Source organism: Stenotrophomonas sp. pho, from assembly GCF_006228405.1.
Lineage (GTDB): Bacteria > Pseudomonadota > Gammaproteobacteria > Xanthomonadales > Xanthomonadaceae > Stenotrophomonas > Stenotrophomonas sepilia.
This window is the reverse complement of sequence record NZ_CP029759.1, coordinates 56,570-114,240: the sequence shown is the minus strand read 5'-3', so window position 1 is coordinate 114,240 and position 57,671 is coordinate 56,570. Positions and strand designations below refer to the sequence as shown.

Sequence of the window (57,671 nt, the reverse complement as noted above, 5' to 3'; positions counted from 1 at the left end):
GCCATCAGGATGTCGGCCGGCACCTGCAACGTGGACAGGCGATCACCGGCAATCGAGTAGCCATCGAAATAGGCCTGCAACGAACCGAAACTGGTGTGGCGCTCGACCAGCCAGGCGGTCAGCGCGCGGATGTCCAGTTTCAGTACGCGGTCGTCGCAGTCGCTCAGTTCGGGGAACAGGTCGCGCTTGCGCCGCAGCGAACCGGCCCACTTGCGGCGGAAGTACCAGTCGTACATCGCCGGGCCGTTCTCGATGCTCTCCATGGTCAGCGCCGGGTCCAACACCGGGCATACCGAGGCCACGCGCAGCAGCGGCACGCCGGCCGCTGGCGCGCGCAGGGCCAGGCGCAGCACGAAGTTGCCGCCCAGCGAGTAACCGGCGGCCACCAGCGGCAACTGCGGCCAGCGCTGGGCGATATCGCCCGCGGCATGCACCACTTCGTCGATCAGGTTGGAGTGGAAGATGCCAGGGTTGAGATGATGGGTATTGCCGTGGTCGCGGAAATTCAGCCGCACCACGTCGAAGCCCTGTTCGAGCATGCGCGCGGCCGCCATGCGCATGTAGCTGGATTCGGCGCTGCCTTCCCAGCCGTGCAGCAGCAGGGCCATGCCTTTGGGTTCGCGGCCTTCGATGTGGCTGTGCCAGCCTTGCAGGCGCACGCCATCACCGCCGTCGAGGATCAGTTCTTCGCTGATCGCACCGGTCGCGGCCAGCAGCAGCAGGCCGCGCTGCAGGCGCATGCGGCTGGAGCTGAGCATCGACTGCAGGTGCGGATTGCGCAGCCAGCGCGGGGGCTGGTAGTCAGCCGCGTGCAGCGTCGGCGTGCCGGCGTCCAGGACGGGTGGCGGGATCAGGGCCACCGCACCCTCACTCGGTGCTCATGGCCGCCACGATGCGCGCGCGCGACGTCTCCGCGATGCGCCGACGGCCTTCCAGGTCCTGCGCACCGATCGGTGTCAGGAAGTGCACTTCTGCACGCCGCGCCGGCTCACCGAGCAGGCGCAGGAAATTGGCGAAGAAACTCTCGCCGGGGCCGAACGCGACAATGGTCTGCGCATCGCCCTTGAGCCCGTACACCAGTGCCACCGGCTGCACCGGCACGCCGGTTTCAACCGCAGCCTGGAAGATGCGGGCATGGAACGGGCCTACTTCGTGGCCGCCGCGGGTGCGCCCTTCCGGGAACACGCCCACCGCCTTGCCTTCGCGCAGGCGGTCAGCCATCACCTGCATCACGCCACCGAGCGATTCGGTGTTGCCGCGCTGGTGGAAGATGGTCTGGCCACGCGCGGCCAGCCAGCCGACCAGCGGCCAGCTGGCGATCTCGCGCTTGGCGACGAAGCCCATCATGCGCTGGCTGTGCAGGATGCAGATGTCGACCCAGCTGACGTGGTTGGCGACGAACAGCACGGCGCCGGGCAGCGGCGTGCCGATCTGCACCAGGCGGAAGCCGAAGATCCACATCAGCCCGCCCTGCCACCAGTTGACCACTTTGGCCCCCAGGGTCGCCTCGCCCACGCGCAGTTCGCCCCACGGCCGAAGCATGCCGATCAGGATGAGCGGCAGGAACACGATGATGTGGACCAACAGCAGCGGTACGCGGTACAGGTAACGGCACACACGCGCCACGCCGCCGCGGGGGGCCGGAGTGGGGGAAGTCATCCGCGCACGATACCGGAGGGCCGTCATCGCTGCCAGCCGATTTAGGCCATAACACCCATCGACCGGGGCAATCGGCGGGGAACGCTGGGTTCCGCTGCCGTCACCGGCCGTCCGGGACTCAGCCGTGGCCGGCCGCCACCACCGCCAGGGTCAGCCGCGAGATGCACACCAGGCGGCCCTGCTCGTCCTCGATGCGGATCTCCCACAGCTGGGTGCTGCGGCCGACGTGCAGTGCACGAGCGGTGCCGGTCACGGTGCCCGAGCGCACGGCGCGTACATGGTTGGCGTTGATCTCCAGCCCTACGCAGATCTGTTTGGCCGTATCCACGCACAGGTTGCCGGCGCTGCTGCCCAGGGTCTCGGCCAGCACCACCGACGCGCCGCCATGCAGGATGCCGTAGGGCTGGCGGGTGCGCTCGTCCACCGGCATGGTGGCCTGCAGCCAATCGTCGCCGGCCGCGCTGAAGACGATGCCCAGCGACTCGATCGCGGTGTTGCGGCTGAGCGTGTTGAGCTGCTCGAGGGAAACGGCTTCGCGGAACACCAGGGTCATGCGGGCACCTTCAGAGGATGGGAACGAGGCCGGCGCCGAATGCGGTCAGCATTCGGACCAGCAGCCATTTCGGGCCGACATTGACCTCGGGGAAATCGCCCACGGCGACATAGCAGCGGTGGAAGTCCGGGTCCTGCCGGGGCAGCGGCTGCGGGCAGTCCGGGCCGGGCTTGAACTCGTAGTCGGTGGCATAGCGCCACGGCCAGAAGTCGAGGATCGGCAGTGCCTCGGAGGCCTTGCCGACGCTGTAGTTGAGCCCGGACAGCACCGGCGGCTTGGCCCGCGGCGCCACCGTCCACGAGTTCTGCGGGTGGGTATCGCGCAGGATGCTCTCGGCCAGCTGCTCGGCGAAGGCCGGGTCGTCGATGATCACCGCACCTTCGGTGTTGTAGTTCTCGCTGCGCGGATCGAAGTTGTGGGTGCCGACCACGCCGATGCGGCGGTCGACCACCAGCGACTTGGCATGCAGGCCCATGCGCGCGCCCTTGCGGGTGACCGGCAACGGCTTGTTGACCGCCTTGCTGCCCAGGAAGGAGGGCCGGGTCTCGGTGCGCAGCAGGCGGGTCTCGACCTCGCTGCCGGCCGCGCGGCGGCGCTCGCGCGCGTTCTGGTAGGCACTGCCGGTGCGCGGGTGGTTCACCGGCCCCTGCTTGCCGGTGGGTGCCGGATGCTCATCGCGATCGCGGCTGTCGCCGGCATTGCTGCCCGCGGCGCTGCCGCCAATCAGCGGATTGCGCCCGCCGTCGTCGTCACCTCCGGGCGCGGCCATCGGATCAGGCAACAGGTTGCGGTAGTCGACCGGTGCATCCAGCGGGAACGGCTTGTATTCGAAGATGTTGAAGCCCAGTTCGCGCATGTTGCGCCGCTTGTACTTGTACGACAGCGCATACACGATCGGGTTGTCGGTGGCCGCCAGGCTGTTGCTGGACACCACCACCCGCGGCGGCTGCGGGCGCTTGCGCAGCTCGCGGAACAGCTTCTGCGCCGGCTTGGACAACACCAGGTACGGCGTCTGCAGGATCACCTCCTCCTGCGCGCCGGCGATCAGCGCATCCAGCTGCGGCTCGGTCACGTGCTGGCCCGCCAGTGGCGCATCGGCCTTCTCGCGCCGGTGCTTGCGCGGCAGGTCGGCGACATAGCGCACCGAGGCCACCGGCAAGGCGGTATCGACGAAGGAACGGCTGACGAAGTCCATGTCATTGGCTTCGGCACTGACCCGCTGCACCCGCTCGGGGCGGCGGAAGCTGGCCGGCGGCAGGGTCGGCACGCCCTCGCGCAGCAGGGTGCGGCCGACATCGTTAAGGCGCTCGGCCGGCACGCTGCGCCTGGCATGCCAGAAGGCATCGAAGTTGGCGGCCATCGCCCGCGCCTCCGGGCCGGCGATCAGCACGTCGCGGTCGCGGAAGTTGTACTCGCGGTCCCAGTCGTAATAGTCGTCCTGGTAGTTGCGGCCACCGACCACGCCGATCGCATCGTCGATCACCAGCAGCTTGTTGTGCATGCGCTGGTTGAAGCGGCGGAAGCAGCACAGCACGCTGCCGGCATAGTCGAAGTAGTTCAGCCGGGCCTTGCCGAAGGTCGGGTTGTAGACCCGCAGCTGGAAGTTCTGGTGCGCGCCGGACAGCGCGCCGAGGATCTGCAGGTCGGAGATCGCCGAGAGCTGATCGATCAGCACGCGCACCTTCACCCGCGCCGCGATGCAGCCAGCAGCTCGTCGATGACCAGCCGGGCGCTGTCGTCCTTGTCGAAGATGTAGGTCTGCAGGTCGATGCTGCGGGTGGCGCTGCGCAGCAGGTTCAGGCGCGCCACCAGCGCACCTTCGCCCTCGTCGAGCAGGGTGGCGTAGTGGCGCGGCTGTTCCGGGGTGGATTCGGTGAACGCCCGGCCGGCCAGCGCACGCAGCGGTGAGTCCTGCGCGCAGCGGTCGGCGCGCTGGCAGCCGACCACGGTCGAGCGCGCCTGCACGGCGATCGCTTCGGCGCGGTCGCGCTCGGCATGCGAAAGCGATGCACAACCGCTGCCCAGCAACACCGTTGCCAGCGCCAGTAAACGCAGCAGGAGGTTCACGGTTTCGGCGCCTCGCTCAGGCGCGCACGCAATACGAAGGTCACTCGGTCACTCAGGGCTAGCTGCCAGCTGTCCATTCCATACCGGCCTCGCTGCACGGTACCGCGGCTGACGACATCGCAATCATAGCCGGGTCGGGCGCACTCCGCCTTCTCGACCCGCAGCGACTCGGGATGGCTGACGCCGCGCAGGGTCAGCCGGCCGTTGATGTCGCCACCCTGTTCCACCGTCTCCGGCCAGTATGGCAGCGAGTCGAACTCGACCACCGGATGGCGCCCTGCATCGAAGAACTCTTCGCCGCGCATCCAGCCGGTGTAGCGCGCCTTGCCAGGGATCTCCACCGAACGGGTGAACATCTTCAGGTGCACCTGGTGGCGCCCGTCGGACAGGATCTCGATGCGCCCCTCGAAGTGCGGGAATACGCCTTCGATGCGCTGGCCGAAACGGGTCCGCACCTCGAAACCGATCCGCGAGCGCTGGGTATCCAGGCGCAGTACCCGCGGCGCTTCGGCGGACACCGGCGGCAACGGGGTTGGTGGGGGCACAGCCGCCCAGGCCGGGCCAAGCGCCAGCAACGCGGGCAGCAGGAAGCGGCTGCGCCGCGCCTGGCTCATCGGATCACGGCCACCAGAACGCGTTCAGGCTGGCCACGCCCGGCTCGATCGAGACCTCGCGCGGGAAGCCGAGGACGGCCACGCCGCCCGGCGGCATGCCCCGGTAGTCGCTGCTGGTGCCGTCGGTCATCAGGGCCACCAGCTGCTCCAGGCCCGGGTTGTGGCCCACGATCAGCACCCGGTCCAGGTCGCGACGTTCGTCCACCAGCGCCGCCAGGGTGCCCGGGGTGGCTTCGTAGATCCGGTCTTCCAGGCGCTTCTCGACATAGCCGATGGCCGTCATCACCGCTTCCAGGGTCTCACGGGTACGTCGCGACGGCGAGCACAGCACGCAGTCCGGCAGCAGGTTGTTTTCCTTCAACCACTTGCCGGCGGCTTCAGCTTCGGCCAGCCCCACCGGCGACAGCGGCCGGTCGAGGTCGGCCTGGCCGGAAACGGCGGGTTCGGCATGGGCATGGCGCAGCAGGATCAGTTCACGCATCGCGGGTTTCCATGGAGAAGAGGATGCAGCAGGAGAAGTGAGGCAGGCATCAAAGCTTGAGCCAGGACAGCAGCGGTTCCCAGTCCGCCTGGTGTTCGCGCACCTGGGCGGAGCGATAGTCGAACAGGCTGCGGCCCAGGCCGGTCATGACCACGTAGCTCTGGCTGTCACGCAGCTGCGCGACCACCGGGTACGGCCATTCGGCCAGCATCTGCAATGCCTGCTGCGAGGTCTGGGTCCAGGGTTTGGTGCGGTTGAGGACCAGCCCTACCGGCAGCTTGCGGCTGTGCACGCGCGGGTTCTGGGCCAGGCTGTTGAGGAAGCCGACGATGGCTTCGATATCCAGCGCCGAGGGCAGCACCGGCACCACCACGGCGTCGGCCGCGTCCAGGAAATGGGGGATATCGTCGGCCAGCGCACCGGCGGGTGCATCAATGATGACGGTATCGGTACCGTCGGGCAGCTTCTGCGCCCACTGCTTCTTCCGATACACATCGATGGGGAGCACCGCGCTTTCCAGCCCGGCACGCCGTTGTGCCCAGCGGGTGCTGGAGCCCTGCGGGTCGGCATCGGCGATCACCGTGGCCTTGCCCTGCAATGCCGCGTACGCGGCCAGGTGGGTGGCGACGGTGGTCTTGCCCACCCCGCCCTTGGAACCGGCCACCAGGATCGTCTTCATGCCAGCCTCGCTTCCGGGTACGTGCCCCGAGCGTACACCGGCGGTGGTGACGGGAGGTAGCGCCGTGCTGAACCCGTGGCCATCGCCTTTGCTATCGTGGCGCCCCCGAAGGATCGAACCGGCATGAGCGAACTGCAGGACCTGAGCGCACTGATCCGCGCCAATACCCCCCTGATCGTGATCGAGACCCAGGATGAGGGGCGCATCGTTGAACTGTTCCGGCAGACGCTGATGCACGTGTGGCGGGCCCTGCACCGCTGGTCCATCACCGAGGGCCTGCGCCGCATCGACCTGGACCGCGAGGATCCGCCGGTCGGCCCGCCCGATGCCAGCGCCGCGCTGCAGATGATCCGCCAGGCTGATCAGCGCGGTGTCTACCTGCTGCTCGATTTCCACCCCTACCTGGGCTATGCCAGCCACCAGCGCGCACTGCGCGACCTGATCCAGCGCCGCCACAGCGAACCGCACGTGCTGGTGCTGATCGGCGCCAAGGTCGAGCTGCCGGCCGAGCTGGAAGCACTGGCGGTGCGCTTCAACCCGCGCCTGCCCGATGCCAACGCCCTGCTGAAGATGCTGCGCGAGGAGGCCGACGCCTATGCGCGCGAACACGGCGGCCGCCGCGTCGAGGTCGACAGCGAGGCGGTGAAGAAGATCCTGAAGAACCTGCAGGGCCTGAGCCTGGTCGATGCCCGGCGCATCGCCCGCCAGCTGATCTACGCCGATGGCGCGCTGCGCGACGACGACCTGCCGCAGCTGGCACGGCTGAAGTTCGAGCTGCTCAACCGCAGCGGCCACCTGTTCTTCGAGCACGACAGCGCACGCTTCGGCGACGTGGCCGGCGCCAACCGGCTCAAGCGCTGGATCAGCCAGCGCCGGGTGGCCTTCATCGCCGGCTCGGCACCGGCCGGCCTGGACCCGCCGCGCGGCATGCTGCTGCTGGGCGTGCAGGGCTGCGGCAAATCGATGCTGGCCAAGGCCACCGCCGCCGGCTTCGGTGTACCGCTGCTGCGCCTGGACGTGGGTGCGCTGTACAACAAGTACCACGGCGAGACCGAGGCCAACCTGCGCCAGGCGCTGGCCTCGGCCGAGCAGCTGGCGCCCTGCGTGTTGTGGATGGACGAGATCGAGAAGGGCCTGGCCAGTGGTGGCGAGGACGGTGGCGTATCGCGCCGCGTGCTCGGCTACCTGCTGACCTGGATGGCCGAACGCAAGGCGCCGGTCTTCATCGTCGCCACCGCCAACCAGGTGCACGAACTGCCGGCCGAGCTGCTGCGCAAGGGCCGTTTCGACGAGATCTTCTTCGTCGACCTGCCCACCCCCGAAGTGCGCGTGGAACTGCTGCGGCTGCATCTGGGGCGACGCCAGCTCAATGGGGACGACTTTGCACTGCCGGCGTTGGCGGCCGCGGCGAATGGTTTCTCCGGCGCGGAGATCGAGCAGGCGATCGTGGCCGGACTGTACGCAGCGCACGCCGAAGGCCGGCCGCTGGACACCGAGCTGCTGATGAACGAGATCCGCGCGACGAGGCCGCTGTCGGTGCTGATGGCCGAGCAGGTCGAGGCCTTGCGCGCGTGGGCGTCGGGGCGGACGGTTTCCGCGGACGATTGAGGTTTCCCGCGAACGGCGCAGCCCCTCGTGGTTGGTCGCTCAAAGCGACAGTCGTGGTTGGCCGGGTGGGTAGGCTGCGCAGGGGGCGCTGCAAGTACGTCCCTGTAAGCTCGGTCGCCGCATCCATGCGGCTCACGCCCCTGCGCAGCCTACCCACCCGCCCCCTGACAGTTTCCGGGGGCGTCCGCCACGGAGAAGAAAAAAGATGATCAAAAGCAAAAGCCGGTCGGCTGGCCGCTTTCTGTAGAGCCGAGCCCACGCTCGGCTGCATTTCGATCAGATATCGAATAGTTGATTCCGATGCGGATTCATCCACGCATGGCGTGGATCTACCCACCGCCGCCGATAACCTGTCGGGGTCGACGCGGTCTGGGGCTGCAGGACCGATGGCGCCATGGATGGCGCCATCGAGCCCCCATGGGTGAGGGCGCTTTGCTTGCGAAGCACTGCTTCGCAAGCGCCCGAACGCCCAGCCTCCAGCGGCTGGGCCGGGCCGCGGAGCGGGGTTTACGGCGTGTCCTGCCAACCCACACCACCCCGCCATCCCGCGGATTGCCCGCTGTTGCTGTTGCTTCGGCTGTTGCCTCTGCGGGTGCCGGGTGCAACCCGGCGCAACCCCCTCCCTCAGGGCCAGGCCGGCGGCGCGGCCGCCCAGGCCTGCTGCACTTCGGCCAGCGAGGCACGCTCGTCGTCGCGCCACAACGGCAGCAACTGCGCATAGCGGCTGCTGTCGCTCCATTGCGTCGGCTCGGTACGCACTGCGGCGGCATACCACTGCACCGCCTCCTGCTTCTGCCCGGCCCGCCACAGCGCCAGCGCATAGGTCGGTGGCAACCAGCCCGGCTTGCTCAGCGAACCACCGGCAGCGGCCTGCCATTGCTCCAGGGCGGCTTCGGGCTGGCCCTGACGCAGCAGGTCCCAGCCGTAGTTCCAGCGCACGCCACGGCCCAGGCTGCCCTGCACCGGCGCATCCTTCAGCGCTTCGCGATACAGCTGTTCACCCAGTTCGGTACGGCCCTGGGCAATGGCCACCGACGCCAGCTGCACGGTGGCCTCCACGGTCCGCCGGCCGCGCTCGCGCTGCTTGAGCAGCTGCGCCACCAGCTCATCCCCGTCGGACTGGACCACGATCATGGGCACGGCGGCCGCATCGCTGTCGAAATAGAACTCCTGTGGTGCCGGCACCGCCGGCGCGGCCCACACCGGGGCCGTTCCCGAGACCAGCAACATGCTGCCCAGGATCTTTCCTGCAACTGACATCCCTTCTCCCCAGGCCGCAACCGCAGCCCCCTCTCTCTCTCCCCGATCCTAACCCCAGCATGGCCGCCGGCGCGAGTGCCGGGGCGGCCGGGCCTCGCTGCTACAATTCGCGCCTTTCCCGTCGCGTGCCTGCACGCGGCCGGTGCCAGCCGATCCTGACCGGGCCAGCCATGACCAGTACCGCGCAACTCACGTCGCCCTCCTCCACCGACCTGATCGACCGTGACTACACGCTCGACCACAAGTACACCCGCAACGAGGGGCGGATCTATCTGAGTGGCGTGCAGGCGCTGGTGAAGCTGCCGCTGATGCAGCGGCTGCGCGACGCACACGAAGGCATCGACAGCGCCGGCTTCGTCAGCGGCTACCGCGGCAGCCCGCTGGGCGGCTTCGACCTGGAGCTGTGGCGCGCACGCAAACACCTCGACGCGGCCAAGGTGAAGTTCACCCCCGGCCTGAACGAGGACCTGGGCGCCACCATGGTGTGGGGCACCCAGCAGACCAACCTGTTCCCCGGCGCCAACGTGCAGGGCGTGTTCGGCATGTGGTACGGCAAGGGCCCGGGCGTGGACCGCTGCGGCGACGTGTTCAAGCACGCCAATGCCGCCGGCACCTCGCGCTACGGCGGGGTGCTGGCACTGGCCGCCGATGACCATGCCTGCCGCAGTTCAACCCTGCCGCATGGCAGCGAGGACGAGTTCGTCAGCGCGATGATGCCGGTACTGAATCCGGCCGGTGTGCAGGACATCCTCGACATGGGCCTGCTGGGCTGGGCGATGAGCCGCTATACCGGGCGCTGGGTCGGCTTCAAGACGATCGCCGAGACAGTCGAATCGTCGGCCTCGGTCGAGGTCGACCCGATGGCGCGCCGCATCGTGCTGCCGGAAGACTTCGAGATGCCGACCGGCGGGCTCAACATCCGCTGGCCGGACCCGCCGCTGGACCAGGAAATGCGCCTGCACCGCTATGCGGTGAAGGCCGCACAGGCGTTCGCCCGCGCCAACGGCATCGACAAGGTGGTGATGGACGCGCCGCGCGCGCGGCTGGGCATCGTCACCACCGGCAAGAGCTACCTGGACGTGCTGCAGGCGCTGGAATACCTGGGCCTGGACGAAGCCGCCTGCGCCGACATCGGCATCCGCGTGTACAAGGTCGGCATGACCTGGCCGCTGGAGCCGCAGGGCATCGCGCGCTTCGCGCAGGGCCTGGAAGACATCATCGTGGTGGAGGAAAAGCGTGCCTTCATCGAGCGTCAGATGAAGGAACAGTTCTTCAACTGGCCGGCCAGCTGGGGCCAGCGCCCGTCCATCGTCGGCAAGTATGACGAGACTGGCGAATGGATCCTGCCGTCCACCGGCGAGCTGACCCCGGCCACCATCGCCGGCGTGATCGGCCGCCGCATCCAGAAGTTCTTCAACAACGCATCGATCGAGCAGCGGCTGCAGTGGATGCAGGAGAAGGAAGCCGAGCTTGCGTTGCCGCGCGCCAGCTTCCCGCGCGTACCGCATTACTGCTCGGGCTGCCCGCACAACACCTCCACCAACGTGCCGGAAGGCTCGCGTGCGCTGGCCGGCATTGGTTGCCATTACATGGTGACCTGGATGGACCGCAGCACCGACACCTTCACCCACATGGGCGGCGAAGGCGTGACCTGGGCCGGGCAGGCGCCGTTCACCGATACCCCGCACGTGTTCCAGAACCTCGGCGACGGCACCTACTTCCACAGCGGCTCGCTGGCGATCCGCCAGGCGGTCGCCGCTGGCGTCAACATCACCTACAAGATCCTCTACAACGATGCGGTGGCGATGACCGGCGGCCAGCCGGTGGACGGTCCGCTGAGCGTGCCGGACATTGCAAAGCAGATGCGCGCCGAAGGCATCCACACCATCGTGGTGCTGTCGGACAACATCGGCAAGTGGACCGGCCAGCGCGAGCACTTCCCCAGCGACGTCGAGTTCCATGACCGCAGCGAACTGGACGAAGTGCAGAAGCGCCTGCGCGAAGTAAAGGGTGTGTCGATCCTGATCTACGAACAGACCTGCGCCACCGAGAAGCGTCGCCGCCGCAAGCGAGGCAAGCTGGAAGACCCGCAGAAGCGGGTGATGATCAACTCGCTGGTCTGCGAAGGCTGCGGTGACTGCGGGAAGAAGAGCTTCTGCGTGTCGGTGCTGCCGAAGGAAACCGAGTTCGGGCGCAAGCGCGAGATCGACCAGTCCAACTGCAACAAGGACTATTCCTGCGTGAACGGCTTCTGCCCCAGCTTCGTCACCGTGCACGGTGGCCAGCCGCGCAAAGGCAGCAAGCGCGATGCGTCCACGCTGCTGGACAACCTGCCGGCGCCGACCCTCCGCGGCAGCCTGGAACAGCCCTGGAACATCCTGATCACCGGCGTCGGCGGTACCGGCGTGGTGACCATCGGTGCGCTGCTGGGCATGGCCGGCCACCTGGAAGGCAAGGGTGCAACCGTGCTCGACCAGACCGGCCTGGCGCAGAAGGGCGGCGCGGTGACCACGCATATCCGCATTGCCCGTCGCCCTGAAGACATCCATGCCGTGCGTATCGCCGCTGGCGAGGCCGACCTGGTGCTGGGCTGCGACATGGTGGTGGTCAATGACTACTGGGCACTGTCGAAGGTGCGTGCCGGCCGTTCGCAGGTGGTGCTGAACACCTACGAAGCGATGCCGGGCACCTTCACCACCCGCCCGGACATGCAGTTCCCCGCCGCCGACATCATCGCCGGCGTGCGCGTGGCACTGGGCGGCCAGGAGCCGCTGCTGCTCGATGCCACCCAGCTGGCCACCGCGCTGCTGGGCGATGCCATTGCCGCCAACCTGTTCATCCTCGGCTACGCCTGGCAGCAGGGCCTGGTGCCGCTGTCGTTCGATTCACTGATGCGCGCCATCGAGCTCAATGGCGCCGCCGTGGCGATGAACCAGCAGGCCTTCGCCTGGGGCCGCCTGGCCGTGGTCGATCCGCAGGCCGTGCAGCAGGCGGCCGGCCTGGTGCGCAACCGCCATACCGATACCGAATCCACCCCGGGCCCGCTGCATCCGCTGCCGCCAGGCGAGTGGGAGGGCAATGAATGGGGTGCCACTGCGGCACCGCGCAACACCGGCGACGAACGCGAACTGCGTGGCCTGCCCTCGCACGGTGGCGACGTGGCGTTCCTGCCGCTGGACGACGCCCGCCTGTCGCGCTCGCTGGATGAAATGATCGAGCGCCGCGCCGCGTTCCTGGTCGAGTACCAGGATGCCGCCTACGCCAAGCGCTACCGTGACCTGGTAGCGCGCGTACGCGCCACCGAAGCCGACCGCATCGGCGGTTCCACTGCGCTGACCGAGACCGTGGCGCGCTACCTGTTCAAGCTGATGGCCTACAAGGACGAGTACGAAGTGGCGCGCCTGTACACCAGCGGTGACTTCCAGCGCCGCCTGCAGCAGCAGTTCGAGGGCGACTACCAGCTGCGCTTCCATCTGGCACCGCCGCTGTTCGCGAAGAAGGACGAGCAGGGACGGCTGTTGAAGAAGGAATACGGCCCGTGGATGTTCAAGGTCTTCGGTCTGTTGGCGAAGCTGAAGTTCCTGCGTGGCGGCCGCTTCGATGTGTTCGGACGCACCGAGGAGCGCCGCATGGAGCGCAAGCTGATTGCTGATTACGAGGCGACGGTGCAGATGCTGCTGGACGGGCTGGAGGATGACCGTCTGTCGCTGGCGGTGGAGATTGCCAGCATTCCCGAGCACATCCGCGGCTTCGGCCATGTCAAGGAAGCGCATTTCGAGCAGGCCAAGGCGCGCGAAGCGGCCCTGCTGGCGCAGTGGCGCAATCCGAAGGCGCTGCATATCGTGCAGGTGGCCTGAAGGTGGTGCCGGCCGCTGGCCGGCATCTTCCTGGCAATCGGTTGCCGGCCAACGGCCGGCACTGCCGGTGGTTCACCCCAACCGCCACAGCAATAGCCGGTTATTGGCCGGCATCGCCACGTCACCCAACCGGGTAAACCCGTTGTCCGCCGCCAGCGCCTGCACCGCTTCGCTGTCACGGATACCGCTGCGCGGGTCGCGCGCCTTCAGCCAGGCATCGAACTGCGCATTGCTGTCACTGGTATAGCGGCCGCCATAGTTGAACGGACCGTAGATCGCCAGCAGCGCACCGTGACGCAACAGTGGCGGCAGCGCGCCGAACAGCACCTGCACGTACTCCCAGCCCATGATGTGCAGCGTGTTGGCGCTGAATGCGGCGTCGAACGTGCTGCTTTCTGGAAGGTCCAGGCCCGTTGCCGGTGGCAGCTCCACCTGCAGCGCCACCGGCGGCAGCAGGTTCAGCAGCGCGGCCTCCGCACGCCAGGCTTCGATGCCGGGCAGATGGTCCGGATGGTCGCTGGGCTGCCAGCGCAGCCATGGCCAGCGCTCGGCGAAGAAGGCTGCGTGCTGGCCGGTACCACTGCCGATCTCCAGCACCCGATGGCGGTCGCCCATCCACGGGTCGAGTGCGGTGGCGATGGGTTCGCGGTTGCGCTCGCAGGCTTCTGAATACGGCTTGCTCGACATCAGGACGGTGTCCAGGCGGGGTCGGCCCCATTGTGCACGAGGGGGTGTCTGCAGGGCTTGCAGCCCTGCACCCGCCGGAGCCAGAGCCAGAGCCAGAGCAACGTCAAAAGCTGGCATTCCGTGGGATGGCAGGGTTGGTCCGGTTGCGGGGACGCCGTAAACCCGTCCTTGGGGCTTGGCCGCGGCATCCATGCCGCAGCCAAGCCCGCAGCCGGACCCACCCCGCCTTCGACAGTTTCCAGCGATCTGTTGGAACGGCTCTTGGGGTCAGATCCGTTTTCCGCAGGAAAACGGATCTGACCCCGGATTCATTTCGATATCTGACAGAAAAATCGTGTCGACCAAGGTCGACACCTACCAACAGCCGCAGGAATCTGTCAGAGCTGGGGCGGTGTCGGATTGCGGGGTGTCAGCCGCATGGATGCGGCTGCCAAGCCTCCATGGACGGATTCACGGCGTCCCCGCAATCCGACACCGCCCCGCCCACCCACGGAATGCCGCTCTGGCTTTGGCTCTGGCTCTGGCTCTGGCTCTGGCTCTGGCTCTGGCTCTGGCTTTGGCCGTTGCCGTTGCATTGAGCAGGTGCAGGGCTGCAAGCCCTGCCGAAACCCTCCCCAACCATGACTGCAGTCACTTGCCCGGTTGCGCCGCGCTGGCGAAAGTCGAGGAGTGGACGTGATCGGTCCGGCGCGTTGCCGACCGCAAGCGAGAGAGAGAAACGCTGTGCAACGACGTGAGTTCCTGGCTTTTTCCGGCCTGGGCCTGGCCGGCCTGCTGCTGCCGCATTCCCGTGCCATCGCCGCCGAGCAGCTGCTGGCGCCGGTCGATACCGCCCAGCGCCGGCGCTTGGCCGAGGTCGCGCTGGCCACCGCACGCACGGCCAAGGCCAGCTACTGCGATGTGCGCATCGGCCGCTACCTCAACCAGTCGGTCATCACCCGCGAGCACCAGGTCGGCAATGTGACCAACCGAGAATCGTCCGGCGTGGGCGTGCGGGTGATCGTCAACGGTGCCTGGGGCTTTGCTGCAACCCATCAGCAGACCGAGGCCGCCGTGCGCGCGGCAGTCGAGCAGGCGGCGGCAATCGCCCGCGCCAACGCCAGCATCCAGACCCGGCCGGTGCAACTGGCGCCGACGCCGTCGGTCGGCGAGGTGCGCTGGCAGACCCCGATCCGCAGGAACGCAATGGCGGTGCCGATCCAGGACAAGGTCGAACTGCTGCTGGCGCTCAACGCCGCCGCGCTGAATGCGGGTGCCGACTACATCAATTCCACCCTGTTCCTGGTCAACGAACAGAAGTACTTCGCCTCCAGCGATGGCTCGTTCATCGACCAGGACATCCACCGCATCTGGCTGCCGTTCACCGCCACCGCCATCGACAAGGCCAGCGGCAAGTTCCGCACCCGCGCCGGTCTTTCCTCGCCGATGGGCATGGGCTATGAGTTCCTTGATGGCGATGCGCGCGGCAAGGTGCATCTGCCGGGTGGCATCACCGCCTACCGCGATTCCTACGACCCGGTCGAGGACGCCATCGCCGCTGCCCGCCACGCCCGCGAGAAGCTGAAGGCGCCGTCGGTAAAGCCCGGCAAGTACGACCTGGTGCTGGACCCATCCAACCTGTTCCTGACCATCCACGAGAACGTCGGCCACCCGCTGGAGCTGGACCGCGTGCTCGGCTACGAAGCCAACTACGCCGGAACCAGCTTCGCCACGCTGGACAAGCGAGATGCCGGTTTCCGCTGGGGCAGCGACATCGTCACCTTCTTCGCCGACAAGACCCAGCCGGGCAGCCTCGGTGCGGTCGGCTACGACGACGAGGGCGTCAAGACCCAGCGCTGGGACCTGGTGCGCGACGGCATCCTGGTCGACTACCAGGCCACCCGCGATGAAGCCCACATCCTCGGCCGCGATGCATCGCATGGCTGCAGCTATGCCGATTCCTGGTCCAGCGTGCAGTTCCAGCGCATGGCCAATGTCTCGCTGGCGCCGGGCAAGCAACCGCTCAGCGTCGCGGACATGATCAAGGACGTGGAGAACGGCATCTACATCCACGGCCGCGGTTCGTATTCGATCGACCAGCAGCGCTACAACGCGCAGTTCGGCGGCCAGCTGTACTACCAGATCAAGGACGGAAAGATCGCCGGCATGGTAGAGGATGCGGCCTACCAGATCCGCACGCCGGAATTCTGGAATGCCTGCACGGCCATCTGCGATGAACGCGACTTCCGCCTGGGCGGTTCGTTCTTCGACGGCAAGGGCCAGCCTGGCCAGGTCTCGGCGGTCTCGCACGGTTCGTCCACCACCCGCTTCAACGGCATCAACATCATCAACACCGCGCGCAGTCTCGGCGCTTGAGCCACCCATCCTTCGATATGGAGAGCAGCCTTGCAAAGACGTGACTTCCTGGCCCTGACCGGGCTTACCGCGGGCGGGCTGATCATGCCCTCCTTCTTCGGCAAGGTGATCGCCGCCGAGCAGCTGCAGAGCACGCTGGACCTGGGGCTGAAGAAGCGCCTGGCCGATGCGGCGCTGGCTGCCGCCCGCCAGGCCGGTGCCACCTACTGCGACGTGCGCATCGGCCGCTACCTGCGGCAGTTCGTGATCACCCGCGAAGACAAAGTGCAGAACGTGGTGAACACCGAGTCCACCGGCGTGGGCATCCGCGTGATCGTCAATGGTGCGTGGGGCTTTGCCGCCACCAATGCGCTGGGCACCGCCGACGTGGCCAAGGCGGCGCAGCAGGCGGCCGCGATCGCCAAGGCCAATGCCGGCGTGCAGACCGCACCGGTGCAGCTGGCCAAGGCACCGGGCGTGGGTGAGGTGAGCTGGCGCACGCCGATCCACAAGAATGCGATGGAGGTGCCGATCAAGGACAAGGTCGGCCTGCTGCTGGACGTCAACGCCGCCGCAATGGGCGCCGGTGCCAGCTTCGTCAACTCGATGCTGTTCCTGGTCAACGAGCAGAAGTACTTCGCCTCCACCGATGGCTCCTACATCGACCAGGACGTGCACCGCATCTGGGCGCCGATGACGGTCACCGCCATCGACAAGAGCAGCGGCAAGTTCCGCACCCGATCGGGCCTGTCCTCGCCGATGGGCCTGGGCTACGAATACCTGGACGGCGCCGCCGCGGGCAAGGTGGTCAGCCCGAATGGCGTGGTCAACTACAGTTCTTCCTACGACATGAAGGAAGACGCCATCGCCGCCGCCCGGCAGGCGCAGGAAAAGCTGAAAGCACCGTCGGTGAAGCCGGGCAAGTACGACCTGGTGCTCGACCCGTCGCACACCTGGCTGACCATCCACGAGTCGATTGGGCACCCGCTGGAACTGGACCGCGTGCTCGGCTACGAAGCCAACTACGCCGGCACCAGCTTCGCCACCCTGGACAAGCGCGAACAGCGTTTCCAGTATGGCAGCGAGCTGGTCAACATCTTCGCCGACAAGACCCAGCCAGGCAGCCTCGGCGCAGTGGCATACGACGACGAAGGCGTGAAGTGCAAGCGCTGGGACCTGATCAGCAACGGCAAGCTGGTGGACTACCAGACCATCCGCGACCAGGCCCACATCCTCGGCAAGACCGAGTCCGACGGCTGCTGCTATGCCGACTCGTGGTCCAGCGTGCAGTTCCAGCGCATGGCCAACGTGTCGATGGCACCGGGCAAGAAGCCGCTGAGCGTGCCGGACCTGATCAAGGACGTGGAGAACGGCATCTACATCATCGGTGACGGTTCGTTCTCGATCGACCAGCAGCGCTACAACGCGCAGTTCGGCGGCCAGCTGTTCTACGAGATCAAGAACGGCCAGATCACCCGCATGCTGGAAGACGTGGCCTACCAGATCCGCACGCCGGAATTCTGGAACGCCTGTACCGCCGTGGCCGACGAGCGCGACTACCGCCTGGGCGGTTCGTTCTTCGACGGCAAGGGCCAGCCGGGACAGGTCTCGGCGGTCTCGCACGGCTCGTCCACCGCGCGCTTCAACGGCATCAACGTCATCAACACCGCACGCAGCCTCGGCTGACCGGTCAGGAGCCCTTACACATGAGTATCTTCACCGAAGCCCAGGCCAAGGCCATCCTCGACAAGGTCATCGCCCTGTCCAAGGCCGGCGAGTGCACCGCCGTGCTGGCCGGTGCAATCAGCGGCAACATCCGTTTCGCGCTGAACAATGTCTCCACCAGCGGCATCGTCGACAACACCGAACTGGCGGTCACCGTCGCCTTCGGCAAGCGCGTCGGCACTGCCTCGATCAACGAGTTCGACGACGCCGCGCTGGAACGCGTGGTACGCCGTGCCGAAGACCTGGCCCGCCTGGCCCCGGAGAACCCGGAGTTCATGCCGGCCATCGGCAAGCAGAGCTACCGCGCCAGCCCGACCTTCAGCGAATCCACCGCCGCGATCGATCCGGCCTTCCGTGCCAAGGTTGCTGCCGATTCGATCGCCCCGTGCCGCGGCCACGGCCTGGTCGCCGCCGGCTTCCTGGAGGACGGCCAGGGCTTCCAGGCCACCGCCAACAGCAACGGCAACTTCGCTTACCAGCGCACCACCAACTTCGATTACACCTGCACTGTGCGCACCGAAGATGGCCGCGGTTCGGGCTGGGTCGGCCGCAACCTGAAGGACGCGGCGGACTTCAAGGCTGACCAGGACATCCGCATCGCCATGCGCAAGGCCACCGAATCGGCCGAAGCCAAGGCACTGGAACCGGGCAAGTACACGGTCATCCTGGAGCCGGCCGCAGCGGCAGGCCTGATCAGCTTCATGATGAATTTCTTCAGTGCACGCTCGGCCGATGAAGGCCGCAGCTTCCTGTCGAAGAAGGGCGGCGGCAACAAGCTGGGCGAGCAGGTCTACGATCCGCGCGTGACCATGATCGCCGACCCGTGGCATCCGGATGCACCGGTGCTGCCGTGGGACAACGAAGGGCTGCCGCGCGAACGCATGGCCATCATCGAGAACGGCAGGATCGCCAATCTGGACTACTCGCGCTTCTGGGCGCAGAAGCAGGGCAAGACCGCCAAGGCCTCGCCGGGCAACCTGCTGATGAGCGGTGGCGACAAGAGCACCGCCGAGCTGGTGCGCGGCACCCAGAAGGGCATCCTGGTCACGCGTACCTGGTACATCCGCATGGTCGATCCGCAGACCGTGCTGCTGACCGGCCTGACCCGCGACGGCACCTTCTACATCGAGAACGGCCAGATCAAGTACCCGGTGAAGAACTTCCGCTTCAACGAGTCGCCGGTGATCATGCTCAACAACATCGAAGAGCTGGGCAAGCCGGTGCGGGTGGCCGGTGATGAATCCAGCTACGTGATGATGATCCCGCCGATGAAGCTGCGCGATTTCACCTTCACCTCGCTGTCCGACGCGGTCTGATGGATCGCCGGGCCTGCCTGCGCTGGTTGGCCGCTGCCGCTTCGGCGGCGGCGCTGCCGGCCTGGGCACAGGCAGGCCCGCGCAGTTCGCGCTATGACTTCTGGTTCACCCGCCTGCAGTACGACTCCGGTGACTGGGACGTGGACGCGCGCATGCCATCCAACCTGATCACCTCGCTGATCGACTACACATCGCTGCGCGTGGACCCGCAGGAACACGTGGTGGCCCTGGCCGACCCGCGCATGCTGGAAGCGCCGTTCTGCTACCTGGCCGGGCACACGCTGGTGGAGTTCAACGCCGCCGAACGGCAGAACTTCGTGCGCTACGTGCGAAATGGCGGCTTCGTCTTCGTCGATGACTGCAACCATGACATCGACGGGCTGTTCGCCACCTCGTTCGAGGCACAGATGGGCCGCCTGTTCGGTCCGAAGGCATTGCAGAAACTGCCCAACAGCCACGCGCTGTACCGCAGTTTCTTCCGCTTCCCGGACGGTCCGCCCGCCACCAGCTTCGAACTCAACGGCTGGGGCGACGACCTGGTGCACGACTATCTGAAGGGCATCGAGGTCGATGGTCGGCTGGGCCTGCTCTACAGCAACAAGGACTATGGCTGCGAGTGGGACTACGACTGGCGCAACAAGCGCTTCCTGGCCGAAGACAACACCCGCTTTGGCGTCAACATCGTGATGTACGCGTTGAACAATTGACAGGACCTGCACGCCCATGAATTCCTCCGACCTCGATTCCCTGCTGCCGCGCCTGGATGAACTGCGCGCCGCGCTCGCACGCGCGGTGGTGGGCCAGCACACCGTGGTCGAGCAGCTGCTGATCGGCCTGCTGGCCGGCGGCCACTGCCTGCTGGAAGGTGCGCCCGGGCTCGGCAAGACCCTGCTGGTACGCTCGCTCGGCCAGGCATTGGAACTGCAGTTCCGGCGCGTGCAGTTCACCCCCGACCTGATGCCCAGTGACATCCTCGGCACCGAGCTGCTGGAGGAAGACCATGGCACCGGCCATCGCCATTTCCGCTTCCAGCAGGGCCCGATCTTCACCCACCTGCTGCTGGCCGACGAACTCAACCGCACCCCGCCCAAGACCCAGGCCGCACTGCTGGAGGCAATGCAGGAACGCACCGTCAGCTACGCCGGAACCACCTACGCGCTTCCCGCTCCGTTCTTCGTGCTGGCCACGCAGAACCCGATCGAGCAGGCCGGCACGTACCCGCTGCCAGAGGCACAGCTGGACCGCTTCCTGCTGCACGTGCTGGTGGATTACCCAGCGAAGACGAGGAGCGGCGGATCCTGGAACAGACCACCGGCGGTGCCACCGACGCGGTGCCGAAAGTGATGGATGCCGAGGCGGTGATCGCCCTGCAGGGGGCTGTGCGGCAGGTGCATGTCAGCCCCGACGTGCTGGCCTGGATCACCCGCCTGGTGCGCGCCAGCCGCCCAGGCGAAGGCGCCCCGGCGGCGATCAACCAATGGGTGAAGTGGGGCGCCGGTCCGCGCGCCGGCCAGTCGCTGGTGCTCGCGGCAAAAGCGCGCGCACTGCTGCAGGGCCGCTTCGCCGCCACCCGCGAGGACGTGCAGGCGCTGGCCGCACCGGTGATGCGCCATCGCCTGCTTCTGTCGTTCGCCGCCGAGGCCGAGCAGAAGCGTGCCGACGACGTGGTCGCCGCCCTGCTGCAGGCCGTGCCGTTCCCGGGTTGAGCCACGCGTGAACGCCGGTACCCCGCTGACCTTGCCTCCGGAACTGCGTGCGCGCCTGCGCCTGCTGCGGCTGCGGCCGCGCCTGGCCAGCGGCGCCAGTGGCATCGGCCAGCACGCCAGCCGCAGCCGCGGTGCCGGCCTCGAATTCGCCCAGTACCGGGCCTACGAACCGGGCGACGAGCTGCGCCAGATCGACTGGAAGCTGTACGCGCGTTCGGACCGCTTCTTCGTGCGCGAATCCGAACGCGAAAGCCCGATCACGGTCTGGCTGCTGCTCGATGCCACCGCCTCGGCCGGCCAGGCCGATCGCGCGGCACCGCAGCGCACGCGCCTGGATCACATGCGCGGCGTGGCCGCCTGCGTGGTGGAACTGGCGCTGCAGCAGGGCGACCGTTTCGGCCTGCTGGCGATCAATGGCGATGGACTGCAGTTGGTGCCCGCAGCGAACGGCGTACGCCAGCGTGACCGCGTGCATCTGCAACTGCATGCCCTGCATGCGCGCGGCACCTGGCCCGTGGCCGATCGCCTGCGCCCGCTGTGGGAGCGTGTGCGCCCGGGCGACCTGCTGCTGGCGATGGGTGATGGCTTCGACGCGGCCTGCATCGTGCTGCTGGAGCAACTGGCCAGCGCACGCCGTGAAGTGGCACTGCTGCAGATCCTCACCGCCGACGAGCGCGACTTCCCGTTCGACGCCGGCCATCGCTTCTGCGATCCGGAAACGGGCGAGGAACTGCTGGGCGATGGCGCGGCGATCCGCGCCGATTACCTGCAGCGCTTCGCCGACGCACGCAACGCATTGCAGTCGCGCCTGCAGGCCAGCGGCATCGCCAGTGCCACCGGCTGGCTCGACCAGCCGCTGGATCATCCACTGCAGGTGCTGTTCGGTCGTGGGGGCGGTGCATGACCCTGCTGTTCCCGTTGGGCCTGGCCGCGCTCGCTGCGTGGTTGCTGCCGCTGCTGATCCATCTGGCCCGGCGCCATCCGTACACGCCGCTGGATTTCGCCGCGCTGCGCTGGCTGCGTGCACAGATCCGCCCGCGCCAGCGCATCCGTTTCGATGACTGGCCGTTGCTGCTGGTGCGCCTGTTGCTGCTGGCTGCATTGGCCATGCTGCTGGCGCGCCCTGCGTTGGTCGGCCCTGCCCCGGTCCCCACTGCCTGGACGGTAGTGGCTCCCGGACTGGACGCGACCGCACTGCGCGGCACCGCCGAAGAGGGCAACTGGCACTGGCTGGCACCCGGCTTCCCCAGCATCGATCAGGCACCGCCGGCATCCAGCACATCGCTGCCCAGCCTGTTGCGTGAGCTGGATGCACAGCTGCCCGCCGGCACCGCGTTGACCGTGCACGTTCCCGATCCCCTGCCCGGTCTGGATGGCGCCCGCGTGCAGCTGTCGCGCGAAGTGCAGTGGCGGCCGCAACCGATACCGGCCACTCCGCAACCGAGTGCCGCGACGATGCCGCGTCTACGCGTGCACAGCGATGCGCCGGCCGCCGCCCAGCACTGGGTGAACGCACTGCAGCGCGCGTGGGGCATGCAGGCGCCGCTCGCTCCTCTGTCGGCCGATGCCCTGCCCGAACGCGGCGAGATCGGCGTATGGAGCCGCAGCGATGCACTGCCGGCGAGCTGGCAGGCATGGCTGCGCCACGGCGGTCGTGCAGTGAGCGCCGGCAAGCCTGCTGGCGACGCCGGCATCCTGCTGCGCAACGCCGACGGCTCACCAGTGCTGTGGCAACAGCGCATCGGCCACGGCGTCCTGTTGTCACTGCCGGGCGACTGGGATGCCTCAGGCAACGCTGCGCTGCGCGACCCGCGGTTGCCGCGTGCCCTGCTGCTGGCGCTGCAACCGCCAGCGTCACCGCGCCTCGGCGATGCACAGGACCAGGCACCACGCCGGGCCGCACTGCCCGCCATAGCGCCCCCAGCGCGTGAGCCAACCACGTGGTTGCTGCTGGCCATCGTGCTGCTGTTCGCGCTGGAGCGCTGGATGGCCAGCAGTCGCCGGCGCAGGGGGCCGCATGAACACCCTGCAGTACGCCTGGCAACGCGCACGCCGTCGCCGTGCACTCGTTACCCTGCTGCTGGGCCTGCCGTGGGCGCTGGCCGCGACGACGCTGGCGCTGCGCCTGGCGGGCTTCGATATCGCCTGCGTGGTCGGCACGGTCAGCGTGCTCGCCTGCGCAGCGCTCGCCACGGCACGTGCCCGCCAGCTGGACCCACAGTGGGTGCAGCGTCAGCTCGATGCCGGCGGTGCCAGCGAGGACAGTGCCGACCTGCTGTTCGCCGATATGGCAACGCTCAATCCGCTGCAGCAGCGCCAGCGCGCGCATGTGCTGGCCACGCTGGAGCGCGCGACACCGGACCTGCGTCCGCGCTGGCCGCGCAGGGCGTTGGCCCTGAGCTGGGTCGCAGGCCTGGCGATCACTGCGCTGGCATTCGGCTGGCCACGTTCCGGCCCCGGCTCCGCACCGGCGCGCACATCGGCGCCTGTCAGCATGGCTGCCGCCGGCCCGCTGCACCTTCAGTCCACCCGCCTGCGGATCGACGCGCCGGCCTATACCGGCCAAGCCACGCGCACCCAGAACGCGTTGGATGCCAAGGTCGCCGCGGACAGCCGGCTGTCGTGGTCGTTGCGCTTCGATCGCGCGCCGGACAAGGCATGGCTTCAGTTCCACGACGGCCGCCGGCTGCCGCTGAGCGAACAGGATGGGCAGTGGCTGGCGCAGGATGTGGCGCGCGTGCCTGTGCTGTACCGCGTGGTGAGCGAACCTGCACTGGCCCAAACCCACCTGCATCGCCTGGATGTGGTCGCTGATCGTGCGCCCAGCGTGCGCGTGCTGGAGCCCGCCGCGACCCTGGTGCTGGGCACGCCCGGGCAACGCCAGTGGTCGTTGCGCTTCGAAGCCAGCGATGACTACGCCGTGGCCACGCAGGCAACGCTGTCGATCACCATTACCCAGGGCAGCGGCGAGAACATCACCTTCGTTCGCCGCAGTGTCGGCCTCACCGGCAGCGGCGAAGCGACTGCACGGCGTTTCGCGTACACCCTCGACCTGGCTGCGCTGGGCGCGCAGCCCGGCAGCGATGTCATCGCCCAGCTGGAAGTACGCGACAACCACGCGCCAACACCGCAGGCTGGGCGCAGCAGCAGCGTGATCCTGCGCCTGCCCAGCGCCGAGGTTGCACTCGGTGCCGAACTGGAAGGCCGCATCAAGAAGACGCTGCCGGCCTACTTCCGCAGCCAGCGGCAGATCATCATCGATGCCGAAGCGCTGATCCGGCAGCGACGCAGCCTCACTGCCGAGGACTTCGTGAAGCGCAGCGATGCGATCGGTGTCGACCAGCGCATCCTGCGCCTGCGCTACGGCCAGTTCCTGGGTGAGGAAAGCGAAGGCGCACCGAAGCCGCCGCCGACCAGCGACCTGCCCACCAGCGATGCGCCAGCTGCAGGCAGCCACGACACCGAGCACGAGCACGACCATGGCACCGAGGCCGGGGCACACGATGAGAATGGCCACGATCACGGCGGCAAGGCGTCCAATGCCGATTCGCCACCGGTGTTCGGCAGCGCCACCGATGTGCTCTCCGAATACGGCCACACCCATGACCATGCCGAGGCCGCGACCCTGCTCGACCCGCAGACCCGGGCCACGCTGAAGGCCGCGCTGGACCAGATGTGGTCGGCCGAAGGCGAGCTGCGCCAGGGCCGGCCAGAGCAGGCGTTGCCGTTTGCCTACAAGGCGCTGGGTTTCATCAAGCAGGTGCAGCAGGCCGAACGCATCTATCTGGCGCGGGTCGGGCCAGAGCTACCACCGATCGATGAAGGCCGTCGCCTCGGCGGTGATCGCGCCGGACTGGCCAGTCGTGAACTGCCGTTGGCCGCCCGAACCCCGCCCGACCGGGCCATCGTTGAAGCTTGGCAGCGCCTCGGTGATGACACCAGCGTGCCCGACCTCAATGCACTCGCTGCCTGGCAGCAGCACAATGCCGCCTACCTGCCCGATGCACTGGATCTGGCCGCCGCCATCGAGCAGCTGCGCATCGAGCCCGGTTGCCACGACTGCCGCCTGCGCCTGCGCGCACAGCTGTGGCGGGCACTGCAACGTCCACTGCCACAGGCGATGCGGCGCAGTGCGGCCGATGCGATGGGCCAGCGCTACCTCGATGCGCTGGAGGCGCAGCCATGACCCCCTCCAGCCCGAACCTGTGGATTGCGCTGGCACTTGCTGTGGTCGTGGTCATCGCCAGCGTGCGCCAGTTGCGTGGAAGCACAGCGCACCGAGGTCGCCGCTGGATCGGCATTGCGCTGCAGATCGCCGCTGCCATGCTGCTGTATGTCTGCCTCGTACCCCTCAATCGCCAGCAGCCCGCAGGCGAGTTGGTCGTGCTGGGAATCGATGCCGACCGGGCTGGCGCACTCCCGGCCAGCGAAGGCCCACTGTTGCTGTTGCCCGAAGCTGCCGATGTGCCCGGCGCACAGCGCGTACCCGACCTGGCCACCGCGCTGCGCCAGCATCCAGCCTCCACGCTGACGCTGGTCGGTGCGGGCCTGGCCGCGCGTGACCGCGACGCAGTACTGCCACGCGACGTACGTTGGCAGCCGACAGCACCGCCGCGCGGCTGGGTCGCCTTGCAGCCACCGGCCGACGCCGCGCCCGGCGCACGCTTCGAGGTACAGGCACAGGCGCGTGGCGTTGCCAGGGCAAAGGCGGAACTGCTCGACCCGGCCGGCAGCGTGGTCGATCGCGCGGATGTTGCCGAAGACGGCCACGTTCAGTTGAGTGGCATCACCCGCGCCGAAGGCCGCAGCGTATTCCAGCTGCGCCTGCTCGATGCCGACGGCCATGTGGTGGACAGCGCACCGGTGCCGCAGCAGACCCTGCCGGCGGCGCCGTTGCGCCTGCAGGTGCGTGCCAGCGCGCCGGGCCCCGAACTGAAGTACCTGCGCCGCTGGGCAGCCGATGCCGGCATCCGCGTGCAGGTGCAGGCCGATACCGGGGCCGGCCTGAGCGTTGGCGACGGGGCCTTGCCGCTGGACGCGGCGTCGCTGGCGCGCAGCGATCTGCTGCTGCTGGACGAGCGCAGCCTGGCGGCATTGAATGCCGCCCAGCTGGCCGCTGTGCGGCAGGCGCTGCGCGAAGGACTGGGCGTGCTGGTACGCAGTGCGGGCGCCCCTTCGGCCAGCGCGCGCCAACGCCTGCACGATCTGGGCCTGCCGCTGCGGGGTGATGGCAGCAGCCAGGTCCTCGAACTTCCCGGCGACGGCGAGAGCGCGGTCCTCGCCGCACGACGTGGCCCGCTCGCCGCGGGTACGCTGCCGACCGGCTACGGCGAAGAGGCAGACCGCAGTTCGCACGACGCCGCGCTGCCCACACTGGAAGCACTGGCGCTGCAGGTACCTGGCAGCAACGCGCTGCTGCACGATCGCATTGGCAAGGCTGTCGGTGGCTGGCGCGCTACCGGCAAAGGCCGCATCGGCCTGCTGCCCATCACCGACAGCTGGCGCTGGGTACTTGCCGGCCGCGATGACCGCCACGGCGAACTGTGGAGCGGCGTGGTTGCCACGCTGGCGCGGGCGCAGGGCAGCGCTGAGGCGTTGTGGTCGCCACAGCCGATCAGCTGGGCGGGCGAACGGCAGGCGCTATGCGGCGTGCAGGCGCCGCTGCTGGCCTTCAACGCACGCGGCGAAGGCACGCCGCTGATCGTCGATGGCGCGACGTCAGACCTGCGCTGCGCGGGCTGGTGGCCGCGCGAGGCGGGCTGGCAGCGCCTGCAGCACGGCGACGCTACCCTCTGGCGCTATGCATTCGACCCGAAGGACGCGCCCGCGCTGCATCAGCAGGCAATGATCGATGCAACCACGCAGGCGCTGGCGGGCAGCTCCCCGGCAACCGCGTCGCTGATGCAACCCGTGCCGGGATCGCGCTGGCCGTGGTGGCTGGCGTTCGTGCTGTGCGCATCGCTGCTGTGGTGGCTGGAGCGACGGCGCTGATCCTGGGGTCAGAACCCTTTCGCCAGCGAAAGGGTTCTGACCCCACCGATCGGATCGCGAACGGCATCCACGCATGGCGTGGATCTACCAGCCCCACCCTCATGCGTCCTTCAACGCGTTCCCGCGCGCCGATACACGCCATTGAAGCGCACGTTCATGCCACCGCATTCGCTGTTGTCGGCCACGATCAGCACCTCACCCAGCGAGTGCACACGCACCCGGCACGTATCCTCGGCGAACTCGACATCGGCACCCTGCGGTGTGGCACGCGCTTCCACCTGGCCCAGGTTCGGCCCATACGGGCGCTGTTCCGGCGTGGGGTTGGCGGAGGGCCAGTAGGCGTCGCCATCCACGTGCAGTTGCCCCCCTGCACGGTGATGCGCAGGCCGTTGTCGCCATCTTTCCAGTGGCCCGTCCAGTCCTGCAGCGTGGGCACGGCCACCGGCAACGGCTGCAGCTTGCTGCGGTCGACCCAGCCGGCGCTGCCGCCCACCTTGTTGGGGAAGAACGCGCAGCGGTAGCGGCCCAGGTCGCGACCGGTCACCACCGTATCGCCGCTGACCACATAGCTGCGCTGGCGGCAGGCCGGTTCGCCCTTGGCGGGGCAGCCCTCCATGTCGCCGAGCAGGTACAGGCGCGGTGCATCGACCACCCGCGCCAGCGCGAACCGGCTCTGTTGGGAGGGGAACGCGCCATTGCGGCAGGCGCCGCCATCGGCGATATCGGACGCGAACGCGGAGGCCGGCAGCAACGCGGCCAGCAGGCAGAATGAACGCAGGGACATGACAGCATTACCGGTGGGGGAGCCCGCAGGATATACCGGCCTACTTCACTGGCGCTGTGTCGCCGGCATCCTGCTCCTGTGAGAACCGCAGCGCGCGCTGCTGCTGTTCGGCACTGAGCTCTGGCGGTGGCCGCGCCACGGCCGCCTGGATCTGGTCGGGACCCCCGGTGAGTTTGTTGATGCCTTTGGCTGCCGCCAGCACACCCTTGACCACGCCCATCATGATGTAGCCACCGCCCATGCTGACCTGCTCCGGCGATGGCGGTTCGCTCCAGTCGCGGCTGAAACGGTTATCGCCGAACTTCACCGGGTTCTTGAAGCGGTACAGGTCCAGCGGCTCGTCATCGGGCTTGAGCGCACGCACTTCGCCGAGGGTGGTGACGTTGTCCTGCGGCAAGGTGGTGGAGATCGGTGCGGTGGGGCAGACGGCGCATCTGCGGGGGGAACGGGTGCAGGATCGGGCACCGCCACCGGCGCGGCCTGCTGCGCCTGTGCGATGCCGGCCAGCAGCATGCCGGCCAGGAGTGCTCCCTGCGTTCCACGTCGTGCCACAGCCATCCACCCTGTTGGTTGTGTCCAGCGCCCAAGCATACGGATGCCGGCTTCAGATTTCGTTGCTGCACTGGCCGCTGTTCAGCCAAGGGAGATGCGGCCACACCACGGGACGCGAGCACTGAACGGTTCACGTCTCCGTGTGTGGTGTCTCACATCCTGAGACACGGATGTGGTGCCATGTGACCCCTCGCAATCCGTCCCGGCTCCCTCCCTCTTCCATGGCCTACGAACTCGCCAAGCGCACCGCCGATGCCGAGCAGAAGCTCGCCACCCGCGATGGCCTGCCCGCCCGCGATGGCGCGCTGCTCAGCGCGCGCCTGCAGCGCCGCTACCAGGACCGCATCACCGGCAGCTTCGCCATTCCCGGCCGTGAAGGCCGCTACGCGCCCGTTCCCGACTCGGTACCCCCGGCGCTGGCCGCTGCACTGAAGGCACGCGGCATCGAGCAGCTCTACAGCCACCAGGCCGAAGCCTGGGAGGCCAGCCAGCGCGGCGAGCACGTGGCCATCGTCACCCCCACCGCCAGCGGCAAGTCGCTGTGCTACACCCTGCCGGTGGTCAGCGCGGCCATGCAGGACAAGGCCAAGGCGCTGTACCTGTTCCCGACCAAGGCACTGGCCCAGGACCAGGTGGCCGAGCTGCTGGAACTCAATCGTGCCGGCGATCTCGGCGTCAAGGCCTTCACCTTCGACGGCGACACTCCCGGCGATGCGCGCCAGGCGATCCGCCTGCATGGCGACATCGTGGTGTCCAACCCGGACATGCTGCACCAGGCCATCCTGCCGCATCACACCAAGTGGGCACAGTTCTTCGAGAACCTGCGCTACATCGTCATCGACGAGGTGCACACCTATCGCGGCGTGTTCGGCAGCCACGTCACCAACGTGCTGCGCCGGCTCAAGCGCATCTGCGCGTTCTATGGCGTGCAACCGCAGTTCATCCTGTGCTCGGCCACCATCGGCAACCCGCAGGCGCATGCCGAGGCGTTGATCGAGGCACCGGTCACCGCCGTCACCGAATCCGGCGCGCCCACCGGGCCGAAGCAGGTGCTGCTGTGGAACCCGCCGGTGATCAACCCCGACCTGGGCCTGCGTGCCTCGGCGCGCTCGCAGAGCAACCGCATCGCGCGCATCGCGATCAAGTCCGGGCTGAAGACCCTGGTGTTCGCGCAGACCCGCTTGATGGTCGAGGTGCTGACCAAGTACCTGAAGGACATCTTTGACCACGACCCGCGCAAGCCGCCCCGCATCCGCGCCTACCGCGGCGGTTATCTGCCGACCGAACGCCGCGAGACCGAGCGTGCGATGCGAGCCGGCAACATCGACGGCATCGTCAGCACCTCGGCGCTGGAACTGGGCGTGGACATCGGCAGCCTGGACGTGGTCATCCTCAATGGCTACCCCGGCAGCGTGGCCGCCACCTGGCAGCGTTTCGGCCGTGCCGGTCGCCGCCAGCAACCCGCACTCGGTGTGATGGTGGCCAGTTCGCAGCCGCTGGACCAGTACGTGGTGCGGCACCCGGACTTCTTCGCCGAAGCCTCGCCCGAACATGCGCGCATTGCGCCGGACCAGCCGCTGATCCTGTTCGACCACATTCGCTGCGCGGCCTTTGAACTGCCGTTCCGGGTCGGCGATGGCTTCGGCCCGATCGACCCGGAAGTGTTCCTGGAAGCGCTGGCCGAAACCGAAGTCATCCACCGCGAAGGCGAGCGCTGGGAATGGATCGCCGACAGTTATCCGGCCAACGCGGTCAGCCTGCGCGCGGTGGCCGATGGCAACTTCGTGGTGGTCGACCGCAGCGACGGCCGCCAGCAGATCATCGCCGAGGTCGATTACTCCGCCGCTGCGCTCACGCTGTATGAAGGCGCCATCCACATGGTGCAGTCCACGCCCTACCAAGTGGAGACGCTCGACTGGGAGGGCCGCAAGGCCTACGTCACCCGTACGCATGTGGATTACTACACCGACAGCATCGACTTCACCAAGCTCAAGGTGCTGGACCGCTTCGATGGTGGCGTGGCCGGGCGCGGTGATTCGCACCATGGCGAAGTGCACGTGGTGCGGCGCGTGGCCGGCTACAAGAAGATCCGCTACTACACCCACGAAAACATCGGCTACGGTCCGGTGAACCTGCCCGACCAGGAACTGCACACCACCGCAGTGTGGTGGCAGCTGCCGCAGGCACTGCTGCTGCGCGCCTTCGCCAGCAGGCAGGATGCGCTCGATGGCTTCCTCGGTGCGGCGTATGCGCTGCACATCGTCGCCACCGTGGCGGTGATGGCCGATGCGCGCGACCTGCAGAAGTCGGTCGGCAACGGCGATGGTTCCTGGTTTGCGATCGCCGACCAGAGCGGCCGTGGCCAGTTGCGCGGCAGCGAGGGTGATCCTGGCGTGGTCGAACTGCTGCAGGAATTCGTGCCCACTGTGTATCTGTATGACAACTTCCCCGGTGGCGTTGGCCTCAGCGAGCCGTTGTGGCAGCGTCAGGCGGAGCTGGTGCAGCGCGCGCGTGAACTGGTGCAACGCTGCGACTGCAAGGCCGGCTGCCCGGCCTGCGTCGGCCCGGTGCTGGCTGCACAGGAAGAGGATGAAACCTCGCCACGTGCGCTGGCATTGCGCGTGCTCGACCTGTTCGACGCCGAGGCCTGCCGGCACGTGCCCGACGTGGTGGCGTCCGCGCGCGACCCGATGGAGCTGCTGGCACCGTGAGCCTGAGCCTGGACAAGCTGCGCCTGCTGCGGAAGCAGGCCGGCGACCCTAAAGCGGCCACGCCGGCGGCGTCGGACGTTGCCCCTGCGCCACCGGCACCACCGGCCGCCAACGATGCGCAGCAACCACCGGCCGAGCGTTCGGTGTTCGCCTGGGTCGAGCAGGAGATCCGCCACAAGCCCACAGGTGCTGCGGCAGCCACATCGGCACACACACCGGCCCAACTGCGGCGGCCGGAAGTGGGCAGCCTGCATCGCCTGCTCGGCATGCGCTCGCGGAGCGGCGCCACGCCGGCACGTGCCAGCGCACAGGATCGCCAGCTGCCGGGCGAGGAAATCGCGCCGGGTCTGTTCCTGATCGAATCGCTGCAACCTCAGCCGATCCCAACTGCCCCGCTGTCGCTGGCCTTCGCCAAGCGCGAAGACCAGCACGTGGCTGCACGCGATCTGCTGTTCTTCGACACCGAGACCACCGGCCTGGCCGGCGGCACCGGCACCCGTGCCTTCATGATCGGCGCGGCCGATTGGCATGTGTGCCCGCAGCGTGGCGAGGGCCTGCGCATCCGCCAGTTGCTGATGGCCACCATGGCCGCCGAGGACGCGATGCTGGCCACCTTTGCCCGCTGGCTGCAACCGTCCACCGTGTTCTGCAGCTACAACGGCCGCAGCTACGATGCGCCGCTGCTGAAGGCGCGCTACCGGCTGGCCCGGCAGCCGGACCCGATCACCGCACTGGACCATGTCGACCTGCTCTACCCCACGCGCCGTCGCTATCGCGGCAGCTGGGAGAACTGCAAGCTGTCCACCATCGAACGCCAGCTGCTGCGCGTGGTGCGCGAGGACGACCTGCCCGGCTCGGAAGCACCCGGTGCATGGCTGCGCTTCCTGCGCGGCGGCGATGCGGTGAACCTGCGCCGGGTGGCCGACCACAACGACCAGGACGTGGTGACCCTGGCCCTGCTGCTGCAGCGGCTGGTGCGCGAGGAACAGCGCGAGCGCGAGACACTGGCGCTGGTCGGCCGGTAATGACACACGGGGCCGCGTTGACATGCCCTGACGGTGGCAGCGGTGACACTGCCACCACCATCCACGCCTGGAGCCCGACGATGCGCCTCAATCCGCTTGCCCTGCTTGCCATTCTGCCACTGGCCGCCTGCAGTCACGCCGGCGGCAGCACCGCCCCCGATCCCACGCCGGCGCCCGTGGCCGACGCCGCGCACGAATGCAAGCCGGAGGCGCTCGAGGCCTTCACCGGCAAGACGGCTGACGAAGCCACCATCAAGAAGCTGGTGGCCGCCAGCGGCGCGCGCGGTGCACGGGTGGTCAAGCCGGGCATGGCGGTGACCATGGACTTCCGCCAGGACCGCGTGACGGTGCAGGTGGATGCGCAGAACCGGATCGAGCGCGCCAGCTGCGGTTGATCGCCCCAGGGTAGTGCCGGCCGCTGGCCGGCACCCCACATTGCCGGCCAGCGGCCGGTACTACCGATCAGAGTCGCTCGGCCTTGCCACTGGCCAGGGCGCGCGCGATCACCTGCTGCGCCTGCTGCGACGCCTGGGCATGCACGCGTGCCTGGCGCTCGCCCAACGCGGCCTGCTGGCTGCCCAGCGCAGCCTGGCGGCTGGCCAGTTCAGACTGCTGGCTGGCCAGGCGCTGCATCTCGCGGGTGTCGCTGGCGCGCGCGGTTTCGTTGTCCACGTCCTGCATCGCACGACGTGCCTGTGCGGCGGCCTCACGTGCCGCCTCGCGGGCAACGGCCACATCGTAGGTCGCGCCCCGCGCCGCCTTTGCCGCTTCCGCCGCCGCCTCGCGGTTGATGTCATGCGCGGCCATCGCACTGCGCGCGGCCTCGGCGGCGATCAGTGCAATGCGGCGCGATTGCTCGCCCTGCAGGCGGCCCATTTCACCCAGCTGCCTGCCGAGTTCGCCCTGCTGGCGACCCAGCACGCTTTGCTGGCGGCCCAGTTCGCTCTGCTGGCGGCCCAGCTCTACGGCACCGCCGTAGGCACGCTGCAGGCTCTGGATCAGCATCGGGTCACGCACCACGTAGCGCTTGTCACCCTGGCGGAACCACAACGCCGGGCCCTTGCCGAGCTGCCTGCGGGCCACCGTCACGTCGTCCATGCCGCCGTTGGCGAAGGTCGAATCACCATCAACCAGAACGAAGGCCTCCCGGGGCGACCTGCCCAGGTCCAGGCGACCGTAGGTGGTGATGGAGGTGGCGGCCGACGTCGTGCCTTCATTGTCTTCGGCCATGCCCGTGGCGTCGCCGACATCGGCCACATCGGCATCGTCGGGCCCGGTCGCGTCAGCGGGTTCGGCCGGCGCGGCCGGTGCTGCAGGCGCGGCCGGGGCCGCCGGCACGCCCGCGGCGGATGGCGGTGCGGCCGGAGCCTTGGGAGCCTTCGGCGGTGCTGGCGCCACGACCTTGGGTGCCGCCGGTGGCGCGGGCGGTGCCGGCGGCACCGGCGCTGCGACCAGTCGCATCGGCGCCACGCCCACCACCACCACCACAGCAGTCAGCGCCATCGCCAGGATGCGGGGGCAGGCACGGCGTGGCTGCAACGAGAGCAGGCGACGCTTGAGGCTGGTGGCATCCGGTGCGGCACTGGCCACGCCCAGGTGCGGCTGCGGTGCCACCCCAGCTGCAGCAACAGACGGCCATAGGCCTGGCGGCTGGCAGCGTGCTGGCCCACCACCGCTGCGTCCACCGCTTCTTCGCGCGCTTGTGCATATTCACGCACCGACAGGCGCAGCAGCGGATGGAAGAAGAACAGGTGCTGGGCCAGCGCAGGCAGCAGGCCCCACTGCAGGTCCCGCCGCTGCAGGTGCTGCAGTTCGTGGGTCAGGGCCAGGTCGAGCGCGTCGCCCTGCAGGGCGTTCTCGCCCGCCGGCAACAGCAGCACCGGGCGGAACGGACCGACCAGCTGCGGTGCGTCCACCTGCGTGCTCATCCACAACCGCGGCGCAGGCCGCACACCATGTGCATCGGAAGCCAACTGCAGGGCCTGCACCAACGCTTGGTCCTCGCAGGGATAGGCCGCTGCCAGCAGCGCGCGACAGCGACGCCACTCACCGAAGGTGCGCAGGGCCGTCAGCAGCACGCCGGATGCCCACAGCGCGGCCAGTGCGACGGCCCACCACGCCACTGCCGGTGCGTCCGCTGCAGGCATCGGCATCGCGGCCAGCAACTGTGCCGAGGCCTCCGGGGCCAGCGGGTAGACGATGTCAGCGGCCACGTCGGTCGCGGTCGTCGCCACCGCCTGCGGGGCAGGCAGCCAGGCCAACTGCAACGGCTGGCTCCAGAACAGGCCGAGCACGGCCTGCAGCGAGACCAGCCACCACAGGCGGCAGCGGGTCGCCGCCGACAGCGACGGCAGCGCGCGGCACAGGCCGTACACCAGCGCCACCAGCAGCACGGTCTGCAGGCTGGTCCAGCCCAGGCGTTCCAGCATCGGGATCAGCATCGTGGTGTCCATGGCTCAGCCCTCGTGGCGACGCGATTGGAGTTGGGCGACCAGCGCTTCCAGTTCGGCCAGCTCGTTGTCGCTGACCTTCTGCCGCTGCGACAGATAGGCCACGAACGGCGACACCGAGCCCTGCAGGGTGTTGTCGACGAACTGCGCCACCGCGCCCTGCAGCACGCTCTGCGGGCCGCGGGTGGCCTGGTAGCGGTAGATACCGTCCTGTTGCCGGCGCTGAAGATACCCCTTCGCCCGCAGGCGCTCCATCATCGTCAGCACAGTGGAGCGGGCCAGCCCGCGGGCCTCGCCGTAGCCACTGGCGACCTCGCCGACACTGGCCGGCGCATGTTCATCGATGTACTGCAGCAGGGCCAGTTCCTGGTCCCCGATGGTCTTGCCGCGCATGACACCACTCCCTTGACTACACGTGTCGCCACTGTCAGCTTGACGACAGCTGTAGTCAACCCCCCGGAAGTCACGGGCCGACGAACGGTAGGGCACCGAGCGCTTAAACCTTCGACGCGCTGTCTGCATCCGATTCGCAACGCCCGCTGGAATTCCGCATGTTCCGCCCAACGCTCCGAGTCGTGCTCATGCTCATCAGTGCCCTGCCCTTCGCCGCCGTCTCTGCCAGCCAGGACCAGGCCAACGACCAGACCCGCCGCCTGATCCGCCAGATCATGCTGGAGCAGCGCATCCCCGGGCTGCAGGTCGCGGTGGTCAAGGACGGGCAGATCGTGCTCTCCGAAGCCTACGGCCTGGCCAACGTCGAGAACGGCGTGCTTGCCTCGCGGGACACCCGCTTCCCGCTCAATTCGGCCACCAAGGCGTTTACCGGCGTGGCTGCCGCGCAGCTGGCTCAGCAAGGGCAGCTGGATCTGGACGCGCCGGCCTCGCGATATCTGGGTGATCTTCCGCCAGCGTGGAGAGACGTACGCGTACACCAGCTGCTGGCGCATACCTCCGGCCTTCCGGACATCCTTGATGCGAACGGGCTGCTGGGCGGAGGTTCCGAAGCACAGGCATGGGCGGCGGTGACAGCTCGACCGCTGGAAGCGGCGCCTGGGCAGCGCTTCGCCTACAACCAGACCAACTACGTATTGCTGGCACGGATCATCGCGCAGCAATCCGGCATGCCCTACGAACGTTTCCTCGCCACCGGCCAGTTCAGCAGCGCGCGGATGGCCCGCACCACCTTCGGCGACAGCTACGACCTGATTCCGGATGCTGCGACGATGTACAGCCTGGCCCCGCGTGCCACCGACGATGTAGATGCGCCGTCCCGCCTGTCGCATTGGTTCTACGACATACCGCCTTCGCTGTGGGCGGGTGGCGGCATCCTCACCACCGCCGACGACACCGCGCGCTGGCTGGTCGCGCTGACCGAAGGCCGCCTGCTGCCGGAGACGGCCCTGCGGCGGATGTGGAGCGTAGAGCGCCTGGCGGATGGCCGTGCCGGCCCGTGGGCGGGTGGCTGGCCGGTGTTGCACGCATCGCCCGACCTTCAGGTGGCCGGTATCGGCGGTGCGCGCTCGGCCTTCGTGGTCTATCCCGAGCGCGGCGTGGCGGTGGTGGTACTGACCAATCTTGTCGGTGCCAATCCACAGCAGTTCATTCCACGCATTGCCGATTTCTATGCGCGCGATGCCTCAACGCCCGGTCACGAACGGGTCGCCCTGGCACGGCAATAGCGGGCTGTCATCGCAGGGCCATAACCCGGCCGGCACGGTCCTGGACACTTCAAAGTGATCCTGGTTCCAGCGCAGGAAACCGCCGTGCATGGCATTGCCATGGTCGAAGCTGCGTGCATCGGCGGTCAGTGGCTGTTCGGGGTCGGCTTCGGCCACCCAACGCAGCACGGGCACTTTGTCCAGCACGCCGATGAAGGCGAACAGATCGCCCGCGCCCTTGTCCTCGTAGGCCGTCATGGTCGCCGCATCGGGCAACCCGGCCTGCGCCAGGATGGATGCGGTGACATCCTGCAGCGGTGCGGCTCCCTCTGCGATGTAGGCGCGCATGCCCGTGGTGGTTGCCGGGCAGTCCTGCAGCTGCACCAGATACCCGGTGGTACCGCCACTGCCGGAGAACGACCGCATCCAGTAGCGGAAACGCGGCCCGCTGCTGTCGGTAACCATGAAGTCCTGCTGGCCACCCTGCGCTGGAATGGAAAGCACCTGCACCTTGCTGGCGCCCTCCACCTTGCACTTCAACTGCGCCAGCACCTGCCTGGCCGGTTCCGGCAGTGCTTCGCAGCGGCCGCCGGGGTGGGCGCTGCCAGAGGCTTCCGGCAGTGCGGGCAATCCGCGATCAGCGGGCAGGGTCTGCAAAGGCAAGGCCTCCGGTTTCGCCGGTGAGCTGGCGGCAGGCGCTACCGGTGCGACGCGCTCTCCAGCGGGCGCGCAGGCGCTGCAGGCCAGCAGCAGCATCAATGAAACGGTCAGACTCAGGTGTGATCGGATCATCACTCAACGCCCTCCCATCGCCGGCGCTTCCTGCTGCTGTGCCGGCGCGGGCACAGGTGCAGCCTGTTCGCGCGATTGCTGCTGCAGCTGGCGCAGGCTGGATTCCACTGCGGTCTCGCGCACCTCGGCCGCATTGACCCCTGCGCGCAGCGCCGCAGGATAGCCCGGACTGCCCTGCACCAGGAACAGTGTTTCGCCCGCCGCACGTCCAGCACTGGGATTGCTGGCCACGATCTGGTCGACCCGGGTGATGCCCGCGGCCTTCGCTTCGCGCAGCATCACCAGACTGTAGTCGTCGGCATGCTCGGCGTAGCGTCCACCCAGGGCGTGCAGGCGGGTGCTGATCTGCTGCTGCAGGGCATGGTCGCGATGCTGCGGCTGACGGGGATCGTCGTTGGCCGCGAGCGGCACATCCTGCCCCAGCTCGCGCGCCTGGCCGGGTGCAACCGAGGTCAGCACGTACTGCCAGCGGTTCTGCCCAGGCGTGCCGCGCACCGTCGACACGAAGTCGTCGTACTCGCCGCCGCCGATGGTCTGGCAGCCGGCCGAATCGGTGTTGGACCGGCTGCCGCGATGGATCTTGAAGGTGTCGTTGAGGTCCTGCACGCCCTGGGTATCGCGCGCATCGAACCAGCCGTCGCCATTGCTGTCGCGCTCCACCCGTCCGGTGCCCGCCGTGATTGCATCCTGCGAAGGACGCAGCGCGAACTCATCGGGATGGCCATTGCGTGGATGAGTAGTCGCGCGCATCTCCGTAGTGCCTTCGCCCAGGCGTCCGAGGTCCTTGACCCGGTCGCCGTTGACATCCTCACCCTCGGTCTTGGTGCGTGGCGCCACATTGCCGAACCCCGGGCTGCGCGGCGTGGTCTTGGCATGACCGTCGTACTGGGCGGTCGGCTCGGTCGTGGCCTGGTTGAACTCGCGCACATGGCCTTGGCCCTGCGCATCCTTCCACAGCACTACGATGCGGTCGTCGTAGACCCCACGCCCACGTGCCTCGGTGGTGCGGTTCTCGTCGCGCAGCCCCAGCACCACGCGGTCCTGCGTCGCCATCGCGTCATTCGCCGCGGTGTTGCCGCGCTGGGCCACGATGCTGCCATAAACGTCGTAATGCTGGGCCTGGCTCAGGCCTGCGGTCTCAGCCGCGTCGGGCATCCGTGGTGGACGCTCCGCGTTGCTCAGACGGTCCAGCATCGGGTTCACCGTCGTCGCATCAGCTGCGGCAACACCTCCGCTGCGCCGCAATGTCTCAAGCTCGGTGGCGGCGCGCACCGACACGTAGCGATCCAGCGCTTCCTGCACCACGGCGCTCTGCCCGTCGTGCAGGGCGTTCAGGCGGGCGGCTGCAGCGCGCGCGTCGTTCTGTCGCAGCAGGGCGACGACTTCGTTGGCCGCCGCATCGATATCCATCTCGGGCATGGTCGTTCCTTGGACGTGATCAGTACGGAGTCAGCCTACCCAAGCCACCTGCTGGGGCTTTTTGACGCACCGCACACCTTCGCCGCCACGCCGCATTCAGGCAGATCACGCCATCACTCAGCCCCGTGGCCCGCCCATCACCGGCAGGATCACCCCACTGATGTAACTGGCACAGGCCGGAGAGGCCAGGAACACATACGCCGGTGACAGCTCTTCAGGCTGTGCAGGCCGGCCCATGTCGCTGTCCTTGCCAAACTCCGCCACGTCTTCGGCCTGCTTGTCGGCGGGGTTCAGCGGCGTCCATACCGGCCCCGGCGCCACGCAGTTCACGCGGATGCCGCGCGGCAGCAGCTGGCTGGCCAGCGCCTTGGTGAACGCATGGATCGCGCCCTTGGTGGCCGAGTAGTCGATCAGCGCCTTGCTGCCGAAGATCCCCGTTTCCGAGCCGGTGTTGATGATGCTGGCGCCTTCGCCCAGATGCGGCAGTACCGCACGCGCCATCTGGATGTAACCGCCGATGTTGGTCTGCAGGGTTTCCTGCAGGTGCGCATCCTCCAGATCTTCCAGGCGCTCGCAGTGCAGTTGGAACGCGGCGTTGTTGACCAGGATGTCGATGCCGCCGAACGCCTTGGCCACCTGCTTGACGGCCTTGTTGCAGAAACGCGGATCGCGCACATCGCCGGCGATCACCACGCAGCGGCCGCCTTCGCGTTCCACGTGCTGGCGGGTGATGTCCGCGTCTTCGGCCTCGTCCAGGTGCAGTACCGCCACATCCGCACCTTCGCGCGCGAACAACACTGCCACCGCACGGCCAATGCCTGAGTCGCCACCGGTGACGATCGCACGCATGCCCTGCAGCTTGCCGCTGCCCTTGTAGTCGGGCGCAAGGAAACGGGGCGCCAGCTCCAGTTCGTGCTCGTGCCCGGGCTTGGCCAGCTGCTGTGCCGGCATCGCCTCCGGCTGCCGGCGTGCGCCGGCCTGGGTGGCGGTCTTCTTCGTTGCCTTCTTGGCCGCGCGGGCGTCCTTGGCCTTCTCCTGGTCCTGCAGGCGCCGCTGCCGTGCAGCGACGCGTGCCGCCCGTGGATCACTGGCGGCTGCCTTGCGGGTTGCGGTCTTCACCACGCGCGGGCGATCAGGGTCGGCGACCGTCTTGGTCGGGGTGCTGCCTTTGCGCACTTTCGGCGATGCCTTACGGCGGGCGGGGGTCTTGCTGGTGGTGGCCATGCAGGTCTCCTCGGGAGGGAAAGGGGCTGCCGGCCAGCGGCCGGCACTACCGGGGGCGGCCCATGCCGCTCCTGCAGTGTCTCCACCCACGCTGTTGGCGGCGGTGAGCGCGCCGTGTCCACGATGTGCACGGCATTCATTCCGCCACCACGTCTGACGTCGCACCCTGCACGCAATCACACCAGGAGTGCCTCCATGAAACATGCCATCGCCACCGCCGCCGCCTGCTTTGCCCTTGCCGCCTGCAGCAGCACACCGATGGCCCAGGTGCAGCCGATCGACGGTGTGATTTCCGGCCAGTGCCATAGCGACAGGGTGCGCGGCGCGGTGGGCCTGGCCGCCTCGGACGCCACTGTGGCCCGCGCACGCGTGGACAGCGACAGCCTGCACGTGCGGGTCCTGCGCCACGACGGCCCGAGGGTGCCGCCGGCCAGCGAAGGCGGCGACCGCCTGATCATCGAGAAGGGCCGGACCAACAACATCGTTGCGATCTACTGCGGCTGACGACTGCGACTGAGCCGCCGCGCCCGGCGCAGCACTTTCAGGGTGGCCTGCTCCCACTGCCGCGGGCCGCGCAGGCCGGCCAGCGAGGCCAGCTCACCGCGCTCCCAGCCGGCAAACACGCACGGGTCGATGTAGGCCTTGCGGCACACGGCCGGCGTGTTGCCCAGCCGTGCCGCCACTTGGCAGACCACTTCGCGCTGCGCCTTGGCCAGCGCGCGCTGGCTGGCCGGTTCCGGCAGTTCGGTGGCGGCCAATGCCTGTACCGCCGCCAGCGTGCCGCCCCAGGTGCGGAAGTCCTTGGCGGTGAAGTCTTCGCCCATCACCTCGCGCAGGTAGTCGTTCACCGCGCCGGAATCCACCGGCTGCAGCGCGCCTTCGTCGTCGCGGTACTGGAACAGCGCCTGCCCGGGCAGCTGCTGGATGCCGCGCACCAGCGTGCCCAGCCGCCGATCGCCCACCACCACCTCGTGCAACTGCCCGGATTTGCCCCGGAAGCGCATGCGCACGCGACCACCGCGCAGCAGGTCCAGGTGGCGGTTGCGCAGCGTTGTCAGCCCGTAGGATTTGTTTTCCTGTGCATAGCTTTTGTTGCCCACCCGCATCAGGGTGTCGGCCAGCAGGGCCACCACCACCGCAAGCACCTTGTCGCGCGGGAAGCCGGGCTGCTTCAGATCGCGCGACAGCCGCCGCCGCAGCGTGGGCAATGCCTCGCCAAAGGCGATGATGCGGTCGAACTTGCCGGCATCGCGCTCCTTCGCCCAATCGGCATGGTAGCGATACTGCTTGCGTCCACGCGCATCGCGGCCGGTGGCCTGCAGGTGGCCATTGGCGTGGGCGCAGATCCACACGGCGGTATACGCAGGTGGAATCGCCAGCGCACGGATGCGCTGCAGGGTGGCGGCATCGCGAACCGCGTGGCCATCGGCATCGCGGTAACTGAAGCCCTTGCCGGCGCGACGCCGGCTGATGCCTGGCTGGGTGTCATCGACATAGCGCAGGCCGGCCGCGCGCGCGGCCTGTCGTTCGGGGTAGAGGAGGTTGGCATGACCGCAGTGTCGCCGTCGCGATGCCGCGAACCTGTCGATAACAGAAGACAAACACGTGAGGGTCGGTTCGCCGCTATGCTCGGGCTTTCACAATCCCTTCCGGAGTCATGATGTCGTTCCCGATTCGCGCCCGTTCGCTCTCCGCCCTGCTGCTGCCGGCCGTGCTGGCCCTGACCGCCTGCCAGGCTCCGGCGCTGGATGAACAGGATTCGGCCACTGCCCATGCCCAGCAGGCGGCCGAAGCCGCCAAGGCACCGGCCGACGAAACCGGCAAGGCCACCGAGGCACCGCCGGTCGGCACCTGCGATGCCAGCCAGGTGCAGAGCCTGGTCGGCCAGGCCTACGCCGACGCGCTGGGCAAGCAGGCGCAGGAAGATGCCGGTGCCCACCAGCTGCGCGTCATGAAGCCCAATGACGTCGCCACCATGGAGTTCCTCGGCGACCGCCTGAACATCGAAGTGGACGACAAGGGCCTGGTCAGCGGCGTGCGCTGCGGCTGAGCCCGACCGCGCGCCGGCACGGGATGCCGGCGCGTTCTGTTGCACCTGCAACCGTGTATTGCGGCGCTGCAGCAACCTGTGATCTAGTCGAGGCATCCGGTGGCCTCACGATGCGCTCCAGGGAATGAGCGGGGACGAGTGTCGCCGCCAACCCTATACGCATCGAGGTAGAGATGGCCCCCGCAACCGCCAAGGGCTTTACGACCCGCGCTCCGAGCGCGATGCCTGTGGATTTGGCATGGTCGCCCAGCTCGACGATCAACCTTCGCGCCTGTTGGTTGATACCGCCATCGCCGCGCTTTCGCGCATGACCCACCGTGGCGGCGTCGCCGCTGATGGCCTGACCGGCGATGGCTGCGGCCTGCTGCTGCGCCGCCCCGATGCGTTCCTGAAACTGCTGGCCAGTGAAGCCGGCATCGCCGTCGCCGCACGCTTCGCTGCCGGCCTGGTGTTCCTGCCGCACGATGCCGAGGCTGCACACGCCTGCCGCACGCAGCTGCAGGCGCAGGTCGAAGCGGTCGGCTGCAAGGTCGCCGGCTGGCGCGAGGTACCCACCGACGACAGCGTCTGCGGCCAGCTGGCGCGCGACACCCTGCCACGCATCGAGCAGGTGTTCGTCGATGCCGGCGTCGGCCAGGATGATGCCGGCTTCGCGCTGGCGCTGTTCCTGGCCCGTCGCCGCAGCGAACAGCAGCTGCGCGACCATGCCGACTTCTACGTCACCACCCTCACCCGGATGCGATCAGCTACAAGGGCATGGTGCTGCCGGACAAGCTCAGCCGCTTCTTCCCCGACCTGCAACGCCGCGAACTGGCCTCCAGCGCGATCGTGTTCCACCAGCGCTTCTCCACCAACACGCTGCCGCGCTGGCCGCTGGCGCACCCGTTCCGGATGCTCGCCCACAACGGCGAGATCAACACCATCGAAGGCAACCGTCGCTGGGCGCAGGCGCGCAGCAAGGTGTGGAAGACGCCACGCTTCGACATCGCCGAATTCGATCCGGTGATCTCCATGCACGGTTCGGATTCGCAGAGCCTGGACAACATGCTGGAGCTGATGGTTGCCGGTGGCATGGAGCTGATCCAGGCGCTGCGCATCCTGGTGCCGCCGGCCACCCAGTCGCTGGAGTTCAAGGACCCCGACCTGGCAGCCTTCTACGAATTCCACGGCCTCAACAGCGAGCCGTGGGACGGCCCGGCCGGCATCGTCGCCTGCGACAGCCGCTACGCGGTGTGCACGCTGGACCGCAACGGCCTGCGCCCGGCGCGCTGGATGCTCACCGCCGACCGCCACTTCCTGGTCGCCTCCGAAGCCGGCGTGTGGGAAGTGCCGACCGAGCGCGTGGTGCGCAAGGGCAAGCTCGGCCCCGGCGAAATGGTGGCCATCGACCTCAAGCGCGGCGACCTGCTCGATTCGGACGCGGTGGACCGCATCAACCGCGGTCGCGCGCCGTACAAGCAGTGGCTGCAGCAGGGCGTGACCTACCTGCAGACCGAACTGATCGACCCGTCGCTGGTGGAAGAGCCGTTCGACGAAGCCACCCTGCGCAGCTATCACAAGCTCTACCAGCTCAGCAGCGAGGAAGTGGAACAGGTGCTGCGGCCACTGGCCGAGACCGAGCAGGAAGCCACCGGCTCGATGGGCGACGACACACCGATGGCGGTGCTGAGCCAGCGCAGCCGTCCGCTGTACGACTATTTCCGCCAGGCCTTTGCGCAGGTCACCAACCCGCCGATCGATCCGCTGCGCGAAGACTGCGCGATGTCCCTGTCCACCCAGCTCGGCAAGGAGACCAACATCTTCCATGCCGGCCCGGAGACGGTGAACCACGTCATCCTCAACTCGCCGGTGCTGAGCCAGCGCAAGCTGCGCCAGCTGCTGAAGATGGACCAGTACGTGCAGGCCAACCGCCTGCTTGATCTGTCCTACAGCGAAGACGAGGGCCTGCGTGCCGGCATCGAGCGCATCTGTGCCGAGGCCGAGCAGGCCGCGCGCGAGGGCATGGTGATGCTGCTGCTGTCCGACCGCTACCCGGTGGCCGGTCGGCCGATGGTGCATGCCCTGCTCGCCACCAGCGCCATCCACCACCACCTCTCGCGGCTGGGGCTGCGCTGCGACGTCAATCTGATCGTCGAAACCGGCACCGCGCGCGACCCGCACCACATGGCCTGCCTGCTCGGCTTCGGTGCCACCGCGGTATATCCGTACCTGGCCTACCAGACCCTGTTCGACCTGGGCCGACGCGGCATCCTCAAGCTCAGCAAGGGCGGCGAGCAGTCGCAGATCGGCCGCCGCTACCGCAAGGGCATCTACAAGGGCCTGTCGAAGATCATCTCGAAGATGGGCATCTGTACGGTGGCCAGCTATCGCGGCGCGCAGCTGTTCGAGATCATCGGCCTGGAACGCGAGGTTGTGGACATGTGCTTCCCGGACACCGCCTCGCGCATCGGCGGCGCCGGTTTCGCGCGCCTGGATGCCGACGCGCGCGAGCTGTGCTCGCAGGCGTGGGACGCGCAGCAGGACGTGGATGTCGGCGGCCTGCTGAAGTACGTGCACGGCGGCGAGTACCACATGTACAACCCGGACGTGGTCACCACCCTGCAGCGCGCGGCGCGCAGCGGCGATCCGCGTGCCTGGCAGCAGTACTGCGATGCGGTGCATGCGCGTCCGCCGTCGGCGCTGCGCGACCTGCTGGATCTGGTGCCGGCCGCCACGCCCGCGCCGCTCGATGAAGTGGCTCCGGCCAGCGAACTGTTCCCGCGCTTCGATACCGCAGCGATCAGCCTGGGTGCGCTGTCGCCGGAAGCGCACGAGGCGCTGGCGATTGCGATGAACCGCCTAGGTGGCCGCAGCAATTCCGGCGAAGGCGGAGAAGATCCCGCACGCTATGGCACCGCCAAGCGCAGCAAGATCAAGCAGGTGGCCTCGGGCCGCTTCGGCGTCACCGCCGAATACCTGGTCAATGCCGAAGTGCTGCAGATCAAGGTCGCGCAGGGCGCCAAGCCCGGCGAGGGCGGCCAGCTGCCGGGGCACAAGGTCAACGAGCTGATCGCACGCCTGCGCTATGCGCGCCCGGGCATCGGCCTGATTTCGCCGCCGCCGCACCACGACATCTATTCGATCGAGGACCTCGCGCAGCTGATCTACGACCTCAAGCAGGTCAACCCGACCGCGCTGGTGTCGGTGAAGCTGGTCAGCCATGCCGGCGTCGGCACGATTGCCGCAGGCGTGGTCAAGGCCGGTGCGGACCTGATCACCATCTCCGGCCATGACGGCGGCACCGGTGCCTCGCCGGTCAGCTCGATCCGCTACGCAGGTGTGCCGTGGGAACTGGGCGTGGCCGAAGCGCACCAGGCGCTGCTGGCCAACGACCTGCGCGGGCGCACCCTGCTGCAGACCGATGGCGGCCTGAAGACCGGCTTGGACGTGGTCAAGGCCGCATTGCTGGGTGCGGACAGCTTCGGTTTCGGCACCGCGCCGATGATCGTGCTGGGCTGCAAATACCTGCGCATCTGCCACCTCAACAACTGCGCCACCGGCGTGGCCACCCAGGACGAGCGCCTGCGCGAGAACCACTTCACCGGCCAGCCCGAGCGCGTGGAGAACTTCTTCCGCCTGCTGGCCGAGGAAGTGCGTGGCTGGCTGTCGTACCTGGGCGCGCGTTCGCTGGAAGAAATCGTGGGCCGTACCGACCTGCTGCGCCAGATCGACGCCGCGCCGCGCGACGGCGTGCGCGTGGACCTGTCGCGGCTGCTGGCCGACAGCCGCTACGAAGGCAGCCACTGCGCCGCGCAGCGCCTGTACGAATCGCCGGACAGCCTGGCCACGCAGATGGATGGCCTGCTGGCCCCGGCCATCGAGCACAAGCGCGGTGGCGAGCATCGCTTCCTGATCCACAACACGGACCGCAGCATCGGCACCCGCCTGGCCGGCGCGGTGGCGCGCGCGCACGGCAACCAGGGCATGGCCGAAGCACCGCTGGAACTGCGCTTCCGCGGCAGTGCCGGGCAGAGCTTCGGCGCCTTCAACGTCGGCGGCCTGCACCTGGAAGTGGAAGGCGAGGCCAACGACTACGTCGGCAAGGGCATGGCCGGCGGCCGGCTGGTGGTGCGTCCGCCGCGTGGCGCCCGCTTCGAGGCACGCAGCACCGCCATCATCGGCAATACCTGCCTGTATGGCGCTACCGGTGGCGAGCTGTTCGCCGCGGGCCGCGCCGGCGAGCGTTTCGCGGTGCGCAATTCGGGCGCGCTGGCAGTGGTGGAAGGTGCCGGTGACCACTGCTGCGAGTACATGACCGATGGCGTGGTGCTGGTGCTGGGCAAGGTCGGGCTGAACTTCGGCGCCGGCTTCACCGGTGGCCTGGCTTACGTGCTGGACGTGGACCGCGATTTCGTCGACCGCTACAACCACGAGCTGATCGACATCCATCGCGTCTCCGCCGAAGGCTTCGAGAACTACCGCCAGCACCTGCACCGCCTGATCGGCCGCCACCGCGAGCTGACCGGCAGCATCTGGGCACAGCAGATCCTGGACGAGTTCCGCGACTACATCGGCAAGTTCTGGCTGGTCAAACCCAAGGCCGCCAGCATCGAGTCGCTGACCGAAACCCTGCGACGCGCCGCATAACGGTAGTGCCGGCCGCTGGCCGGCAACCCAGGATCACGTAGTGCCGGCCGCTGGCCGGCATCCCAGGATCACGTAGTGCCGGCCGCTGGCCGGCATCCCAGGATCACGTAGTGCCGGCCGCTGGCCGGCATCCGGAAAACACCACAGAGTCCGCCATGAGCCGCAAGCACGCCTTCCAGTTCCTCGACCTGCCCCGCACCATGCCGCAGCGCATCCCGGTGGAACTGCGCACGTCCGGCGACTGGGGCGAGCTGTACGGCAAGTTCGGCAAGGAAGACGCCCAGTACCAGGCGGGCCGCTGCCTGGACTGCGGCAACCCGTACTGCAGCTGGAAGTGCCCGGTGCACAACGCCATTCCGCAGTGGCTGCAGCTGGTACAGGAGAACCGCATCCACGAGGCCGCCACGCTGTGCCACAGCACCAATCCGCTGCCGGAAGTGTGCGGCCGGGTCTGCCCGCAGGATCGGCTGTGCGAAGGCAGCTGCACGCTGGAGGAGTTCGGCGCGGTCACCATCGGCGCGGTGGAGAAGTACATCGTCGATACCGCACTGGCCAGTGGCTGGCGCCCGGACCTGGGCGCGGTGCAGCCGACCGGCCACAGTGTGGCGGTGATTGGTGCCGGCCCGGCCGGGCTGGCCTGTGCCGACCGCCTGGCACGCGCCGGCATTGCCGCCGTGGTCTACGACCGCTACGAGCAGATCGGTGGCCTGCTGCAGTTCGGCATTCCCAGCTTCAAGCTGGACAAGGACGTGATCCATCGCCGCCGTGAAGTACTGGAAGGCATGGGCGTGCAGTTCCGCCTCGGCGTGGAGATCGGCCGTGATGTCAGCGTGCAGCAGCTGCTGGACAGCCACGATGCGGTGTTCATCGGCACCGGCGCCTATCGCTATACCGAGGGTGGCCTGGTCGGCCAGGACCTGAAGGGCGTGCTGCCGGCGCTGCCGTTCCTGGTGCAGAACAGCCGCATCGTCGGTGGCGATGATCCGAAGGGCCGGCCGATCGCCGGCTGGGAAGACACCATCGCCCTGCCCGACCTCAACGGCAAGCGCGTGGTGGTTCTGGGCGGTGGCGATACCGGCATGGACTGCGTGCGCAGTGCGGTGCGGCTGGGCGCGGCCAAGGTCACCTGCGCCTATCGCCGCGACGAAGCCAACATGCCCGGCAGCGCGCGCGAAGTCGCCAATGCACGCGAGGAAGGGGTGCGCTTCCTGTTCAACCGGCAGCCGCTGTCGATCGAAGCCGGCGCCGACGACGAGGTGATCGGCGTGACCGTGGTCGAGACCCGGCTGGGCGAGCCCGATGCCAATGGCCGCCAGAACGCGGTGCCGATCGAAGGCAGTGAGTCGCTGCTGGAAGCAGACGTGGTGATCATCGCCTTCGGCTTCTCGCCGAGCGTGCCGGCGTGGCTGGCGGAACTGGGGGTGGAAGGCCAGCCCAATGGCCGCATCCTCGCCGGTGGCAAGGACCGCCTGCCGTTCCAGACCGCGCATCCACGCCTGTTCGCCGGTGGCGACGCGGTGCGTGGTGCCGATCTCGTGGTAACCGCGGTGGCCGAAGGCCGCGACGCCGCTGCCAGCATCGTCCGCCTACTGGCACACTGAGTCCGGCAACAGCAGCACTTCCAGCAGCGCGCGCAGTTCGTGCACCTCCAGCGGCTTGGCCAGGAAATGGTCGATGCCCGCATCACGGCAGGCCTCACGGGTGCGCTCCAGCACGCTGGCAGTCAGCGCAATGATCGGGACCCGCGCACGGGTGGCGCAGGCGTCGCTCCGGATCGCCCGGGCCAGCGCGAAGCCATCCATGTGCGGCATGTGGCAGTCGGTGATGACCAGGTCGAACGGTTGCGCCTGCCAGGCCTCCCATGCCTGCAGGCCGTCGCTGCAGGCGTGCACCTGCAGTCCCAGCTCGCACAGACGTTGTGCCAGCAACTGCAGGTTGGTCGGATGATCCTCGGCCACCAGCTCCCGCGCCGGCGGCAACGGTCGTTGCGCGGGCCGTGCCGTCGCCGGGCACGCAGCGGGGGCCGCACAGGCCGCCAGGTCCAGCTCCAGCCACACGGTGGTGCCCTTGCCGGGCACGCTGCGCAGGTGCAGACGCCCGCCCATCGACGTCGCCAGCTCGCGGCAGATCGACAGCCCCAGGCCACTGCCGCCGAAACGGCGCGTGGTCGACGCCTCGGCCTGCTCGTAGGCGGCAAACACCGCCTGTTGCCGCTCCACGCTGATGCCCACGCCCGTATCGGTCACCTGCAGGCGCAGTCGCTGGCCGCCGTCGCGCTGCTGCAGCACGCGGACCTGCAACACCACGCTTCCCTGCAGGGTGAACTTGAGCGCATTGCCGGCCAGGTTGAACAGGACCTGCCGCAGGCGCAGCCCGTCAGCCAGCGACCAGGGCTGCAACGTCGGGTCGATCTCGCTGCACAGGTGCAGCCCGCGGCTGGCCGCGACGGGCATCAACAGCTGCTGCACCGCGCCCACCAGCGCCGCCAGATCGGTCGGACGCAGCTGCAGGGGCGCCGGTTGCAGGCGCTGGCTGTGCAGCACATCGTCGAGGATCTGCCGCAGCATCTGCGCAGCGTCACCGACGGTGGTCAGCACCTGCCGCTGGCCCGCATCCAGGTCCGTGCCAGCCAGCCGCTCCAGCATGCCCAGCAGGGTGCTCATCGGCGTGCGGATCTCGTGGCTCATGGTCGCCAGGAAATGGCCCTTGGCCAGTGCCGCCTGCTCGGCCGCGCGGCGCGCCTCGGCCAACGCCGTTGCACGCGCCTGGGCTTCGCTGACGTCCATCCAGTAGCCGCTCCACTCCACGCTGCTGTCATCGCACGGCAACGGTCGTCCCTGTGATCGGACCCAGCGCCAGCCCTGTGCCGACCGGGTGCGGAAGGTGACGTCGATCGGACCGCGCACGAGCGCGGCCGCTTCGATGCTCGCCATCACCCGGCTGCGGTCACCGGCATGCACGGCCGCCAGCAGCTGCAGATGGTCGATCCGCTCAGTCTCCACGGCTACGCCGAACAGCGCCTGCACGTCGCCGGCGATCTGCGCCAGGCTGTAGTGGCCGGTTGCCGAACGGCGCGCCTGGTAGACCACCGCCGGCAGGTTCGCGGTGACTTCATGCAAGCGCTGCTCCAGCACCCGGCGACGCACGCTCTCGCGATGCACGCGCCAGTAGCCGAAGGCATGCAGCAGTATGAGCGCGAGCAGGATCAGCGACACCGGCACCAGCCAGCGCAGTGCCGAACCGGCGGGACGCGCACGTGGCAGTTCCGGCAGCCAGGCACTGCGAACCGATGCCCGACGCGCATCGCCCTCCCGCTGCAGCTCCCGGTCGAAGGCAGCGACCACCGCGGCACAGGCCGGTACAGCGGCCAGCACCAGTGCATCGCCGAAGCCAGCGGGTGCTGCGATCACCAGAGGGTCACCCGGCACGGCGCGAAGCGCGGCTTCGACTTCGGCGAGATTGGCCACCACGGCATCGACCAGCCCGGCGCGCAGCAGTGACAGCGCGTGGTCCAGCGGCGCCGGTGCCAGCAGCTGCGCACCCGGGGCCTGTTCGGCCAGCAATGCGTCCAGCGGCAGCCGGTCCGGGCTGGCCACGCTGCGGCCACGCAGTCCCTCCAACCCCAGCACTGGCGCTGCACCCTCGCGCCGCACGATCACCTGTGGCACTTCCAGGTAGGGGCTGCTGGCCACCCAGCCGGTCGGCAGCTGTGCGCGCGGCCAGCCCAGCAGCACCTGGGTGCCAGCCGGCAGCGGGTCATCGGTGAGCACCGCTGCGGGCAACGGCCGCGCATGCTGCACCGCCTGCGGGCCCAGCAGCGGCAGGTAATCCGCAGCCAACCCCGCAAGGTCGCCCTGCGCGTTGTATGACAGCGGCGGCCGATCGGAACGCCATGCCACCTGCAGTGGACTCGCACAGCCGGACGCAGCAGCGATGCCGGGCAGCAACAGCGATGCCATGACAGCGGCGACGGCGCGGCGGCCGGCGACATTCACGGTAGACATCCTCATTTCGCGGGCAGGAACCACGGCCGCGCAGCGGTACCGCTGCCAGCCACGCTAGCGAGGCGCGCTTCCGCGACAATGAGAAAAATTGGAAAAACATCCCTATCGGCGAATGCCGACATACACTGCCGCTTCTACCCGTCCCTACGGAGCGCTCGATGCGTATCGGCCTGGCCGCCAACCGTCTCCATCACCACGATGCGCGCGCCGCGCTGTTCCGCTGGCTGCGTGCCAGCGAGGCCGGGCTGCGTGAACTGGGCGTATCGCTGCACGCGGTCGGGCGCACCCACGATGCGATCGAACGGCAGGGCTTCCTGGCCGGCTACGGCGGCCTGCACCGCTACCCCTACGGGCGCGAGGGTGGCCTGATGAAACTGGTGGCCGAAGTGGTTGGCATGGGGCCGGATCGCACCCTGGACGGTGCGATCTACCTGATCGACCCGGTCGATCCTTCCTCGGTGTTTCCGGAGGCAACCGCGCTCAAGCGGCAGTGCGTGATCCACGGCAAGCCGTTCATTTCAACCGTGGCCACTGCGCGTGACTGGATCGAGGTGGAGCGCATCCACGCCGGGCTGGCTGCTGATGCCGGTGCCGACGATCTGCATGCCTTCCAGCACCAGACGCTGGCGCTGATCGCGCACGACGCGATGAAGCCGGCGATGCTGGCCTTCGCTGACGAGCACTTCGATGTGCTGGCACGGTTCGGCGAGCGCGTGGCGACCGGCACCACCGGCCAGCGCTTGAACGAGCTGGCCTGGAGCCGCGGCTGGCCCAGCGATACGCCGTGGGTGACGCGCTACCAGAGTGGCCCGATGGGCGGCGATGCGCAGATTGCTGACCGTGTGCTGGAGGGGCGCTGCCAGCGCGCGATCTTCTTCGAGGACCCGCATGTGGCACGCCAGCACGAGGCCGATATCCAGCTGCTGGAGCGCGCGGTGACGACGGTGACCGACCAGGCGGTGTGCCTCACCGCGCCGCGGGTGGCGGCACGCTGGGCGGCCGCGGCGGCATTGCGGGCGGGTGAGGGTTTCGGCCAACGGCTGCGCCCCTCGTGGTCGGTCGTTCAAACCAGAAGCCGTGCTCGGCCAGGCGGGGTGGATTGCGCAGGGGTCGCTGCAAGTACGTCCCTGTAAGCTCGGTCGCCGCATCCATGCGGCTCACGCCCCTGCGCAACCCACCACGCCCGGCCACGGACAGATTCCGGTGTGCCCACCACGGAAGAAAGAAAGAAGAGCAGGAGCGGGTCGCGCGCTGCGCGCGCTTGTGTAGAGCCGAGCCCATGCTCGGCTGCATTCAACGGCAGCCGAGTGTGGGCTCGGCTCTACAGCAGCTGGCGTAGCATGGCTTTCAGGCGCCGACCTTCCAGCTGGAAGTAGTCGCGCTGTTCGCGCCAGGCAGGGAAACGTTGTTCGACTTCATGCCAGAACGCGGCCGAATGATTCGGCTGGATCAGGTGGCAGAGTTCGTGCACCAGCACGTACTCGAACGCTTCCGCACGACCCAGCACCAGGGCCAGGTCCAGGGCCATGCTGCCATCGGGGGCCAGCGAGCCCCACTGCGAGGACATCACCTTCAGGCGCAGGCGGCTGGGAGCGCGCGGCAGGGTGGGCAGGTACTTCGGCAGCCAGCGGCCGACGTCGGCGCGGGTCTGCGCTTCATAGAACTCGCGCAGCAGGCGGCGCAGGGTGGCGTCACCACCACGGGTCGGCCACTGCACGCAGGCACCGTGCCCGTCGATCTCCAGCCGCGCGTAGCGGCCTTCCTGCCAGCGCAGCGGCAACAGTTCACCGCGCAATGGCAGCACGCCGTCTTCGCCGGGCTGCAGCGATGCCGGCAGGCCCTGCCCCTGGTACTGCCGCAGCTGCAGCGCCAGCCAGTCGCGGTGCTGTTCCAGGAAGCGCTCGCCCATTACCAGGCTTGCGCGCGGTGGCAACGTCAACCGCGCGCCACGCTCGTCCACGCTCAGCTTGATGCGGCGCGCGCGCGGATCGCGCACGCGCAGCACCTCGATCTCGGCATCCTCCAGGCGCAGGCGAACGGTGTCGCGCTGTACGGTGGCGGGCAGGGTCGGCGTGATCAGGCGGCGCAGCAGACGGCTCATGCGCCCAGCATAGCGCTGCTTCGGGCCGCCGGATGACCGGCGACCGTCGAGCTGCCTGTTCAGTCAGCCTTGCTGAGCTTGAACGCTTCTTCCAGCAACAGGAACAGGCGGCGGATCTCGGCGCTCTGCAGGGCGAAGCGGGCATCGAACTCGGCACGGCGGCCGTCTTCGTCGGCATGCTCCAGCTGGTCCAGGGCGCCGTCGAGGAACTTCAGCTTGCGCACGATCAGGTCGTCGCCGATCACGAAGGACAGGTTGTCCTCGAAGATCAGCGCCAGCTTGGTCACCTGCTTGCCGGCGTCCAAGTGCTTGTCGATCTCGTCGCAGCGCAGTTCCTGGTGCTGGCACTTGACCACCGCGCCGCCTTCGACCGGATCCTTCATCTCGCACTCTTCGCCCAGGCTCAGCCCGGTCGGCAGCGGCTCTCCGGCGATCCAGCCGGTCAGGATCGAGCGCGGCGCGACTTCGGCGTTCAGCGGCATCGCCGGGAAGCTGCCGAGCAACCCGCGGATGTCGGACATGAAGTATTCGCCGGTCTTGCGGCTGGAGGTATCCACCGCCACGTAGCCGTGCTGCAGGTCGATGAAGGCGTCGTTGCGCGAGGACTTCACGAAGGCGCGCGGCAGCAGTTCATGCAGCAGGTCGTCCTTCATGCGCTTGCGCTCGCGGCCACCCGGGCGCCGCCCTTCCTTCTCCTCGATCTCTTCCAGCTTGCGCTCGAGCAGGTCGTTGACCACCGCCGCCGGCAGGATCTTGTCCTCGCCGCCCACGGTCAGCCACAGGTGTTCGGCGATGCGGTGGGACAGCAGTTCCTTCTCCTCGCGGCCGAACGGCGAAATGAAGCCGCGCGAATTCATTTCCAGCGCGCCAACAGGCTTGAGCACGGCGTGCGGCAGCAGGGTATCGACTTCGGAAAAATCGGTGGTGGTCGGGAAACGGAAGAACGTCAGGTTGCGAAAGAACATGGAATTCCGGATGGCGAAGAGGAAGGGCGACCGACCTTAAACGGTGGGCGTCTCGGGATCTGCGTCGGCATCGGCCGGGGAGCCGGCCAGCCAGGCATGGGCGTCGGGCAGCGGCGTGTCGTCGCGACGGCCCAGCGCCATGAAGTCGAACAGGGTGGTGTCGGCCAGCTGCGAGGGCCGGACTTCACCCATGGCGCGCGCGATCTGCTCGATGCGGCCCGGATGGTCCTTTTCCCACTGCTTGAGCATCAGGCCGACCTGGCGGCGCTGCAGGTTCTCCTGGCTGCCGCACAGGTTGCAGGGAATGATCGGGAACTGGCGTGCCTGCGCGTAGTCGACGATGTCGCGCTCGCGCACGTAGGCCAGCGGCCGGATCACCACGTGCCTGCCGTCGTCGCTGCGCAGCTTCGGCGGCATGCCCGCCAGCTTGGCATGGTGGAACAGGTTCATGAAGAACGTGGCCACCATGTCGTCGCGGTGGTGGCCCAGCGCGATCTTGGTGAAACCGTGGGTCTCGGCGTAGTTGTACAGCGCGCCACGACGCAGGCGCGAGCACAGCGAACACATCGTCTTGCCCTCCGGGATGACCCGGCTGACCACCGAATAGGTGTCCTGCTCGATGATGTGGTACGGCACGCCCAGCCCTGCCAGGTACTCCGGCAGGATGTGCTCGGGGAAGCCCGGCTGCTTCTGGTCCAGGTTCACCGCCACCAGCTCGAACGGCACCGGCGCCTTCTTCTGCAGCTGCAGCAGTACGTCCAGCAGGGTGTAGCTGTCCTTGCCGCCGGACAGGCAGACCATGACCTTGTCGCCGGCCTCGATCATGCCGAAGTCGGCAATCGCCTCGCCGACCTGGCGGCGCAGGCGCTTGGCCAGCTTGTGCTGCTCGCGCTCGGCCACGCGTGGATCGCGGGCGGCGCGCGGCTGGGGATCGGGAAGGGAAATCACGGCACTCATGGGTTCCATTCTAACGGCTCGGAGCCGCCCCGGCCGGGGATCGGGTTTCCCCTCTCCCGGCAGTCATCAACGCTGTGTATGCTCGGAGGCTGTGGATACCTACAGCCCCGCCGAGATCGTCGAGCACCTCGCCGCCCTGCGCGCCGAGCACCGCCTGCTGGATGAACAGATCACCCGCATGGCGGCCAACGGCGAGGACGAACTGGAAGCCAAGCGCCTGAAGCGGCGCAAGCTGCAGCTGAAGGACTGCATCGCCAGGCTGGAAAGCCTGCAGATTCCCGACGAGCCGGCCTGAGCCGGGTCCGGGTGGGTGCCAACCTTGGTTGGCCTCCCTCTCCGGTAGGTGCCAACCTTGGTTGGCACGGGTGGAAGTGTGCGGACCAAGGTCCGCACCCACCGCATTGTCCGGCGCGACCTTCAATCCTGCGGCGCAGGCTCGTCCGGGCGCGCTGCTTCCGGGCTGACCCGCTCGATGGTGTGGCGCAGCTCGCGCCCCAGGATGAACTTGGCGTCCTTGGCCCAGGCATCCAGGCGTTCGTCGAACAGCAGCTTGCTGTTCTCGTCCGGCCACACCAGGCGCAGTTCGCGCAGCTTCTGGATGAAGCCGCGGAACAGGGCCTTGTCGAAGAACTCGGGAGCGGCCGGCGCATAGAGCAGGCTCAGGCGCTGCGCGGCCTGCTGGCACAGGCTTTCCAGCTCGGCCGCACCGAGCACGCCCGGGCCGTTCTTCACCAGCACCGAGATGGCGATGTAGTAGCGCTCGAACGCCTGCTGCAGCGAATGGCCGATCGCCCGCAGGCGGAACACCTCGTCGGTCTGCCCGGTGTTGCGCGCCAGGATGCCGCCGTCGTCATCGTTGACGTTCTGCAGCAGGCCTTCGCGCACGAACACGTCGATGGTGCGGTCAATGCGCTGCGCAAACTCGTCCTCGCTCCACGGCAGGAACAGCTCGGCCTGCAGGAACGGGTACACCGTGCGGCCCAGCTGGACCAGGCCGGTACGGCTCATGCGGCGGTTGTTCTGGAAGCAGCAGGCCACCCACGACGATGCGGTGAACAGGTGCACCACGTTGTTGCGGAAGTAGCTCAGCAGCACCGCGGTGTCGCCGCTGACGCTGAGCACATCGCCGAGCGGATGCTTGATGCGGGTGAGGACGTTGATCTCCTCGGCATGGGCGATGATCCGCTCCGGCGAGTGCGGGGTCACCGTCACCCGGTCCGAGTACGGCATCTCGACCAGCAGCGTCTTGCACAGCTCGATCTGCGCGATCAGGTCGGCCTCGCCCATCGCGTGCTTCGGCGTGGACAGCAGGGCCAGCGCCAGCAGGTTGATCGGGTTGACGTCGGCAGCGCCGTTGATGCGTACCTGGATGCGTTCGGCCAGCGTATCCACCGTGGTCGACAGCCAGGCCGGCTTCTCGTCCTCGGGCACCGCCTCGCCCTTCCACTCCGGGGCCTTCTCGGCCAGCACATCGTTCAGCGCGATCGGCTCGCCGAAGTTCACCACCACCTGGCCGTAGTTCTGCTTGAGCACCTTGGGGATGCCCCACAGCAGCGACCAGATCGACTCCTTTTCCTTCGGCCGGCCGGACAGTTCGTCCAGGTAGCTGCCGCCCTCCATCAGCTTCTCGTAGCCGATGTAGATGGGCTGGAACAGGACCGGCTTGCGCGGCTGGCGCAGGAATGCACGCAGCGTCATCGAGATCATGCCGCCCTTGGGCTGCAGCAGGCGCCCGGTACGCGAGCGGCCGCCTTCGACGAAGTACTCCAGCGAATAGCCACCGGCCACCAGCTGCGCGACGTACTCACTGAGCACCGCAGAGTACAGCGCATTGCCACGGATCGAACGGCGGATGAAGAACGCACCGCCCTTGCGCAGCAGGGTGCCGACCACCGGCAGGTTCAGGTTGATGCCGGCCACGATGTGCGGCGGCACGATGCCACGGTCGTACAGCAGGTAGGACAGCAGCAGGTAGTCCATGTGGCTGCGGTGGCTGGGCACGTAGACCACTTCGTGGCCCGGCGCGGCGGCCTTGAACTTGTCCAGGTGGTGCACCAGCACGCCCGCATAGATGCGGTTCCACACGTGGCTGAGCATGAAGCTGGCCGAGCGCACCACCGGGCTGGAATAGTCCGCAGCGATTTCCCAGGCGTAGGCGTGCGCCTTCTTCCAGGCATCGGCCGGCTTCGAGTTGTCGCGCTTGGCCTGTGCGGCGATCGCTTCGCGGACCGGCTCGGCGGCCAGCACCTGGTCCACCAGCAGGCGCCGGGTCGACAGGTCCGGGCCGATCACCGATTCACGGATGCGGCGGAAATGGGTGCGCAGCACGCGCTGCAGCTTGCGCACCGTGCGCTCCGGCTCCAGGCCTTCGTCGACGGTGCTGCGCAGCGAGATCGGCGGGGCGAAGCGCACGATGGTATTGCGCCCGTTCAGCAGCAGCCCCAGCAGGCGGCGGAAGCGGCCCACCAGCGCCCAGTTTTCCGAGAACAACACCGCGAACCAGCCGCTCTGCTTGTCCGGCGCGCGGCCGACGAAGATCGACACCGGCACCAGGTGCACATCCAGGTCATCGCGCACGCGGTGCGCCTGCAGGACCTTGGCCAGCGAATCGGAGTGGGTCTTGGCGCCGCGCTGCTCGGGAATCAGCGAGTTGCTGGAGCTGCGCCGCGACAGCGCCAGATAGGCGCGCTTGCGGCCGGTCGGATCACCGGCCAGCGGCACCAGCGGCGACGGCAGGCCGGCCTGGCGGCAGGCCTTGTCCAGGATCAGCGCGTTGGACAGGCCGTAGTCTTCCAGCACGTACATGACCGGGCGGCCATCGTTGTACTGGCCCGGGTCTTCCGGCTCGATCTTCAGCGACAGCCACGGCTCGATCAGGCGGCCCAGCAACCGCGCCCACAGCGGGCGGCGGCCAGCCGGACGCGCGTGCGCGGGCGGCGGTACCGGGTTCGGGCCGGTACCGGTCGAGGGGGACGCCGGCACCGTATCGGCGGGCGTCGACTGGGATTCTTCGCCGGGGAACGGCAGCGGGTTCTGTTTCGACATCGGCGCCATTATGGCTTAGCCGGCGGTGTTGCCGCTTCCCCACCCTCGGCGGGGGCTTCAGCCGGTGCTGGCGACGCAGCCGCGCGGGCCGCATCGGCCTTGCGCAGCAGCGCATCGGTATCGGCCAGGGTGCGGGTCAGGTACCAGTGGCCCTCGCGCCGGCTCAGTGGCAGCTGCAGGGTCATCTCGCGACCGGCCAGGTCGTAGTGCAGGCGCACCAGCGCATTGTCGCCCTCTACCGAGAGCAGCTCGCCGCGCACGCTGCGCAGCGCGTCGTCCACGCCCAGCCCGTAACTGCCGAGCACCGCCTTGAGGGTGTGGATGAACGGCGCCAGCTGCTGCAGGCTGCCTTCCATGCCGGCCGCCTGCAGGCCGGCTTCGTCATCGAAGCCGACCTTGCTGGCGGCGCCGACCAGCGCGGCGATGGTGCTGCGGGCACGTGCGCGGTCGCTGATCGGGGCAGCCTGCGCCCACCCCGCCAGGGTCTCGACCAGGGCGATGTAGTGGGCCTGCTGGCTGGGCGTGTAGCCCTTCTGGTGGCGCAGGTACTGCACGCCGAAGTTGCCCATCGACTGTGCGGCCTGGCGCACGGCGCCGGCCTGGCCAGCCAGCTGGCGATCGAAGCTGCGCTGCAGTTCGGCGCTGGCACCGGGCTTGCGCAGTGCGGCCAGCATCGGCAGCAGCTGGTCGCCCAGTGGCAGCTCGGTCAGCGGCCACTGGCTGTGGCCCTCCACCCACGCCTGCTGCAGGCGCTGGTACTGGCCCGGCGGC

At 68.4% G+C, this 57,671-nt stretch carries 36 protein-coding genes and 8 pseudogenes (2 of these 44 running past the window's edge); 21 read left to right on the top strand and 23 right to left on the bottom strand.

The window, feature by feature from the left end; translation table 11 throughout:
• The 7 genes and pseudogenes from DL544_RS00485 to DL544_RS00455 form a co-directional block, all read right to left on the bottom strand.
• A protein-coding gene (locus DL544_RS00485) for a YheT family hydrolase (RefSeq protein WP_050562730.1) crosses the window boundary here: on the bottom strand, nt 1-815 show its 5' portion. 175 nt of this gene lie to the left of the window's left edge; the window shows 815 of its 990 coding nt (coding positions 1-815); the start codon lies at nt 813-815; the stop codon falls past the left edge of the window.
• A gap of 52 nt (nt 816-867) precedes the next feature.
• Nucleotides 868-1,659, bottom strand: a complete 792-nt coding sequence (locus tag DL544_RS00480) for a lysophospholipid acyltransferase family protein (protein ID WP_065185546.1) — start codon at nt 1,657-1,659, stop codon at nt 868-870.
• Between the two features lie 118 nt (nt 1,660-1,777).
• Complete coding sequence (locus DL544_RS00475) at nt 1,778-2,212, bottom strand: hotdog fold thioesterase (RefSeq protein WP_049414459.1); 435 nt, start codon at nt 2,210-2,212, stop codon at nt 1,778-1,780.
• A 10-nt stretch (nt 2,213-2,222) separates the two neighbouring features.
• A pseudogene (locus DL544_RS00470) lies at nt 2,223-4,279 on the bottom strand (phospholipase D family protein).
• Nucleotides 4,276-4,893 carry a YceI family protein gene (locus tag DL544_RS00465; protein WP_005420984.1) on the bottom strand — a complete coding sequence of 206 codons (618 nt, stop codon included), beginning with the start codon at nt 4,891-4,893 and terminating at the stop codon, nt 4,276-4,278. The pseudogene DL544_RS00470 and the gene DL544_RS00465 overlap by 4 nt, the downstream one beginning before the upstream one ends.
• A gap of 4 nt (nt 4,894-4,897) precedes the next feature.
• The gene (locus DL544_RS00460) at nt 4,898-5,374 is read right to left on the bottom strand and encodes a SixA phosphatase family protein (protein ID WP_005420985.1); all 477 of its coding nucleotides are present in this window, start codon (nt 5,372-5,374) and stop codon (nt 4,898-4,900) included.
• Nucleotides 5,375-5,423: 49 nt separating this feature from the next.
• On the bottom strand, nt 5,424-6,053 hold the full coding sequence (locus tag DL544_RS00455) for a ParA family protein (RefSeq protein WP_005420986.1): 630 nt from the start codon (nt 6,051-6,053) through the stop codon (nt 5,424-5,426).
• Nucleotides 6,054-6,176: 123 nt separating this feature from the next.
• Between DL544_RS00455 and DL544_RS00450 the strand changes: the two genes are divergently transcribed.
• A complete protein-coding gene (locus DL544_RS00450) occupies nt 6,177-7,661 on the top strand; it encodes an AAA family ATPase (RefSeq protein ID WP_005420987.1) in 1,485 nt (494 codons plus the stop codon).
• Nucleotides 7,662-8,285: 624 nt separating this feature from the next.
• Here DL544_RS00450 and DL544_RS00445 read toward each other — a convergent pair.
• Nucleotides 8,286-8,921, bottom strand: a complete 636-nt coding sequence (locus DL544_RS00445) for a tetratricopeptide repeat protein (protein WP_139726577.1) — start codon at nt 8,919-8,921, stop codon at nt 8,286-8,288.
• Between the two features lie 170 nt (nt 8,922-9,091).
• On the opposite strand from DL544_RS00445, the gene DL544_RS00440 reads away from it, so the two are divergent.
• On the top strand, nt 9,092-12,778 hold the full coding sequence (locus DL544_RS00440) for an indolepyruvate ferredoxin oxidoreductase family protein (RefSeq protein WP_139726576.1): 3,687 nt from the start codon (nt 9,092-9,094) through the stop codon (nt 12,776-12,778).
• A 72-nt stretch (nt 12,779-12,850) separates the two neighbouring features.
• Here the strand turns inward: DL544_RS00440 and DL544_RS00435 are convergent, their stop codons facing one another.
• On the bottom strand, nt 12,851-13,465 hold the full coding sequence (locus DL544_RS00435; protein WP_005420993.1) for a DUF938 domain-containing protein: 615 nt from the start codon (nt 13,463-13,465) through the stop codon (nt 12,851-12,853).
• A 723-nt stretch (nt 13,466-14,188) separates the two neighbouring features.
• Between DL544_RS00435 and DL544_RS00425 the strand changes: the two genes are divergently transcribed.
• The 9 genes and pseudogenes from DL544_RS00425 to DL544_RS00385 all read left to right on the top strand — a co-directional run bounded on the left by DL544_RS00425 (nt 14,189) and on the right by DL544_RS00385 (nt 26,537).
• A complete protein-coding gene (locus tag DL544_RS00425) occupies nt 14,189-15,820 on the top strand; it encodes a TldD/PmbA family protein (RefSeq protein WP_164093493.1) in 1,632 nt (543 codons plus the stop codon).
• Nucleotides 15,821-15,850: 30 nt separating this feature from the next.
• On the top strand, nt 15,851-17,485 hold the full coding sequence (locus DL544_RS00420) for a TldD/PmbA family protein (protein WP_164093492.1): 1,635 nt from the start codon (nt 15,851-15,853) through the stop codon (nt 17,483-17,485).
• Nucleotides 17,486-17,505: 20 nt separating this feature from the next.
• On the top strand, nt 17,506-18,840 hold the full coding sequence (locus tag DL544_RS00415; RefSeq protein WP_139726574.1) for a TldD/PmbA family protein: 1,335 nt from the start codon (nt 17,506-17,508) through the stop codon (nt 18,838-18,840).
• Nucleotides 18,840-19,547, top strand: a complete 708-nt coding sequence (locus DL544_RS00410; RefSeq protein ID WP_005421001.1) for a DUF4159 domain-containing protein — start codon at nt 18,840-18,842, stop codon at nt 19,545-19,547. The genes DL544_RS00415 and DL544_RS00410 overlap by 1 nt, the downstream gene beginning before the upstream one ends.
• A 16-nt stretch (nt 19,548-19,563) precedes the next feature.
• Nucleotides 19,564-20,546: pseudogene (locus tag DL544_RS00405) on the top strand (AAA family ATPase).
• A gap of 7 nt (nt 20,547-20,553) precedes the next feature.
• Nucleotides 20,554-21,450 (top strand): DUF58 domain-containing protein, encoded by an 897-nt coding sequence (locus DL544_RS00400; protein WP_139726573.1) that lies wholly within the window; start codon nt 20,554-20,556, stop codon nt 21,448-21,450.
• A pseudogene (locus DL544_RS00395) lies at nt 21,447-22,556 on the top strand (BatA domain-containing protein); the annotation flags it as partial. The gene DL544_RS00400 and the pseudogene DL544_RS00395, both read left to right, overlap by 4 nt.
• A gap of 7 nt (nt 22,557-22,563) precedes the next feature.
• A complete protein-coding gene (locus DL544_RS00390; protein WP_139726572.1) occupies nt 22,564-24,732 on the top strand; it encodes a DUF4175 domain-containing protein in 2,169 nt (722 codons plus the stop codon).
• Complete coding sequence (locus tag DL544_RS00385) at nt 24,729-26,537, top strand: hypothetical protein (protein ID WP_139726571.1); 1,809 nt, start codon at nt 24,729-24,731, stop codon at nt 26,535-26,537. The genes DL544_RS00390 and DL544_RS00385 overlap by 4 nt, the downstream gene beginning before the upstream one ends.
• A 110-nt stretch (nt 26,538-26,647) precedes the next feature.
• On the opposite strand, the pseudogene DL544_RS00380 reads toward DL544_RS00385, so the two are convergent.
• Nucleotides 26,648-27,321 (bottom strand): annotated as a pseudogene (locus DL544_RS00380) (hypothetical protein).
• Nucleotides 27,322-27,361: 40 nt separating this feature from the next.
• Nucleotides 27,362-27,879: pseudogene (locus DL544_RS00375) on the bottom strand (hypothetical protein).
• 215 nt (nt 27,880-28,094) lie between these two features.
• Here DL544_RS00375 and DL544_RS00370 point away from each other — a divergent pair.
• The 3 genes from DL544_RS00370 (at nt 28,095) to DL544_RS00360 (ending at nt 32,004) form a co-directional block, all read left to right on the top strand.
• Complete coding sequence (locus DL544_RS00370; protein WP_139726570.1) at nt 28,095-30,584, top strand: DEAD/DEAH box helicase; 2,490 nt, start codon at nt 28,095-28,097, stop codon at nt 30,582-30,584.
• Nucleotides 30,581-31,609, top strand: coding sequence for a ribonuclease H-like domain-containing protein (locus tag DL544_RS00365; protein WP_139726569.1), 1,029 nt, complete (start codon nt 30,581-30,583; stop codon nt 31,607-31,609). The genes DL544_RS00370 and DL544_RS00365 overlap by 4 nt, the downstream gene beginning before the upstream one ends.
• Before the next feature lie 80 nt (nt 31,610-31,689).
• The gene (locus DL544_RS00360) at nt 31,690-32,004 is read left to right on the top strand and encodes an I78 family peptidase inhibitor (protein ID WP_053497987.1); all 315 of its coding nucleotides are present in this window, start codon (nt 31,690-31,692) and stop codon (nt 32,002-32,004) included.
• A 67-nt stretch (nt 32,005-32,071) separates the two neighbouring features.
• On the opposite strand, the pseudogene DL544_RS22200 reads toward DL544_RS00360, so the two are convergent.
• Both DL544_RS22200 and DL544_RS00350 read right to left on the bottom strand, forming a co-directional pair.
• Nucleotides 32,072-34,062, bottom strand: a pseudogene (locus tag DL544_RS22200) (M56 family metallopeptidase).
• A gap of 3 nt (nt 34,063-34,065) precedes the next feature.
• Nucleotides 34,066-34,452 (bottom strand): BlaI/MecI/CopY family transcriptional regulator, encoded by a 387-nt coding sequence (locus tag DL544_RS00350; RefSeq protein ID WP_005421039.1) that lies wholly within the window; start codon nt 34,450-34,452, stop codon nt 34,066-34,068.
• 188 nt (nt 34,453-34,640) lie between these two features.
• On the opposite strand from DL544_RS00350, the gene DL544_RS00345 reads away from it, so the two are divergent.
• Nucleotides 34,641-35,738 (top strand): serine hydrolase domain-containing protein, encoded by a 1,098-nt coding sequence (locus DL544_RS00345; protein ID WP_005421041.1) that lies wholly within the window; start codon nt 34,641-34,643, stop codon nt 35,736-35,738.
• Here DL544_RS00345 and DL544_RS00340 read toward each other — a convergent pair.
• From DL544_RS00340 to DL544_RS00330, 3 genes are all read right to left on the bottom strand, one after another.
• The gene (locus DL544_RS00340) at nt 35,697-36,509 is read right to left on the bottom strand and encodes a hypothetical protein (protein ID WP_139726568.1); all 813 of its coding nucleotides are present in this window, start codon (nt 36,507-36,509) and stop codon (nt 35,697-35,699) included. The genes DL544_RS00345 and DL544_RS00340 overlap by 42 nt on opposite strands.
• A 3-nt stretch (nt 36,510-36,512) precedes the next feature.
• A complete protein-coding gene (locus DL544_RS00335; protein ID WP_139726567.1) occupies nt 36,513-37,928 on the bottom strand; it encodes an XVIPCD domain-containing protein in 1,416 nt (471 codons plus the stop codon).
• A 117-nt stretch (nt 37,929-38,045) separates the two neighbouring features.
• Entirely contained in the window at nt 38,046-39,152 is a 1,107-nt protein-coding gene (locus DL544_RS00330; protein WP_139726566.1) for an SDR family oxidoreductase, read from the bottom strand.
• Nucleotides 39,153-39,347: 195 nt separating this feature from the next.
• On the opposite strand from DL544_RS00330, the gene DL544_RS00325 reads away from it, so the two are divergent.
• Nucleotides 39,348-39,656, top strand: coding sequence for a hypothetical protein (locus DL544_RS00325; RefSeq protein WP_139726565.1), 309 nt, complete (start codon nt 39,348-39,350; stop codon nt 39,654-39,656).
• Here the strand turns inward: DL544_RS00325 and DL544_RS00320 are convergent.
• A complete protein-coding gene (locus DL544_RS00320) occupies nt 39,644-40,654 on the bottom strand; it encodes a DNA topoisomerase IB (RefSeq protein ID WP_255313141.1) in 1,011 nt (336 codons plus the stop codon). The two genes, DL544_RS00325 and DL544_RS00320, sit on opposite strands and share 13 nt — an antisense overlap.
• Nucleotides 40,655-40,812: 158 nt before the next feature.
• Here DL544_RS00320 and DL544_RS00315 point away from each other — a divergent pair, with 158 nt between their 5' ends.
• The 3 genes and pseudogenes from DL544_RS00315 to DL544_RS00305 all read left to right on the top strand — a co-directional run bounded on the left by DL544_RS00315 (nt 40,813) and on the right by DL544_RS00305 (nt 47,429).
• On the top strand, nt 40,813-41,202 hold the full coding sequence (locus DL544_RS00315) for an I78 family peptidase inhibitor (RefSeq protein ID WP_032954733.1): 390 nt from the start codon (nt 40,813-40,815) through the stop codon (nt 41,200-41,202).
• A gap of 124 nt (nt 41,203-41,326) precedes the next feature.
• Nucleotides 41,327-45,828: pseudogene (gene gltB / locus DL544_RS00310) on the top strand (glutamate synthase large subunit).
• A gap of 155 nt (nt 45,829-45,983) precedes the next feature.
• Complete coding sequence (locus DL544_RS00305; protein ID WP_072167408.1) at nt 45,984-47,429, top strand: FAD-dependent oxidoreductase; 1,446 nt, start codon at nt 45,984-45,986, stop codon at nt 47,427-47,429.
• On the opposite strand, the gene DL544_RS00300 is transcribed toward DL544_RS00305, so the two are convergent.
• Nucleotides 47,415-49,823: an ATP-binding protein gene (locus DL544_RS00300; protein ID WP_139726564.1), complete on the bottom strand. Its 2,409-nt coding sequence runs from the start codon at nt 49,821-49,823 to the stop codon at nt 47,415-47,417. The genes DL544_RS00305 and DL544_RS00300 overlap by 15 nt on opposite strands.
• Before the next feature lie 167 nt (nt 49,824-49,990).
• Here DL544_RS00300 and DL544_RS00295 point away from each other — a divergent pair.
• Nucleotides 49,991-50,854: pseudogene (locus tag DL544_RS00295) on the top strand (methylglyoxal synthase); the annotation flags it as partial.
• 299 nt (nt 50,855-51,153) lie between these two features.
• On the opposite strand, the gene DL544_RS00290 reads toward DL544_RS00295, so the two are convergent.
• From DL544_RS00290 to ttcA, 3 genes are read right to left on the bottom strand one after another with little or no spacing between them, the layout of a single operon-like run.
• Nucleotides 51,154-51,933: a M48 family metallopeptidase gene (locus DL544_RS00290; RefSeq protein WP_139726563.1), complete on the bottom strand. Its 780-nt coding sequence runs from the start codon at nt 51,931-51,933 to the stop codon at nt 51,154-51,156.
• A 59-nt stretch (nt 51,934-51,992) separates the two neighbouring features.
• Nucleotides 51,993-52,898: a recombination-associated protein RdgC gene (locus DL544_RS00285; RefSeq protein ID WP_005421064.1), complete on the bottom strand. Its 906-nt coding sequence runs from the start codon at nt 52,896-52,898 to the stop codon at nt 51,993-51,995.
• Between the two features lie 36 nt (nt 52,899-52,934).
• The gene (gene ttcA / locus DL544_RS00280) at nt 52,935-53,855 is read right to left on the bottom strand and encodes a tRNA 2-thiocytidine(32) synthetase TtcA (RefSeq protein ID WP_172412120.1); all 921 of its coding nucleotides are present in this window, start codon (nt 53,853-53,855) and stop codon (nt 52,935-52,937) included.
• Nucleotides 53,856-53,946: 91 nt separating this feature from the next.
• Between ttcA and DL544_RS00275 the strand changes: the two genes are divergently transcribed.
• Nucleotides 53,947-54,150: a YdcH family protein gene (locus tag DL544_RS00275; RefSeq protein ID WP_005421068.1), complete on the top strand. Its 204-nt coding sequence runs from the start codon at nt 53,947-53,949 to the stop codon at nt 54,148-54,150.
• 122 nt (nt 54,151-54,272) lie between these two features.
• Here DL544_RS00275 and plsB read toward each other — a convergent pair whose 3' ends face one another.
• Both plsB and DL544_RS00265 read right to left on the bottom strand, forming a co-directional pair.
• A complete protein-coding gene (gene plsB / locus DL544_RS00270) occupies nt 54,273-56,909 on the bottom strand; it encodes a glycerol-3-phosphate 1-O-acyltransferase PlsB (RefSeq protein WP_032954727.1) in 2,637 nt (878 codons plus the stop codon).
• A protein-coding gene (locus DL544_RS00265; protein WP_005421072.1) for a hypothetical protein crosses the window boundary here: on the bottom strand, nt 56,909-57,671 show its 3' portion. The gene runs 140 nt beyond the window's last position; only the last 763 of its 903 coding nucleotides appear in the window; the start codon falls outside the window, past its right edge — the gene reads right to left on this strand; its stop codon occupies nt 56,909-56,911. The genes plsB and DL544_RS00265 overlap by 1 nt, the downstream gene beginning before the upstream one ends.

Bases quoted from the DNA above. Each gene is read 5' to 3' on its own strand.
- DL544_RS00305 (WP_072167408.1), top strand. From the start codon at position 45,984: ATGAGCCGCAAGCACGCCTTCCAGTTCCTCGACCTGCCCCGCACCATG.
- DL544_RS00475 (WP_049414459.1), bottom strand. From the start codon at position 2,212: ATGACCCTGGTGTTCCGCGAAGCCGTTTCCCTCGAGCAGCTCAACACG.
- DL544_RS00315 (WP_032954733.1), top strand. From the start codon at position 40,813: ATGTCGTTCCCGATTCGCGCCCGTTCGCTCTCCGCCCTGCTGCTGCCG.
- DL544_RS00455 (WP_005420986.1), bottom strand. From the start codon at position 6,053: ATGAAGACGATCCTGGTGGCCGGTTCCAAGGGCGGGGTGGGCAAGACC.
- DL544_RS00385 (WP_139726571.1), top strand. From the start codon at position 24,729: ATGACCCCCTCCAGCCCGAACCTGTGGATTGCGCTGGCACTTGCTGTG.
- DL544_RS00410 (WP_005421001.1), top strand. From the start codon at position 18,840: ATGGATCGCCGGGCCTGCCTGCGCTGGTTGGCCGCTGCCGCTTCGGCG.
- DL544_RS00480 (WP_065185546.1), bottom strand. From the start codon at position 1,659: ATGACTTCCCCCACTCCGGCCCCCCGCGGCGGCGTGGCGCGTGTGTGC.
- DL544_RS00360 (WP_053497987.1), top strand. From the start codon at position 31,690: ATGCGCCTCAATCCGCTTGCCCTGCTTGCCATTCTGCCACTGGCCGCC.
- DL544_RS00370 (WP_139726570.1), top strand. From the start codon at position 28,095: ATGGCCTACGAACTCGCCAAGCGCACCGCCGATGCCGAGCAGAAGCTC.
- DL544_RS00445 (WP_139726577.1), bottom strand. From the start codon at position 8,921: ATGTCAGTTGCAGGAAAGATCCTGGGCAGCATGTTGCTGGTCTCGGGA.
- DL544_RS00330 (WP_139726566.1), bottom strand. From the start codon at position 39,152: ATGGCCACCACCAGCAAGACCCCCGCCCGCCGTAAGGCATCGCCGAAA.
- DL544_RS00285 (WP_005421064.1), bottom strand. From the start codon at position 52,898: ATGTTCTTTCGCAACCTGACGTTCTTCCGTTTCCCGACCACCACCGAT.
- DL544_RS00460 (WP_005420985.1), bottom strand. From the start codon at position 5,374: ATGCGTGAACTGATCCTGCTGCGCCATGCCCATGCCGAACCCGCCGTT.
- DL544_RS00325 (WP_139726565.1), top strand. From the start codon at position 39,348: ATGAAACATGCCATCGCCACCGCCGCCGCCTGCTTTGCCCTTGCCGCC.
- DL544_RS00450 (WP_005420987.1), top strand. From the start codon at position 6,177: ATGAGCGAACTGCAGGACCTGAGCGCACTGATCCGCGCCAATACCCCC.
- plsB (WP_032954727.1), bottom strand. From the start codon at position 56,909: ATGGCGCCGATGTCGAAACAGAACCCGCTGCCGTTCCCCGGCGAAGAA.
- DL544_RS00290 (WP_139726563.1), bottom strand. From the start codon at position 51,933: ATGAGCCGTCTGCTGCGCCGCCTGATCACGCCGACCCTGCCCGCCACC.
- DL544_RS00345 (WP_005421041.1), top strand. From the start codon at position 34,641: ATGCTCATCAGTGCCCTGCCCTTCGCCGCCGTCTCTGCCAGCCAGGAC.
- ttcA (WP_172412120.1), bottom strand. From the start codon at position 53,855: ATGAGTGCCGTGATTTCCCTTCCCGATCCCCAGCCGCGCGCCGCCCGC.
- DL544_RS00335 (WP_139726567.1), bottom strand. From the start codon at position 37,928: ATGCCCGAGATGGATATCGATGCGGCGGCCAACGAAGTCGTCGCCCTG.
- DL544_RS00415 (WP_139726574.1), top strand. From the start codon at position 17,506: ATGAGTATCTTCACCGAAGCCCAGGCCAAGGCCATCCTCGACAAGGTC.
- DL544_RS00465 (WP_005420984.1), bottom strand. From the start codon at position 4,893: ATGAGCCAGGCGCGGCGCAGCCGCTTCCTGCTGCCCGCGTTGCTGGCG.
- DL544_RS00390 (WP_139726572.1), top strand. From the start codon at position 22,564: ATGAACACCCTGCAGTACGCCTGGCAACGCGCACGCCGTCGCCGTGCA.
- DL544_RS00440 (WP_139726576.1), top strand. From the start codon at position 9,092: ATGACCAGTACCGCGCAACTCACGTCGCCCTCCTCCACCGACCTGATC.
- DL544_RS00350 (WP_005421039.1), bottom strand. From the start codon at position 34,452: ATGCGCGGCAAGACCATCGGGGACCAGGAACTGGCCCTGCTGCAGTAC.
- DL544_RS00435 (WP_005420993.1), bottom strand. From the start codon at position 13,465: ATGTCGAGCAAGCCGTATTCAGAAGCCTGCGAGCGCAACCGCGAACCC.
- DL544_RS00340 (WP_139726568.1), bottom strand. From the start codon at position 36,509: ATGATCCGATCACACCTGAGTCTGACCGTTTCATTGATGCTGCTGCTG.